Annotated in this window: 33 protein-coding genes (1 of these 33 running past the window's edge); 28 read left to right on the plus strand and 5 right to left on the minus strand. The window is 69.3% G+C overall.

The genetic code is table 11. The features are described 5' to 3' along the window. Positions 1 to 182 precede the first annotated feature (182 nt). The 16 genes from APZ21_RS00900 (at position 183) to APZ21_RS00970 (ending at position 12,723) form a co-directional block, all read left to right on the plus strand. Positions 183 to 848 (plus strand): hypothetical protein, encoded by a 666-nt coding sequence (locus APZ21_RS00900; protein ID WP_156370535.1) that lies wholly within the window; start codon positions 183 to 185, stop codon positions 846 to 848. A 327-nt stretch (positions 849 to 1,175) separates the two neighbouring features. After that, positions 1,176 to 1,298 (plus strand): hypothetical protein, encoded by a 123-nt coding sequence (locus APZ21_RS35935; RefSeq protein WP_275426171.1) that lies wholly within the window; start codon positions 1,176 to 1,178, stop codon positions 1,296 to 1,298. A gap of 185 nt (positions 1,299 to 1,483) precedes the next feature. Continuing rightward, positions 1,484 to 3,307 carry a hypothetical protein gene (locus APZ21_RS35940; RefSeq protein WP_054811301.1) on the plus strand — a complete coding sequence of 608 codons (1,824 nt, stop codon included), beginning with the start codon at positions 1,484 to 1,486 and terminating at the stop codon, positions 3,305 to 3,307. After that, positions 3,307 to 4,128, plus strand: a complete 822-nt coding sequence (locus APZ21_RS00910; protein WP_054811302.1) for an ESX secretion-associated protein EspG — start codon at positions 3,307 to 3,309, stop codon at positions 4,126 to 4,128. Before APZ21_RS35940 ends, APZ21_RS00910 begins: the two co-directional genes overlap by 1 nt. Before the next feature lie 9 nt (positions 4,129 to 4,137). After that, positions 4,138 to 4,890 carry a YbaB/EbfC family nucleoid-associated protein gene (locus APZ21_RS00915; RefSeq protein ID WP_054811303.1) on the plus strand — a complete coding sequence of 251 codons (753 nt, stop codon included), beginning with the start codon at positions 4,138 to 4,140 and terminating at the stop codon, positions 4,888 to 4,890. Between the two features lie 12 nt (positions 4,891 to 4,902). Then, positions 4,903 to 6,555: a hypothetical protein gene (locus tag APZ21_RS00920; RefSeq protein WP_054811304.1), complete on the plus strand. Its 1,653-nt coding sequence runs from the start codon at positions 4,903 to 4,905 to the stop codon at positions 6,553 to 6,555. Then, a complete protein-coding gene (locus APZ21_RS00925; RefSeq protein ID WP_054811305.1) occupies positions 6,552 to 7,331 on the plus strand; it encodes an ESX secretion-associated protein EspG in 780 nt (259 codons plus the stop codon). The genes APZ21_RS00920 and APZ21_RS00925 overlap by 4 nt, the downstream gene beginning before the upstream one ends. Then, a complete protein-coding gene (locus APZ21_RS00930; protein WP_239476432.1) occupies positions 7,324 to 7,779 on the plus strand; it encodes a hypothetical protein in 456 nt (151 codons plus the stop codon). The genes APZ21_RS00925 and APZ21_RS00930 overlap by 8 nt, the downstream gene beginning before the upstream one ends. Continuing rightward, entirely contained in the window at positions 7,776 to 8,090 is a 315-nt protein-coding gene (locus APZ21_RS00935) for a YbaB/EbfC family nucleoid-associated protein (RefSeq protein WP_054811306.1), read from the plus strand. The genes APZ21_RS00930 and APZ21_RS00935 overlap by 4 nt, the downstream gene beginning before the upstream one ends. 103 nt (positions 8,091 to 8,193) lie before the next feature. After that, positions 8,194 to 8,514: a type VII secretion target gene (locus APZ21_RS00940; RefSeq protein ID WP_054811307.1), complete on the plus strand. Its 321-nt coding sequence runs from the start codon at positions 8,194 to 8,196 to the stop codon at positions 8,512 to 8,514. Then, positions 8,511 to 9,857, plus strand: a complete 1,347-nt coding sequence (locus APZ21_RS00945) for a hypothetical protein (RefSeq protein WP_054811308.1) — start codon at positions 8,511 to 8,513, stop codon at positions 9,855 to 9,857. The genes APZ21_RS00940 and APZ21_RS00945 overlap by 4 nt, the downstream gene beginning before the upstream one ends. 15 nt (positions 9,858 to 9,872) lie before the next feature. Continuing rightward, positions 9,873 to 10,178: a PE domain-containing protein gene (locus APZ21_RS00950; protein WP_054811309.1), complete on the plus strand. Its 306-nt coding sequence runs from the start codon at positions 9,873 to 9,875 to the stop codon at positions 10,176 to 10,178. Between the two features lie 4 nt (positions 10,179 to 10,182). Next, positions 10,183 to 11,196, plus strand: coding sequence for a PPE domain-containing protein (locus APZ21_RS00955; protein WP_054811310.1), 1,014 nt, complete (start codon positions 10,183 to 10,185; stop codon positions 11,194 to 11,196). 43 nt (positions 11,197 to 11,239) lie between these two features. Then, complete coding sequence (locus APZ21_RS00960) at positions 11,240 to 12,025, plus strand: ESX secretion-associated protein EspG (RefSeq protein WP_156370537.1); 786 nt, start codon at positions 11,240 to 11,242, stop codon at positions 12,023 to 12,025. Between the two features lie 71 nt (positions 12,026 to 12,096). After that, positions 12,097 to 12,414, plus strand: coding sequence for a WXG100 family type VII secretion target (locus tag APZ21_RS00965; RefSeq protein ID WP_054811312.1), 318 nt, complete (start codon positions 12,097 to 12,099; stop codon positions 12,412 to 12,414). A 24-nt stretch (positions 12,415 to 12,438) separates the two neighbouring features. After that, positions 12,439 to 12,723, plus strand: coding sequence for a WXG100 family type VII secretion target (locus tag APZ21_RS00970; protein ID WP_054811313.1), 285 nt, complete (start codon positions 12,439 to 12,441; stop codon positions 12,721 to 12,723). A 51-nt stretch (positions 12,724 to 12,774) separates the two neighbouring features. Here APZ21_RS00970 and eccE read toward each other — a convergent pair whose 3' ends face one another. Beyond that, entirely contained in the window at positions 12,775 to 14,511 is a 1,737-nt protein-coding gene (gene eccE, locus APZ21_RS00975) for a type VII secretion protein EccE (protein WP_156370539.1), read from the minus strand. An 81-nt stretch (positions 14,512 to 14,592) separates the two neighbouring features. On the opposite strand from eccE, the gene eccB reads away from it, so the two are divergent. From eccB to APZ21_RS01035, 12 genes are all read left to right on the plus strand, one after another. After that, entirely contained in the window at positions 14,593 to 15,996 is a 1,404-nt protein-coding gene (gene eccB / locus APZ21_RS00980) for a type VII secretion protein EccB (protein WP_054811351.1), read from the plus strand. A 33-nt stretch (positions 15,997 to 16,029) separates the two neighbouring features. Next, on the plus strand, positions 16,030 to 17,097 hold the full coding sequence (locus tag APZ21_RS00985; RefSeq protein ID WP_156370541.1) for a hypothetical protein: 1,068 nt from the start codon (positions 16,030 to 16,032) through the stop codon (positions 17,095 to 17,097). After that, on the plus strand, positions 17,094 to 17,558 hold the full coding sequence (locus tag APZ21_RS00990; RefSeq protein WP_054811316.1) for a hypothetical protein: 465 nt from the start codon (positions 17,094 to 17,096) through the stop codon (positions 17,556 to 17,558). The genes APZ21_RS00985 and APZ21_RS00990 overlap by 4 nt, the downstream gene beginning before the upstream one ends. Before the next feature lie 27 nt (positions 17,559 to 17,585). Continuing rightward, positions 17,586 to 17,942, plus strand: a complete 357-nt coding sequence (locus APZ21_RS00995; protein WP_054811317.1) for a YbaB/EbfC family nucleoid-associated protein — start codon at positions 17,586 to 17,588, stop codon at positions 17,940 to 17,942. 27 nt (positions 17,943 to 17,969) lie between these two features. Further along, positions 17,970 to 19,664 (plus strand): MFS transporter, encoded by a 1,695-nt coding sequence (locus APZ21_RS01000; RefSeq protein ID WP_156370543.1) that lies wholly within the window; start codon positions 17,970 to 17,972, stop codon positions 19,662 to 19,664. A 160-nt stretch (positions 19,665 to 19,824) separates the two neighbouring features. After that, entirely contained in the window at positions 19,825 to 20,166 is a 342-nt protein-coding gene (locus tag APZ21_RS01005; protein ID WP_054811319.1) for a hypothetical protein, read from the plus strand. Between the two features lie 85 nt (positions 20,167 to 20,251). Then, complete coding sequence (locus APZ21_RS01010; RefSeq protein WP_054811320.1) at positions 20,252 to 20,911, plus strand: response regulator transcription factor; 660 nt, start codon at positions 20,252 to 20,254, stop codon at positions 20,909 to 20,911. A 9-nt stretch (positions 20,912 to 20,920) separates the two neighbouring features. Beyond that, positions 20,921 to 22,315 carry a sensor histidine kinase gene (locus APZ21_RS01015; protein ID WP_054811321.1) on the plus strand — a complete coding sequence of 465 codons (1,395 nt, stop codon included), beginning with the start codon at positions 20,921 to 20,923 and terminating at the stop codon, positions 22,313 to 22,315. Positions 22,316 to 22,435: 120 nt separating this feature from the next. After that, positions 22,436 to 23,626, plus strand: coding sequence for a hypothetical protein (locus APZ21_RS01020; protein WP_054811322.1), 1,191 nt, complete (start codon positions 22,436 to 22,438; stop codon positions 23,624 to 23,626). Beyond that, on the plus strand, positions 23,627 to 48,799 hold the full coding sequence (locus APZ21_RS01025; RefSeq protein ID WP_054811323.1) for a C2 family cysteine protease: 25,173 nt from the start codon (positions 23,627 to 23,629) through the stop codon (positions 48,797 to 48,799). A 4-nt stretch (positions 48,800 to 48,803) separates the two neighbouring features. After that, entirely contained in the window at positions 48,804 to 51,008 is a 2,205-nt protein-coding gene (locus APZ21_RS33565) for a WXG100-like domain-containing protein (RefSeq protein WP_054811324.1), read from the plus strand. Positions 51,009 to 51,117: 109 nt separating this feature from the next. Then, on the plus strand, positions 51,118 to 51,501 hold the full coding sequence (locus APZ21_RS01035; protein WP_054811325.1) for a hypothetical protein: 384 nt from the start codon (positions 51,118 to 51,120) through the stop codon (positions 51,499 to 51,501). 22 nt (positions 51,502 to 51,523) lie between these two features. On the opposite strand, the gene APZ21_RS01040 is transcribed toward APZ21_RS01035, so the two are convergent. The 4 genes in view from APZ21_RS01040 to mycP are tightly spaced (at most 15 nt apart) and all read right to left on the minus strand, a layout consistent with a single transcriptional unit that may run on beyond the window. Beyond that, a complete protein-coding gene (locus APZ21_RS01040; protein WP_054811326.1) occupies positions 51,524 to 52,624 on the minus strand; it encodes a hypothetical protein in 1,101 nt (366 codons plus the stop codon). After that, a complete protein-coding gene (locus APZ21_RS01045; RefSeq protein WP_156370545.1) occupies positions 52,621 to 52,962 on the minus strand; it encodes a hypothetical protein in 342 nt (113 codons plus the stop codon). The genes APZ21_RS01040 and APZ21_RS01045 overlap by 4 nt, the downstream gene beginning before the upstream one ends. Before the next feature lie 14 nt (positions 52,963 to 52,976). After that, positions 52,977 to 57,029 (minus strand): type VII secretion protein EccCa, encoded by a 4,053-nt coding sequence (gene eccCa / locus APZ21_RS01050; RefSeq protein WP_054811328.1) that lies wholly within the window; start codon positions 57,027 to 57,029, stop codon positions 52,977 to 52,979. 15 nt (positions 57,030 to 57,044) lie between these two features. Continuing rightward, on the minus strand, positions 57,045 to 57,671 hold the final stretch of the coding sequence (gene mycP, locus APZ21_RS01055; protein WP_156370549.1) for a type VII secretion-associated serine protease mycosin. 723 nt of this gene lie beyond the right edge of the window; only the last 627 of its 1,350 coding nucleotides appear in the window; its start codon lies beyond the right edge, outside the window — the gene reads right to left on this strand; the stop codon is at positions 57,045 to 57,047.

Below are 57,671 nucleotides of genomic sequence, written 5' to 3' on the forward strand. Positions count from 1 at the left end.
CACGGTCTGATCGGACTCAGGCACTGCGCACTCCTACCGTCGAACACCACTGCATCGCCCCGAGTTTCTAGCACCGCCGACGCATCGGGTCGCGCTACTCGGCGACCCCAGCTCGGGCTGTACACCCCCCGTTAACCCTGCTGCGGCGCTCGGCCCGCGTAGATGCAGTCAGAGCTGGCAGTATGTCAACGCGTGAGACCGAAGTCATCGCCCAACTGGCTCAACCGGTATCGAGACGGCCAACGGGAACAGGTGTGGCACGAACTACGCCAGCTGGGCAGCACGATCCTCGACTCGGACCTCGCGAGGAAGCACAACTGGTCTGTGACGAGATGGCGCTACGGGCCCGGCGCAAAATCGAGGTGATCATCGATCGGCTTTCCAGAGACGGCTACCAGTTTCACGCCAACGACGACGACCAGACGCAGGCGGTGCCGTTCATACCGGCCACAGCGGGGGCAGCCGAGCATGCGAGTTGGCTTCGTGAACAGTTCGATGCCGTGCCGATGACACTGCTGTCCTGGGTGCGGCTGGTCGGCGACGTGTGGCTGGTCGGCACGCATCTGGACTGGCCGGAGTCGTCGTCAGCTGATCCATTGGTGATCCAGGTCGAGGGTTCGCACTATCCCGATTCGTCGATGCGCGGATACTTCACCGACCAGCTCGACGGGTGGAGCGAATGGAACGACGGCCACCCTGGAACGCGGTTCGTCCTGCCGCTCGCGCCGGACAGGTACCACAAGGAGAATGTCAGTGGAGGTGAGCCGTACGGGATGGCGCTTCCGGACGGATGTGTCGACGGGCTTTTCGTCGCAAAGTCGCGACCATGCCGTTCATGTCCTACCTGAACTGGGCGTTCGACAATGGCGGTTTCCCATGGCCTCCCGGCTCAGACGCCCAGTGGCGGGTGCGTCATGACCTCCGTAAGGACATGCTGCCATTGTGATCCTGATTTGGGTGCGGGTGATCGTGCCCTCGTCGAGGTTGCTGGTTCCCTTTTGCAGCAATCGTTTTCGTCGCGGCGGGCCAGGCCGGGGCGGCCAGTCGAGTATGCAGGCGGTGACGACTCCGACACCGCCGACTAGCTCGAGTCGGCGGGCCTCGACATCGCCGCGTTCGCGGTACCGCAGGAGGCGCTCGACCGGGCTGAACTGGACGGCTGCACCCCGATCGAGGTGCTGTTCCGGCTCCACGCCGACCTCCGGGCGCGCACCTCGGTGCACGAGAACTCGACGCAGCCACGACCGCAGGTCGAAACGATGCGACGACTGCTGGACTCGATCGACCGCGGCTACTGAAGCTCGATGCTCGAACTCTGGCGGCCTGACTTCCTGGAACGCGGCGACAATCGCGCGGCGGGTGTGCCGCATTGGGTTAACCACAGGTGACCGACCGGTGGTGGTGGTCGCGACCGGGCGGAGGAACAGGCGCAGCCGTGGTTAGGTGTCGGCGCAGTGGTGGTGTTCGACGGTAGGAGTGCGCAGTGCCTGAGTCCGATCAGACCGTGTGGTCCGGGTTGTTGAAGGGTGCGCAGAACGGCAAGCTGAAACTGTTGAACGTCGACCTGGCCGAGTTCAAGAAACTGATCACCGCGTGTGAGTCGTTCGTGGCCGACATCATCGGGTTGAGTACCGCGACCGGACAGAACTTTCCACCCACCATCTGGACACACGACAACAGTGGCGAAAAACTCGAAAAGGGTGGAAATCCCACGAAAACGGTCACGACTCTGGAATCGATGCGACTGTTGTTCGAACGATACGAGAAGAAACGGTTGACCGAGCTGGTCGAGGCGTTGAAAGACCATCAAACCCTGATCACCACGATGGCCGACACGTTCAGCCGCGCCCACAGCTCCTACAAGAACACCGACGACGCCAACGCCACCACCTTCAACACCCCCGCCACCGGAACCGATCACTGGCCCAGGATCTGGAAAGAACACTCCGTACCGAACTCGAACTGGAGCAACGGGCCTGGTGAGCCGACCACCGCCGGGTCGGGTGCCCCGTTCGACCCGAACGTGAAGAAGGACCTCGAAGGGTTCATCGAGCACGGCTACCAGTTCGGGTTGTACGACTTCGCCAACGTCAGGTTGATCATCGAGAAGAACGCGGGCAACGTCCCCTGGATCGCTGGTGAGTGGCGGGCGTTCGCCGATATCTGGCGGCACTCGGTCCTGAACTTCAAAACAGCTGTGTCCCCGGCATTCACCGCGGGCCATTGGCAGGGTGAGGGTGCTGAACAGGCGGTGGCGTTCCTCACCAAATATCTTGATACCGCGAAATCGTTGGAAAACAGTATGGTGTCGATGTCGAACGTCATCGGTAACACCGCCAACTTCATGTCGTATGTGCACAACAATCTACCGTTCTACTCCGAGATCGAAGTCGACGACAACCAGGTCCCCACCAAAGTCGGCACCCATAACGCGTCCAGTCACATCACCGTGATCCGTGACTTCTGGGACACCGGTTACGACGGCACCGGCCGCCTCGGTTACCGCGACGGCATATCCCAAATCATGGGGTGGGTTCCGACTTTCGCCGACCCCATCACCCTCACAGCTGCCCCGCCGGTCACCCCCGACAACAGTGGCGGTGGCACCGGCGGTAACGACAACAACAAGAACAACAAGGACGGCGACAAGCAACCCGGTGGCGGTGGCGACAAGCAACCCGAAACCGGCGGCGGGGGAGCAAACCCCAACGACAAGAAGGCCGGTGGTGGCACCGGTGGCGACTCGGGCAGCCCGAAGACCGGCGGCGAAGGCGCCGGTGGAAACAAGGGCGCGACCGGCGGCGCCGGGGGAACCAACCCCGGTGGCTCGAACGGCACCGGCGGCACTGGTGGCGCGACCGGCGGCGGCGGGATGTCGAGTTCGGACATGCTCAGTCTGTTCTCCGAAGTCCTGCAACTCGTTTCCTCGGGAATCACCGCCCTGGTGCAGCTGGGCAACCAGCTCGCTGCCCAACTCGGACCGGGACTGCAAGCGCTGGCAAAGGCCGTCGAGAACGGCTCGATGACGGTGAAGCAGGCGCTGACCGAGGCATCCGAACGGCTCGAACGCCAGGTGGACGAGGTCGAGGAGAAGCTGTTCCCGCCGGGCGCGACCGGACCCGTCGATGTGTCGTTCGCCTTGTTCCCCGGCGGCGGACCCGAGCTGCGGATCGACTTCCCCGGCCGGGCGGGCAGCGCCGAGCCGCAGGTATTCCAGGACTTCACCATGGCGCGGTCGACCACCGAAGTCCCCGGCGTGCCGGTGGCGACCGAGCAGGCAGGCGAGACAGTGGAGGAGAACCGATAGTGGAACGCACCTGGCGGCTGACCGGCTTCGAATATCTGATCCTGCGGGATCGGCTGGTCGGCCGACGCAACAACTGGCCGATCATGTACCTGTCCGACCTTCCCGGCGGCTACTACGACTTCCAATACGCCAAGGCGCGAGTCTGGGGCGAGCTGCAGGCCGCCTGGGATCCGGCACTGGCCGATGTCCTGGTCAAGTCGCTCGGCGCCGACCTCCGGATGGTCGTCACCGCCCTGGATTATTCGGCCGAACAGTGGCTCGCCAAGCGTATTGTGTTGGCGGGTAAGCGGTTCGGTGATCGTGCTGTCCTGATCCAGGGCTTCTCCGACACCACGCCGGAACGGCACGACACGGTGGAGATCACCGAGTGCGACGCGGCATCGTTGACCCGGCTGATCGTGGACCGGCTGCCGCAGATGGACGCGGGCAGCCGGCCCCGCGTGGAACTGCTGAACTCCGGCGCCGACACCGAAGCCGATCACTGGCACGCGCGCAGCACCCTGTACGACGAAGACGACGGTGACGTCGACAGCCGGAGCAGACAGTGGCAGGCGGCGCGGAAGTCGACCGTCGGGCGGATCGAGATCACCCAGGGCAAGTCGGACTTCGGTCCCCGCGGGCAGATGACGAAATGGCTTGTCTGGGAAGACCATCCGGGCGACGGCCGGTACGTGATCGGGATGGAACAACCCGTCGTCGCTGTCGCGGCCGACGCTGCCGGTCTGCGGGCGCAGATCGATCGTCACTGTGACGAGTTGCTCCTGGTCCGGCAGGACGAGTCGCGCCGCGGTGTCGCGCGAGCCAGTGTGTTCGACAGCTGAGGGGCGATCGTGCGCGATTCGAACGAACGACTGAGAACCGAAGTGGCCCAGATGGTCGACGACGTTCATGGACTCATCTCCCGCCTCGTGGCGGCGAAGGCGGTCCATGACGCGGTCACGGCCACCGCCACCGTGGAGCGGGGACAGATCACCGTGGTCACGGATGCGTCCGGCGCGGTGCGGGAGGTCGAGTTCGGCGACTACATCGATGAACTCAACTATCACCGCATCGCCCGTGGCGTCGTGCGGGCGGCGCAGCGGGCGGCCGACGAGGTCCGGGGCAAGGCCGATGACGTTCTCGCACCGCAGCGGTCGGTCAGGGCACAGTTGCCGACGCTGTCGGATCTGGTCGACCGGCTGCCGGGCGCGCCGGAGCGGGAACTCCCGCCGCCACCGCCCGCCCTGCGGACACCGCCGTCGGAGCGCGAACCGCTCGGCCACCCAGCCGACGACACACTGGCCGATCGGCAGCAGCGGCGCGCTGAGCTGTACGCGACCGCCACTGCCGAGGGTCGCCGGGTGACCGCCTCGGTGAACGCCGACGGTGTGCTCATCGATATCCAATTCTCCGGCGCCATCGGCGATCTCGACTACGACGAGATCGCCGCGGCGATCACCGATGCCGCGCGGGTCGCGGTGGCGTCGGTGGCGCGCAAGGTCGCCGAACTCTACGCGCCGACCGTCGCCGACGATCGGCCCGCCTTTCCCGGCCCGGACATCCTGCTGGCCGGTCTCGAACGCTTACGCGACCAACTGCGGTGATCGGAGAAGAAGATGGCGTCTGACCCGGACAGCACGATCTGGGCGAGTCTGCACGGCCTGGCGGACGAGGGATACCTCGAGCTGGAGCCGGGCACGGCCGAGGACTGCGCTCGCCACGTCGAGGACATGCTCGATGACGTTGTCGGCATGCAGAAATGGATGATGTACAACGGGGTCGCCGGCAGTCCCTACATCTCCGGTTCGCCGTCGGGCGCCAATCTGGCACTCGTCTTCGGCCACAAATTCGCCTCGGAATTGCGCACGCGCCTCGACCGGCACCGCGAGATCTTGGTCGACATGGGCAATACCTTCATCACCGCGGGGAAGAAGTATCAGCGCACCGAGGACAGCTCGACGCACAGCTTCGAGGACATCAACTTCCACCCGGAAGGCACCCTGCCGCAGGGCGGGCCGACGAAAGGCGCCATCCCGGAGAATCCGCCGAAACCCGATGCGGTGACCAAGTACGACGTGCCCAATGATCTCCTCGTTCCGGAACTGGGCGCCCAGCTGTCCTGGGAACAGCTCTACGAGTACTGCAACCTGATCAACCCGCAGGCGGTCGCCGACGCGGCCGGTGTCTGGCAGTGGATCTCCACCAGTCTCGACACCAGCTTCACCACCCTGCGCACGACGATCTCGGCGGCCGGGAACTGGTGGAAGGGGGTGGGCGCGAAGGCCGCGATCGGGTCGACCACCCAGTACGCCGAGACATCGAAGCAGCTCACCAGCGACATGCGGGTGCTGGGCAATACCTTGCTCTACACCTCGGGCTGGCTGCAGCAGACCAGGCAGAACGCGCTACCGCCGACGCCGACACCTCCCGTGGCCACCACCGAGGAACAGCAGACGGCCAACGCCAACGACCTGCTGCGTTTCCAGCAGAACTACCAGACCTATTTCACGACCAACTACACCCACACCTCCACCCGGATCGTCACGCTGCCCACGCCCGATCCCGTGACGGTCACCGCCCTGCGGGCCGGCGAGTCGGCGGGAGTTCCGCTGGGTGAGCCGTCCACGGTGGACGAGGACCACACCGGTGAAGGGCCGGACATCGACTCCGGCAACGAGGATTCCACCGGTGACCACGACGGTGGCGACCTCGACGGCGGCGATCTCGACGGTGGTGGCGGCGACGGCGACCACAGCGGTGGCGGTGACGACCACACCGATGGCGGCAACGGCCAGGATCCGACCGAGTCGTCGCCCGGCCCGGAATGGAACGCGACGACGCCGGAGGGCATCACCGGCGAGGATCTGTCCCTGCTCGACAACCTGCCGCAGAACCAGTCCACCGAGACCTCGCACACGCCGGGGATCGTCGCGAGCATTCCCACTACCGGTGTGCCGCTGGGAAATACGGTCGGCGGGATCAGCAGCAAGGGCGTGGGCGGTGGCCGGGGGTCGGTGTTCACCGCACCGCTGGGCACGCAGGAAGCCAAGCTGTTCCCGCGCGCCACCGCGCCGGTGGACCCGCGCGTGATCACCAGGGCGGGCCCGGTCGGCGGGCCCGGCGGTATGCCGTTCGGCGGTGCTCCTGGCCGGTCGATGTCGGACGAGGAGCGCGAGCGGCGGCGGGTGGAGTACCTGAACTCGGTCGAGCACCTCGACGAAGCGCTCGGCGAGCACGGGCGCGGCATCCGGCCGGTACTCGATCGGTGAGCCGCCGCTGGGAACTCACGGATGTGGCGCTGATCGATCTGTGGGACACCATGTTTCACGATCAGCTGCCCGCACCGCTGTTCGCGCTGTATCGCGGCGAGAACGCCGAGGGATGGGCGCGGCTGCGCGCCGAGGCCAGGGCGGCGCGCGCCGACGACGGCAACCTGCGCGACGCGCTCACACGTGTCGCCCACGCCGACGTGCTGGTCTCGGCGCACGGCCTCGACCCGCGGCGCCCCGCCGGCCCGGACGGCCTGATCCGGGCGATCGGCGCGCGACAGGGCGCGGTGGCCACCCTGATCAGCCAGTGGCCGGGCGAAAGCCACTGGCACAGCGGCGGTTACGTGATCACCTCCGGGCACGCCGATCGGCTCGCCGGTGCGGTGGTCGGCGCACTGCCCGACCGTGGCGCCGGGCGGCTGGCCGATACGCCGCTGGTGATCGTGCCGGGTGGTGACGACGCCGACCACTACTACGGCCGGTCCCAGGTCCAGGAGAGCTACACCGATCTCGATCGGCGCAGCGCCGAGTGGCTCGACCGGCCCGCCGAGGGCGCGGGTGCCATCGAAATACGGTTGGGCAGTTCGATTTTCGGACCACGCGGGATCACCCGCTACCGCATCACCTGGCGCGATCTGGTGGACGACGGCCGCTACGCCGTCACCGCGACCGCACCCCCCGTCGCGACCGCCGTCGACCGTCCCCGGCTCGCCGCCATGATCACCACCCACATCACCACCGTGCTACAGACCCTGGAGGACGAGCGCCGTGCCTGAACCATCCCGAACCGCCCCCTACCCCGAGGCGATCCACGACAACCCGGTCTACGAAGGCTCCGATCCCGCACCGGAAGCCGTCCCCGAGCAGCCGGACGCACCCGTGTTCGAGACCTTCACCACCGGTGTGGCGTCGCTGCGCGGCGGCGAGATCGTCGTCACCGCCACGGATTCCGGGCTGCCGACCGAGATCGTCGTGACCCCGGAGCAGCTGCGGCGCGATCCCGACGAGCTCGCCGGCGAGATCCTGCGGCTGTGCCGGCTCGCCACCGACCGGGCGGGTGTGGCGCGCCGCGAATACCTGACCAACCTCGGGCTCGGCGAGCAGGCACTGAGCCTGCTCGGCCTGCCGACCGCGCAGCTGCTCGCGCAGTCCGAACTCGCCGACGAGGCCGAACACGACTACGAGCCGCGCAGCTGGCTGGATCAGGGCGGGAGCACCTGGTGACCGATTTCGCCGCCCTGGAAGCGGCCGCCACCGCGCAGTGGGAGCGGATGCGCCGCCTCGCCGCGGACATCGAGACGATCCGCATCGAACACCGGACCGACGACGGGGCGATCACCGTCGGAGTCGACGGTGCGGGACGCCTGCACGACCTGCGGCTGACCGAGCAGATCGCCCGGCTCTCACCCGCCGAATTCGACAGGGCCGTGGTCACCGCCGCGGCCGCCGCCGTCACGCGGGCGATGGCGAGGCGGGGGGAGCTGGTCGCCGATTTCAACGATCGGGTGAACAAGCAACAGCAAGGTGAACAGTAGTGCCCGCGACTCCGCAGAGATTGCGAAAAGCGGTGCGCTCGTTAAATTTCCGGGCGAACCACAAGGTATGCCAAGCGCAGATCAGCCCCAGGAGGGTGTCGAGATGAATGTTCTCAACGTGCAGCCGCAGACATTCCGCGACTATGCCGCCGTCTCCGACGGAATGGCCGCGACGGTGGCCACGGTCGCCGCCGTCGATCAGGCCGCCGTCGTATCCGCCGCCGTCCCGGTCTTCGGCCTGATCGGGCAGGAGTTCCTGCTGAGCTTCGCCTACGCGCAGGCCAATCACTTCGCCGCGCTGGGCGCTCTGGTGACCAACTACGCCGGAACAGCCGCCACCGCGCGCATCGCCGCACAGTCCTACGAGCTGGCCGACCAAGCCGGCGCGGCGTCGTTCGCCCCGCCCGCCGGCACATCGCGATGACCGTCGAACCTCTGGCGGCGCCGCTGGCGCCCAGCGTGCTCGACGCGATCCGGGACACCCCCGTCGCGCCGTTGCTGAACCGGCCGACCGAGGAGATCCTGGCGCAGATCGGGATCCCGCAGCTGCCGCAGCTGCCCGGCCTGCCACCCTTGCCCGGCCTGCCGCCGCTGCCGCCGATCGACCCGGTGGCGCTGATGAAGCCGGTCACCGACCTCTTCAGTGGTTTCGGCAACGGCAACCTGAGCGCCAACGGCGGACTCGATCCCCAGGCCGTGTTCCAGAGCGTCACCGAATCGATCAGTACCGCACTGCAACTGGCGAGCACCGGCCTGCAGCTGCTGCAATCGATGCAGAGTGCGGGCAGTCAGGCGGCCACCTCGGCCGCGGTGGACACCGCGACCACCTCGACCGCGATCGCCGGGCAGGCGACCACCATGAACGGTGTCGCCGCGGGCGCGGCGGGCACGGTGGCCACCGGCTACCTCCAGATGGCCGCGGTGGCAACCCGATTCGCGATGACCACCGCCGCGCTGGGCCCCACCCTGGTGACCCCGCCGGGGCAGGCGGCGCTGCTGGCCACCGCGATCGAAGCGGGCGCCGAGGCGACGGCCATCACCGTGCAGACCAAGGCGCAACTCGCGGTGCACTCCGGGCAGATGACCGAAGCAGGCACGCCGGTGCCGGTGCGCAAGCCGGTCACCCCGAAGCTGAGCACCCTGAGTACGGTGTCGCAACCGCTGGCCACGAGCGCGACATCCGGGGTGAGCATGGTCGCGCAGACCCCCGGTGTGGCGCCGACCGCGGGACTGTCGTCGAAGTCCGTGTCGACCGCGGCGACCAGTTCGGCGGGTTCCGGCCAGCAGGTCCTCCAGCAGGTGGTGCAGCTGGTGCAACCGCTGATCAGCGCGGCGAACCAGGTGGGCAAGCAGGTCGCCGCGGCTCTCCCGGCCACGTCGGCGCCGGAGGCCGCGGCGCCGGTGGTGAATCGGCCCGCACCCGCGCCGGTGCCTGCCACACCGGTCGCATCGGTGACCGCCGGTGCGCCGGTCAACAGCGCGGCCGCGCCGCTGAGCGGGTGGCAGGCCGAGACCGTCGCGATGTCGCCGGGTGCTTCGGCCCCCGTCGCCGCATCGTCCGCGAGATTCGCCGCGGAGGTCATGCCGCCCCTGCTGCCCGGCGCGGGCGCGCCGATCACCGCGGCATCGCGGTCGCGGGCGGCCGACGGCATCGCGCTGGTGGACGCGAGCCACATCGATGACCTGGTCGACAGCAGGGCCGACACCTCGGCTCCGGTCATCGGCGACACGCCGGCCGGCCGATCAGGAAACCCGTACAGCTTGTAGAAGGAGCAGATTTCGATGAGTCAGATTTCCTACGACGGTGAGATCGCCCGGCTGGCCGCAGGCCGCCTGGACAGTCTCGCCGACGGCTTGGTGGCCACCATGCACCGGCGCGGTGATGCGCTCGATCCCGTTGCGGCAGCACTGGATCCGGTATCGCGGGAGACCGCGCGGACGCTCGGCGCGGTCGGCGGATCGTTCCAGGAGTCCTACGCCAGCGGCGTCGGTGAACTGCGCCGGATCGCGGCCAACCTGCGCGCCCACGCCGCCCTCGCCGCTGTCTCCGACGACGACGCCGTCGATTCCTTCACCTCGCTGATGTAGTGCCATGGTCGAGCAGCCGCAGGCCGGATTTACCGGTGCGATATGGGATGCCGTGCCCGCCGAGACCTTGGCGCGGGAGCTGACGACGGGCCCCGGCGCGGGCCCGATGGCCGACGCGGGGCTGGCCTACACCGAGCTCGCCGCCGCGCTCGGCGCGGCGGGGACCGAGTTCCGCGCCATCCTGGCGGTCGTCGGCAGTGCCTGGGGATCCGATTCCAGCGAAGACGGCCTGGCGCAACTGGCCGGGCTGTCGAGCTGGTTCGACACCATCACCGCCGCGGCGACCGACAATGCCGCGACGGCCGCCCAGCAGGCGGTGTCCTATGAGCTGGCCAAGGTCGCCATGCCGCCGGTCGGTGAGATCGATCAGGCCTTGCGGTCGGCGGAGACGATGCTGAGCGGCGCGCTGCTCGGCGCACCGCTGGCCGGGCTGCTCGACCTGGCCGAACAGCAGGTCGATGCGCTGCACCACCAGGCGGCGCAGGTGATGCGCACCTACGAAGCGGCCGGGGAGAAGCTGGCCGTCCCGTGGGAGCAGGAACTGGCGCCCGCGGTGTCCGCGGGCGCCAACCTGCTCGCCGAACAGGCACGCGGTCAGGGCGGTGCGCACGACGCCGCCGGCCCGGCCGCGACGGAGCAGCTGCCCACCGAGGTACTGCGCGGGCCCGCGCCGACGGTCGATCTGTCCCTGCTCCACGTCACGCCGACCCCGGCGGTGGTCGGCGGTGAGTCCCTGCTGCTCACCCCGCTCCCCACCGTGGCGCCCGTCGCGCCCACGGTAACGGCGGCGGTGTCGGCGACCGCGACCACGGTCACCGCACCGCCACCGGTCGCGACGCCCGCCGCGCCGCAGACCGCCACCGCCACACCGCAACCGGGTGCGCGCGCCGCTGCCGCCGAGACCGGCGATATCGGTGCGCAGATCGTCGTCGACGCCGGATTCTCCACCGCGCCAGCGGTATTGGGTGCGGTGGCCCACGACCGTGCGGAACCCGCAGCACCGCAGGCGCTGCCGTGAGGACCGGCGACGGCCGACCGACGAGACCGGAAAGGAGGCCGCGATGACGGTCATGACCAGCGACGGCACGCTCGTCGCCGCCGAAGCCCTCGGTGTGCAGACCCTGCCCGCCGTGCTCGCGCTGCGGTCGGCGCACCTCGACCACACGGCCGCCGCCGCGGCGCGCGCGGCGGTGCTGGCGCAGCTGAGCGAACGGGGTGTGCTCGACGCCGCAGGCGATGTCCGCGACGACGAGCTCGCGACCGCGCTGTTCACCCTCGCCCGCCCAGAACGCGAACTGGTACTGCGGATTCGGCGTGGCACCGCGCTGGACCGGGTGTGCCTGGTCCGGCGCGGGCTCGACCACGCCGTCGCGATCCGGCGCGGCGACGAACTCGAGATCCGCCCGGTGTGGGGAGACGAGGATCCCGACCTGCTGGCCCGGCCGCTGCTCGATGCGCTCGGTCAGGCGCAACCCGCCGACATCGCGACCTTCCGCGCTCCCACCACCGAGTTGCGCGCACGGCTCGACGACCCCGACACCAGCCCGGCGACCGCGGTCTACCAGCTCGGTATGCCGGAGCCGGCCGCGGTCACGCTGGGACTTGCACTGCGGCAATGGACGTCGCTCGCCGAGCTGGTCTGCTACGCCCACACCGACGGCATCGCCGTTCGTTCCCCCGCCACCGCCGCGGTGTACGACACCCCGGCGGGCCGCATCATCGCCGGCGGCAGTATCGCCGCCGACGGACGGGCCTGGACCACCCTGGCCCCCGGCAGCGACCGCAGGCTGGCCCAGGTGGTCGCCGCCCAGATCGAAGCCCTGCCCCAGGGCCGCTGGATGCCGTGACCAGCCCTTGATCGTCCGGGGTGACCACTCCGGCAGTTTCACCGATCCACGCATTCCCGAGAGGACCTCCCATGGCCGGAACACCACAACTCCACCTTGATTTTCCGACATTCCAGAAATGCGCGAACGATTACGCCGCGACAATTCCCCCGATCGACAAGACCGTCGACAAGCTGAATGCGGCAGTGGAAGCGGCGAAGACCGGTTGGGAGGGCGCTGCCAAAGATGCATTCAAACGCTTCGCCGATGAGCTGCAGGCGGAGATCCTGGCGGTAAACAAGGATCTGGGCATTGTTTCCCAGGCGCTCGACACCGGTGAGAAGAAGGTCGCCTCCGCCGAAGACCAGAGCGTGAGCGGATTTACGACACTGAACTTCAACTACGTCTAAGAATTAGAAAAGGACTGTCCCACCATGTTGTACGATGACGCGAAGGTCAATGCCCTGATCGGCGATCTGACCACCTACAAGAGCGCAATCCAGACCGAACGTGACAATGCCGAGACCGCGAAGCAGAGTCTGCTGAAGGTCGGCTGGCAGGGCGACGCGGCGCTGGCTTTCGAGCAGAAGCACAACACCCTGATGACCGATATGGACGACCTGCTCAGGATCCTCGGGAAGGGGATCGAGAACGTGAAGGCGGCGCTGGCCACGGCGCAGGCCACCGACAAGCACGTCGCCGACGACTTCGTCTGGTAGTTCCCCGACAGCGGACAGGGACCCGTCGCCACCCGGCGACGGGTCCCTTTCTCATGCCGTCGGCACCAGCTCGCGCGCTTCCCGCTCGGTGGCCCCGAGGAAATCGAATTCCTCGGGAATGGACACCAACCGGACGGTCAGGACCTCGCCGGCGGTGCGCAGCACCACCGAGCCGGGGGCGTCGGGGGAGTCGATCAGCACGACGTCCGCGTCGAGCACCTGCGCCCCGACTTCCTCCGGTGCGCGAACGTGGACCGCCGTGGCCTCCGAGACCTGCCCGGCCGAGGTCACGCCGTCGTAGATGATCATCGTGGCGGTCGCGGCGTGCTGAGCGCCCGCCGCCGAGGCCACAGCCATCGTCGCCGGGTCGTCGACCTTGTCGACGAGGCGTTGCCACTGCTCGGGCCGGGCACTGTGCACGAACACCGTGGCGCCGACCGCGATCGCCCGCAGCACCATCAGCTGGGTCAGCCGCAACGATCCGACGATCTCCACCCGCCGGACCGAGGGACCGAACAGGGGAACGGCCACGCCCGCGCCGTCGGTGGTCGCTCCGATCACCTGACCGCACGCCCCCACCGGCACCGTGAACGCCGCCATCGCCGCCGGTGGGCCGCTCAGCGCGGCCGAGGGGTCGAGATCTCCGCCGTCGAGCAGCAGCCGCCGCTGGGCACCGCGCACCGGGCGCAGGCCGAGATCGATTGGCGCGGTGCCCGGTTCGGTCTCGGTGGCGGCGGTGTCGTGGCGGACAAGGGCGGTCAGCGACACGTCGGTGCCGCGATGACCAGGCGCGTTCGACTCCGGTGCCGGGGTGAGCCGCAGCGTGGTGAGGACGGATCGTCCAGGCAGCGTCCAGATGCCGGAGAGCACGCTGGAGTCGAGGCGGGCAGGGGGGATGGCATAGCCGTGCAGCGCGATGTCGGTGCCGCGCACCGCACGCCACTCCTCGGTCCACTGCGCGGCGTCGGTGTCGTGCAGCGTGGCCGAGTGCGCCGCGGCCAGCTCCGCGGCGGTGAGCACCCGCACCCGGACGCTGCGCGAGGTGAGCCTGCTCGCGACCCGGCGGGTGGCGACCAGGGCGGTGCGGATCATGCCTTCCTGGCCACCGCCACGGTTGTCGATGGCGCCCGGATTGTCGAGCGGATCGAACCGCAACACCAGCCACACCGTGCGGGACGCCGCCGCGGGGAGTGGACCGAGCAGCTTGGTGTACAGCCCGACGACAGACTCCGGGCCGCTGGTGCGGGCGCCGAGGGACACGACATCGACGGCCGCCAGGCGGATGTCGAACTGGGCAAGGCAGCGCGCCACATCGGCCAGTGACACCGTCGAGTGGGTGGTGACCTCGGCGGCGCCGAGCAGGGTCGGCAGCACCGCGGTGGGTTCGAGCGCGAGCATCGTGATCAGATGCGTGCCGTCCCAGCGCATTCCGCAGCGGCGGCCATCGGATTCCGGCAACGGCACATCGAACGGTTCGGGATGCGCGGGCCTAGCATTCGCCTCGCGATTACGCCACCACAATGCGGTCCGCAGCCCGATGATTCGCCAGATGTTCGTCTTTCGCGCCCTGGCGGCGCCGAGCGCGGACACCGCGGCGCCCGCACCCGCCGCCGCCCACAGCGGGCCGTCCAGCGCGATCGTCGAGGTAGCGGCCAATGCACCCGCCGCGGCACACGGCAACACGATGTTCAGCGGCATCAGATCGAAGGGCGTGCGCCTGTCCGAACTCGGCGCCGGAATCGTCGCGGCCGCCGTTGCCGTATTTCCTGGAATTTGTTCGCTATTCACTCGGCCTGCTTCCGTTCAGCATGAATCCCCCGCAGTGCGCTAGCGTCTCACACGCCAGCCAAAATTGCGTAAGGAGTTGTGGTGCCTGCCCAGTTGACTACCCGCGCGCAGGTGAACGGATATCGATTCCTCCTGCAGCGTTACACGCATGCGATGGTGCGTCGGGACGTGCGAATGCTGCACGATCCCATGCGCATTCAATTTCGGTCGATGATCACCGGAATCGTGCTCGCGGTATTGGTCGTCGCGGGCTGCGCGATATTGTCTTTTCTGCGCCCACAGGGACAGGTGGGTGACGCCAAGATCGTGATGGGTTCCGGGAGCGGCGCCCTGTACGCGGTCGTGGACGGACGGTTGCATCCGGTCCTGAATCTCGCTTCGGCGCGGCTGATCACCGGCAGCGGTGAATCGCCCACCTCGGTGAAAGACGCCAAGCTGTCGTCGATGCCGCGCGGGCCGCTGCTCGGTATTCCGGGCGCACCCTCGGCGCTGCCCGGTTCGGCCGACAGCGGCCGGTCGGACTGGACGCTGTGCGAGGAGGCGGGCGCCGGGCTGCACAGCACCGTGCTGGCCGGCCCGGCCCGGCTCGGCCCACGGACGCGGGTCGCCGGCCGCGACGAGGCGGTGCTTGCCGCGCGGGACGGCATCCCGTACCTGGTGTACGGCGGCAAGCACGCGCGCGTCGACATGGGCAACGAGGCGATCGTGTCGGCGCTGCCGCAGCTGCGCGCCATCCGGCCGCGGCCGATCGGCGCCGGCTTGCTCAATGCCACGGTGGCCGTCCCCGACCTCGCGGTCCCGGAGATCCCGAAGGTGGGACTGCCGAGCGCGATTCGCGGCGGGGAGATCGCCATCGGCACGGTGATCCGCGTGCACGATGTGGGCGGCCAGACCTCCTATGTGGTGCTCGCGGACGGCCTGCAGCGGATCTCGGCGTTCACCGCGCAGGTGCTGCGCACATCGAACTCCCTGGGCCACACCAGCATTCCGCTGTTCTCACCCGATGCGATCCGCGGCATCCCGATCGTCGACACGCTGCCGGTCCAGCATTTCCCCGCCGACGATCTGACCATCGTCTCCACCGAGACCGACCCCATCGTGTGCGCCGCCTGGAGTCGCGGCAACGGTGAGCAGGCCGCCCGGCTGCAGGTGCTGCTCGGCAGCGCACTGCCGATGGCCGCGGGTGCCGCACCGATGCCGTTGGTGGCGAGCCAGGGGGCGGGCGCGGCCTATCTGCCCGCATCGACCGGTGAGTTCATCCAGGCGACCGGGATCGAGCCGGACAGCACCCGGCGCGACGCGCTGTTCTACGTCACCGATACCGGGGTGCGGTTCGGCATCCCCGATCTCGCGACGGCCGCCGTGCTCGGCCTGGCGCAACCGAAACCGGCGCCGTGGCAGATCGTCAGCCAGCTGCCGGGCGGGCCGATGCTCGACCGGTCCTCGGCCCTGGTAGCCAGGGATATCGTCACCACCGGCCAGTAACACGACCATGCGGAATACGAAGGAGGACAACGGATGCCGCGGATAGTGGGCGGATACGCCGACGACTCGGTGGTCGTCGCGGTCGGCGGAGCCTGTGTGGTCATCGGGCCCGGCACCCTCGACGACACCGGGCGCTGTGGGACAGCGCCGGCGGACCTGGTGGTCGATCTGGTGAGTACCGCGGCGGCACAGGCCGGTTTCGCGGCCGCCGACGCGCCGATGCCGACCGGTTTGCTCTCGGCCGACCAGATCGCGGCGGTGCTGGCGTGGGAGGTCGGGTACGTCGAGGGTGTGCCGGGCGACGCACAACGGCCGGGGCTCAGCGCGGCCGAGGTCGAGCTGTATCTGCGGTACCGGCCGGACACCGGCGACGGCTATCCCGGCGGCGCCGAACTCGCGGCGGTGGACCGCCCGTTCTCGCTGGGCGGGTTCCTCGCCGATCTGGAAACCGTCGGTGCGACAGCGGATTCCGATGCCGATCCAGCGCTGATCGGGCAGCTCTGCGCGTCGATGGGCTACGTCGAGGAACTGGCGAGCGCGGAGATCGTCGCCGACGCGGCGACGGATCTGATCGACCGGATCAGCTACCTCGCGACCGTGGCGGAGTTCTATCCCGCACTGGCACAGGCGGTGTCGGCACAGTCGGTGCCCGCGCCCGCGGTCGAGCTCGCCGGCAAGTTCACCGAGGAACAGATCCTGGACTTCCTCGGCCGGCTGGTCGCCGAACTGGACCGGCGCAGGCCGTGGCCGGATCCCGCTCTCGTTCCGGTGGATCCGCGCACCTGGCCGTCGATGGGGTCGAGCGTGCCGGTCGGCTGGGTCGATATCGTGATCTCCGATCTGGAGTGGGCGGTCAAGGCCGAATTCGAGATCGTGCCCGACGACGACAACGCGCTGCTGGTGCTGCGCACGCGCGGCGGCCAGCTGATCGCACTGGTCGGGGAGGACGATCCGAATCCGGCGCGGTTCCTGGTGCTCCTGCCCGATGTCGACGGCCGGTCCGAGGCGAGCGAGGTCCGCGACTATCTCGCGAGATACGCGGGGTTGCAGGTGGAATCCGACGGGCTCGACGCAGCGCTGGCCGCGGCGGCACAGTCATGACACGGCCCGAGAACCAGCGTCTGGCGGGGGAGGCCACCGAACTGATCGGCGCCGTGTCCGGCCTGCTCGAACAGCTGACCGACATGCGGTCGACCCAGGCGGCGCTCACGGCGTCGGCGACGGTCGAACACGGCCGGATCACCGTCGTGGTCGATGCCACCGGCGCCATCATCGAGACCGTGTACGCCGAGGGAATCGACGAACTCAGCTACGGGCAGATCGCGCGCGCCACCGTGCAGGCCGCCCAAGCGGCGGCAGCGACAGTGGCGCGCAAGCACACCGCGCTGCTCGCCCCGATCGAGGCGATGCGCGCCGGCATGCCGGCGCCGATCGACCTGCCACCGGACCTGGCTGCGCTGCGCGCCCAGCTTCCCGAACCGGCGCGGGCGCCGCTCACGCCACCGGCGGAGCGCACGGCCGGGGAGACCCGTGCGGGTCAGAGCCGGATCCTGGATCGCTGAGCACCGTCCGTACCGAAGGGAGCACCGATGGATGACAATTTCGCCGGCGCCGTCAACGAATTCCAGGCCACCGTCGCCGAACTGACGCGGGTGCAGGCCGAATGCGCGCAGCTGGTCGCCACCGGCTGGGCACAGCGGCGCCGGGTGCGGGTGACGGTGAACGCCGAGGGGATCGCGATCGAGATCAAGTTCGGCGCCGGGATCGAGCAACTGAGCTATGACGAGATCGCCGAGGCCGTCACCGAGGCATCGCGGCAGGCCGTGCGCGAGATCGCTGCGCGCACCAGCGAACTCATGGGCGCCGTCGCGGCCGACACCGGGCCGCCGCCGCAGCTCGACGGCCTGCGCGACCTGGTCGGCTCGCTGCGCGACCTCCTGCGCTGACCAGGCCGGGTCGCGCTCGGTTACCGGGTGAACTGCCCAATCCGTACAATTCCGGGATTGTCGACGGCTTCTGACACACCGGGCCACGGCGCGGCGAGGCCCGAGACGACCCGAGCCGGACCGGAGAGGCAGCCGATGGTACTGGAGAACACCCGCGTGCACGCAGCCGAGACGGGAGCGTGCGCCGAGCCGATGCCCCTCGGTGTCCGGCGACGCCGCCTCGTCTTGCTGACGTTGTGCGCCGTCGCGTTCATGATCACCGAGGACACCGCGATGCAGACTATCGCCGTGCAAACGCTGCTGCGGCAGCTGGGACATCGCCCCGACCTGACGATTTCGATGTGGCTGCCGACGGCGCACGTGGTGGCCTATGTCGCGTTGTTGCTCGGCGGCGGCGCGCTCGCCGACCGGCTGGGCGCCAAGCGGGTGATGGTCGGTGGCTATCTGATCTATCTCGTCGGCGTCGCGCTGCATGTGTGCTTTCCGAGCATCCCGATCGCCCTGCTTGTCGCGCGCACCACCATGGGCGTTGGCGCCGCGGCCATTCTGCCCGCATCGCTGGCGATGGTCGTGCTCGTCTACGGCGACGGCAGTCGCCGGGCGCGCGCCGTGACGGCGTGGGCGGGCTGTTCCACGGCGGGAGTGATGGTCGCGATGCTCGTCACCGCGGTGATCCTCAACCAGGTGTGGTGGCCGAATGTGCTTGTCGCGGTGATGATCGCGAACCTGATCGTGCTGGTCGGGGTTCTCACCGCGGTCCCCGCCGTCGCGGTCGACCCGGCGAGCCCGATCGATTGGCCCGCGATCCTCGCCATGGTCGGCTCGGGCGGGTTGCTGGCGCTCGGCCTGCATCAGGCCGTCACCGTGGGCTTCACCTCGCCGCTGTTCCTCGCGGCGATGGTGCTCGGCGGGGCGCTCGCGGTGGTGGCGGCACTCATCCGGCGCGGCGGCTCGCTGCCGCACGACTGGCTGGTCAGTGCCGCACCACGGGTGCGGCTGGTGATGCTCGCGCTCGGGTGCGCCGTCCTGTCGATGTTCGGCATGGTATTCCTGGTCATCCAGTATCTGCAGGTGCTCGGGGGTGAGGTCCCCGTGGTCGCGGGCCTCGCGCTGTTTCTGCCCACCTGCCTGGCCACCGCCGTCGGCGCGAAAATCGGTGCGGCCTTCTATCGCGGTGGCTGCGCGGTGGTCGCGGTGATCATCGGATCCACCGCGATCATGGACGGGCTCGCCATCGGATTGACCGCGGGCGAACCTGGTGACCTGACCCCGCTCGTCGCCATGGCGACGGTGACGAGCCTGGGCTGCGCGCTGGTGCTCGGTATCGCGCTGGAGGTGCTCAGCGCCGCGAACCCGACGCGGCGCACGGGCGTGCGCTGGGCGGCGAAGCTGGTGCTGGTGCAGCTGTGTGGGCTGTGGGGCGTCGCGATCGTCAACGGGCTCGTCGCGCACGGGTACGCGGCGAACTTCGTCGTCCCCGCCGCGGTCCGGGCCGTCGGCGGCGTTGACGTCGGCCACGACCCGGTGGGTGACGGGGTGCGCGCGGTGAGCATGGCCGACGATCGGCTCGGCGTTCCGCTGGCTATCGCGCTGCGCAACGCGTTCGTCGCCGGATACCGGGGCGGGCTGCTGGCCACGATCGGCGTGGTCGCCGTGGTGATGGTGGTCATGCTCGTGGCGGTCGCGCTGAATCGCAAGTCCAAGACGGAATCACTCCAGTAGCTGTTTCCCAAGAAACTGACAACATCTCAAAAGGTTCTAAAGATTCCTTTCGAATTCCATCTGAAATCAGATCAGCTGCAAAATTTCGGCGCCTGAATTGACGAATTCTGAATGCTGCGAATAAATTGTCTGCAGAATTCATCGGAAGGCGGGATATACCATGAGCACTGTCGAACCCAGCTCCCGTGGCGGCTCAGGACGCCGGGCCGCCGCGTCCCGCACCTCGGCCGAGGAAGTGCTGGCGCGCTCGCGCGCCGAGCGGGCGCAGCTCGAACAGGGCAAGGTGTTTCGCGCCTACCTCATCGAAGAGGCCGAGCGGGTGCACGAGGAACTCGGCCTGCTCCACGATGAGCTACGCGGGATCTACCGTCAGCTGGGTTGCCTGCGCAAGCGGTTCCCCAGCCTGCCGCCTGCCCCGCGGCTGGCCGGATATCCACCGGTCGTCGTCGGGTCGTCGCCGGTCGGCACGCACGTCCCCGCTGTGACCAAGGCCACCGCGTGATCTGCACGCCAGTGTTGTTCCCGCGCTTGGGGTAATCTCACCGGTCGGTCGGATTGCTCCATGGGCTTTGGAAAGGACCGGGGTGATGCGTGTGGTGGTGGTGGAGGACGATGCCGGGATGGCACGGGCCGTGGTCGAGGGCTTGCGCGAACACGGTTTCGGCACGGTAGAGCACCTTTCCCTCGGTCTCGATCTGCTGACCTCACACACCGAGTACGACGCGGTGGTCCTCGATCTCGGCCTGCCCGACCTCAACGGCTATCTCGTGCTGCGCCAATTACGCAAGGTCAGTGCGGTCCCGGTCATCGTCCTCACCGCCCAGGACGACGAGGTCGCCGTCGTCTCCTGCCTGCGCGCCGGCGCGGACGACTATGTGGTCAAACCCCCACGCGTCGGTGAGCTGGCCGCGCGCCTGGAAACCGTCGTGCGGCGCAGCCGCGCCACCGAGACGGCCCCGACGGTCATCGTCTCCGGCGACGTCCAGGTCGACCTGATGGCGCGGACCGTCGCCGTGGCGAACACACCGATCGCGTTGACGCAGAAGGAATTCGCCGTTGCCCGTGTGCTGGCCGAGCGGGTCGGCGTCGCGGTGGGCAGGGACACCATCATGGTCGAGGTGTGGGGCGCGAAGACGCCATCGATCTCCCGTTCGCTCGATGTGCACATGGGTGCGCTCCGCGCGAAGTTGAACCGGCCGGGACTGATCACCACGATCCACGGCTTCGGCTATCGCTGGTCGCGCTGAGCAGGCGCAGTGCGCGCTCGATTGGTCACCGCGTTCACCGTGCTGGCGGCGATCTGCATGGTCTGCTTCGGCGCCGTGATCGCCAGCGAACTCGCCGCGAGCCGAACCAGGGGACTGGTGGTGGAGCGCGCGCACGACGCGAACCGGTTCGGCGTGCTCGCGGCGACGTCACCGGCGGGTCTGACCGACGCCGCCCAGGCCTACCGCGACAGCACCAACAACGGCATCCTCGTTCTCGCCGCGGACGGTTCGGTGCTGTGCGAAGTCGATATCGACCGCACCGACGCGCGGGTGCTCGCCGCGACCCGCGATCGTCACCTGCTCGAGATGCCGCGACCGCTGTATCCGTGGAACACCGAGGAGGTGTTCGTCGCGCAGCCCATCGGCATCGCGCCGCAGGCGGGTGGTGTGGTGGTGATCGCCGTGTCCACCGCGGTGACTCGCACCGACATCGTGGTCAGGTGGGTGCAGCTGGCCTGTGTCACCGCGACCGCGCTGCTGATCTTCTCCGGGCTGGCGCTGCTGGTGGCCGGCTGGATTCTGCGCCCGGTGACCGGGCTGTTGCGCGATGTCGACGCGCTGTCGTCGACCCTGCCCGCGCACAGCGTGCCACCGCGGCGGCCCGCGGCGATGAGCGAGGGCCCGCCCGAGATCCTGATGCTGGCGGCCGGTGTCGAATCGGTGACGCGTGCGGTGGCCGCGCTGGCCGCCTCCGAGCGGCAGAACGTCATCGACACCGCGCATTCCCTGCGCAATCCGCTGGCGGCGCTGGCGGTTCGGTTGCAGGCGCTGCAGCCGATGCTGGCCGCCGACCTGGCCGCGGCGACCTTCGTCAGTGTGGTCAGTGAGGTGGACCGGCTGACCGAGTTGCTCGACGGTCTGCTGTCCTCCGCGGTCGGCGCCGAGCGCAAGCAGCAGGTCGCGGCCGCCGCCGGTTTCGACGCGATCGCCGCGGTGGCCGAGCGCGTCGGGTTCTGGCGCGACGCCTACCTGCGCGCGGATATCGTCCTGACCTGCGAGCCGCTCGTCGATACCGCGCGCACGAGTGTGCCCGCGAGTGTGCTCGCCCAGATTCTCGATGTGGCGCTGAGCAATTCGGCTCGCTACGCCGGGGCGGGCAGCCGCACGACCGTGACCGTCGACCGGGAATCGGAGTCGGTGGTGATCTCGGTGGCCGATACCGGTGTCGGGGTGTCGGCCGACGAGCTCGACCTGATCACCACGCGATTCTTCCGCGGCGCGCGGGCCGCGGCGGGCGGGTCGGGGCTCGGCTTGCCGATCGCGGCCACCTTGGCGGCGCAGTACGACGGACTGATGTTCGTCGAATCGGCCGACCCGCACGGGCTGGTGGTGACGGTGACCCTGCCCGCGATCGTCGATCCGGCCGACATGACATCTCGGTGAACTGCTGAACGGGCGGTGAACTCTCCCGTCCCGGCGCTCCGCCCGCGCGTTCCCGCGTGACGATATGCGGCGTGCAGCACGGGCTTTCGGGTCCGCCGGGACAGTGAGCGAGGGTTGGTGATGGGCGAATCGAAGTCGAACAACCGCAAGGTTGAAGTCGACGCCGAGGTGCTGATCGCCAAGGGCAAACAGCTCGCCGACCTGCCCGGCGCCGGCGGCGGGCTGTTCGACATCCTGAACAAACTCAGCGGCGACCTCGCCCGCCTCGGAACACCGTGGGGCGACGACGAACTGGGTGACCAGTTCGCCGAAGGCAAAGACGGCTACCTGACCGCGAAGGAAGGGCTGATCGGCAATGCCGGCACCGGGCCCGACGCCCAGGGCGCGATACCGATCTACGGGCAGCTGCTGATCAACTACGGCCGCAGCCTCGAGGAAGCGGGCAAGCGGTTCTCCGCCGGTGAGGACCTGTTCGCCGACTGGATTCTGAAGAACTACGTCAACGAGGACGCCAAGGGCGACCCAGGGCCGTATACCGGTCCGCTCAGCTCCGACCCGAACCATCCGAGCAACAAGAAGAATCAGGTCCCCCCGCCCGGCGGAAACCAGGACAAGGACGGCAACGGACCGAACGGCGACGGGACCAACGGTGGCGGTGGCCCGCAGATCAAGTCGAACGGCGGCAACGGCCCCGATATCGGTAGCTCCGGCCTCAGCGGAAACGGGGCGACACCCGACCTCGGCGGCATGAACCCCAGCGGTCCGGAGTCGAGCCCGAGCGACAAGCCGCCGTTCGCGAATCTGTCCAGCAGCAGCCCCAACTCGCCGTTCACCCCCGAGCTGGACGGCATCTCGAACAAGGCCATCGACCCCTCGACGGACCCGAACTCCCTGTTCGGTCCCGGCACGTACGGGCCGGGTCTCAGCCCGTACGACAGCAAGGCGATCGACCCGGTGACAGGCAAGCCTGTGGACAAGTCCGGGCTGCCGATCGGCAGTACGCCGGGCAAGGGCGGTGCGCCGCTGGGTAACCCGCTGCTGCGGCCGACCGGCGCGTTCGACGGGGAGAAGCTGGCGAACAAGTCCACCCAGGGCGCGAACCAGAGCCGCGCCGGCATCGCGGGTACCCCGATGATGCCGGGCACGCCGGGCGCCGGATCCGGCGTGCCGGGCGGCGCGTCGACCGGCGACACCAAGGACAAGCGGCGTGAGCGACGTAAGGACACGCCTGCGGCGGAGGAAATCGACATCGACAGCACCGGCGGCGGTCCGTGGACCCGCGCCGGGTGGCGAAACAGCGAGCGGCAGTAGATGTCCGGCGTATCGGCATCGGATCTGAAGCTCCCCGAGGAAATCCAGTTCCTTTCGTGGGTGGCCGGTGGCGCGTGGCCACAGGGCAGCGAGAACGGGATGTTCGCACTGGCCGACGCGTGGGACGAGGCCGGTTCCGGGCTGGCCGGTGTGGTCGCGAATGTCGAGGAGGTCGTCAAGGACATCCTGGGGGCGTACTCGTCGCAGAGCGACAATTCGACCCTGGCCCGGACCTTGAAGAGCCTGACCGACGAGTCCGAGGACGTGTCGCTGCAGAAGATCGCCGAGGCGATGAAGCAGATCTCGAAATCGTGCGACAAGGTCGGCTGCGCGATCGAGGAAAACAAGTGGATGATCATCATCGGCTTGCTGCAACTGGTGATCGAGATCGCCTGGGCGCTGTCGAATCCGGTCACGGCCGCCACGGTGCCGGCGAAGATCGCCCTGTACAAGCTGATCTTCCAATGGCTCAAGGTCCTGCTGTGGGAGATGCTCAAGGGCGCGATCAGCGCCATGCTGATCCAGATGGTGCTGAACTCGCTGCTGCAAGCGGGCCAGATGGCGGCGGGCCACCGCGAGAATTTCGACACCCAGTCGTTCGGCGCGTATGCCCTGGGCGGGTTCATGGGTGGCGCGTTCGGTGGGCTGTTCGGCAAGATCGGCGGGGATCTTTTCAAGCAGCTGGGCAAGCAGTTCACCGGGTCGGCGTTCGACGGGATGTGGCAGCGGATCGCGACCGGGTTCGTCGCCGGTGGTGCCGGTGGTGTGGGCGGCATGATCGGTGGTGGTCTGTCCAATCAGATCATCTACGGGCAACCGTTCGAGCTGGACCCGCGCATGTTCGCGTCGGGTTTCGGCGCCGGGTTGAGCGGTGGCGCGCGGGGCGTGCGTGCGCCGAAGGTCTCCGTGCATATGGATGTGAACCCGAAGCTGTCGGCTGGGTCGCTGGCTGGTGGGCCGCCGTCGCTGGCGCCCAGCGGTAGTCGCGCCGGGTTGGCGTCGGAGGGTCCGCACTCGCGGGTGCCCTCCCCGTCGGTGGACGGGTCGTCGATCGGGCGCACAGGTGACGCTGGGGGGTCGAACGCCTCGGTGCATTCCTCCGGCGACGGCGCGGGCTCTGTTCAGCACGACCAGCAGTCGTCGGTTCAGGTCCATGGTGCCGGCGAGGGTGATTCGTCGTCGATGTCGACCCATGACCTCGATGGGACCGGTTTCCGGGACACGTCTTCGCTGAACAGCTCGACATCGACTTCCGGTGACATGCAGATTCTCGACACCGGGTCGAATTACGGTGACAAGACGGGGAATCTGCATGTCTCGACGCCGATGGATGGTTCCGGTGCGTCACCGATCAACGAGAATGTGAACTCGCCGAAGCCCGCACAGGTTTCCGATGTGGCCCCCGGTGCGTTGGCGGCGTCGCATTCCTCGGCGCAATCCAATGCCGCAGGGCGGTCGGACGTCGGCCTGTCCAACACCGGGCAGTCCGGTGGTACTCCGGTCGCGAAGCCGTCGTCGGTGGCCAACCTGTCGGCGTCGTCCCCGTCGTCCCCGTCGTCGAGTAACTCCTCGTCGCCGGTCGGCAGTCATGCGCAGCCGTCTTCGTCGGCCCCGGTCGCGCGGTCGAACGCGTCCGCTTTCTCCGGTACCGACGGCTCGGTGGTGCAGACCAAGACCAACACCGCCCCGGTACCGACCAAGGTTTCCGCCGAGAACGGATCGCCGGTCACGCGGTCGGTGGCGAATACGCCGGACACACCGAAGACACCAGAAGCGCCGAAGACACCGGACCGGCCGAAGTCGATCGCGGAATCCGTGCGGAGCGATCGGACGGGCAGCACCAAGACGGTGGCGAGCGGCAACTCCGATGTCACCGTCCGGTCGACCGCGTCGGAGACGGTGCCGGTCCCCGAGAAGACCGATGCCGGGTCGGTCGCCGGTGTCAAGGTGACCGAAACGGCGCAGGGTTCGGAAGGTTCAGGGCTGTGGCGGGCGCTGACCGAGGAGCGCTGGCGGATGGTCGATTCGAGTCTGACCGCGCCGGTCTGGCCCGGTCTGCGCGGGTTCATCCACCAGATCATGCCGTTGACGGAGTTCCGGGATTGGCTGAGCAACCGGCCGTCCTCGGCCGTGCCGCACGAGGTATACCGGCCGCATCAGGGCAATGATCTGCCCGTGCGCGACCACTACGGGTGGGAGCCCTCCGGTGCAAAGGACGGCGATGCCGACGGGAAGCCGGTGGCGGGCAAGCCGAACCTGCTGTCGCGGAATGTGCACTGGTACACGGAGAAGGAACGGGCCCCGCACCGTTTCACGGTGGGCGACGACCTGACGTGGAAGAAGGTCGGCGACGGCGACGGTGCACCGTCGGCCGGGAAGAAGTCCGACGCGTCGACGACATCGGGTGATTCGGCGGAGGAGCCGAAGGGCGCGACACCGCCGGAGGTGCCGCCGATCGAGAACATGGTCGGTGACGACGGCGACATCACCACGACGATGCCGCGCTACGGTCCGCTGCTGAAGCGGTGGGGCGAGAACGAGGCGCCGACGATGCGCACGGTGGTCGTCGACCACGACGGGAACTGGTACATCAGCGCTGTGGAGCACGAGTCGTTCCACAATGCGGGTGTCTACGCGGCGTTCCAGGCGCAGTTCGTCAAGGGGAAGATGACCGCGGTCCTGGATTGGGCAGGCGCCTACGAGATCGCGCCGGCGCGCACGCGGAAGGTGCTGACCGATCTCGGCCTCTACGAGACTGTCGAACACTTCGACCGCGGCGGCCGGAAGTACTCGGACGAAGACAAGGCGAATTGGTATGCGGCCGAACCGACTCCGTCGGACAAGTCGCATGCCGAGGGTGCGGAGAGCACCGGGGGCACCGACAAGGATCACGACACCGAGGGCCGGCTCCAGGGTGGGGTGAAATGGGACGACATCGCCGACCTGGGCGATGAGCCGAAGGTGCTGTCGAAGACCGACTGGGCCGACGCCGATATCGCGAATGTCAAGGTCGCGGTGCTCGGCGACAAGACGACCGCGCACTACATCTGGCGCGCCGGGGACGGCACGACCACCGAGAACAGCCGGTGGCGGCGGCTGTCGGCCGACGGCGACGGTGCTGTCGAGACGGATTTCACCGGCGATATCAGCGATGTCCTGTCCGATCCGCGGTTGACCGAATTCGCGGTGCCCGCCGACACCGACATCGTGGTGAAGAAGACGTCACGGCCCGACCACGGCGACGACGATGCGCTGGGTGCGGCGGGACGCCGGGACGGGTCGGGCGAGGGCCGCGACCGTGATCTGCTCACTGTGCCACCACCGCGCGAGGACGGGTCGGCGGAGCCGGATTCGGCTCCCGTCCCGCCGAAGGATCCGGCGGCCACGGCCAAGCACTTCGAGGACCAGGCCCGCGAGATCCTCGACCAGCACCGCAGGCAGGCGGACGAGTGGTCCGGGCGGACGACCGAAGACCTCACCGAGCTACTGAAGGGGGCGGCCCACCACAACGATCCGGCCAGGGCCGAGGACTACCGCAGGGCGGTGGGCGCCGCGGTGGAGCTGATCCTGCGCGAGGACGGCAAGACCGCCTACCAGACCCAGGTGATGGGCACGATGGCCATGCACGCCGGGCCGATCCGGATGGCCGCCGGCGAGGGCAAGTCGCTGGTGTTCATGGCGACAGCCATGCTGATGGCGTCCTCGGGCGACGGTCCGGTGCACGTCTACACCACGCGGGATACGCTGGCGGACAAGGCATTCGCCGATTTCTCGAAGACGTTGAAGAAATACGGTTTCGAGATCGGCCGGTTGCGGTCGGACAGTCTTCCCGAGGGTCTCACCCCCGATCTCGACCCGGCCGCGCCGCCGAAGCCGACCATCTATGTCGGCACCGTCAGCGACGGCGTGTTCGGCCGGATGCGGGGGATCGAGGTGCCGGGCAAGCGCGCGTTGATCGACGAGATCGATGAAGCGCTGGGCGGTTCGAGCTCGTTCATTCTCGCCGACCGTGGCGGAGTCGCGTCCGAGCACGTGACCACGACGGTCAACGACGCGCAAAAGTTCCTGTCCAAGCATCTGGCGGACGGGGCACTGACCCTCGAGCATTTCGGCAAGACCGATGAGCGGGTCGGTCCGGCGAAGCTGACGCCCGAGGGAGTCGAGGTTGTCGAGGAGTTGCTGCGGGCGGGCGGACCCCGCGGGCCGAAAGCGCTCGATCCGCAGCAGCTCGCCGAGCAGGTGCGGGCGGTGGAGATGGCCGCGACCGCGCGCTGGGAGTACCCCGAACAGGACTCCTACATCATCGATGAGAAGAACCAGCGGGTGGTGATCATCGACAAGATCAGCCACAAGGTGATGGCCGATGCGAAGACCTCGACCGAGAGCCGGTGGAACGGTGGGCTGGCGCAGGCGATCGAAGCCAAGCACGGTCTGCCGGTCCGCAGCGACACGGGTGCGGCGCAGAGCACGACCGCGAAGGAGTTCTTCGCGCAGTTCTACGACAAGGTGACCGGCGCGTCGGGCACACCGGACGGTGCGGCGGCGGTGCTGGCTCAGCTCGGCGCACCCGACATCGTGTCGATTCCGCGGAACAAGGATTCGCGCCTGACGATCCTGGACACGGTGACGGCGGTGGACCAGCCGACGAAGCATCGCATGATCGCCGACGAGATCATCGCCGCCCATCGCGACCGCCCCGATCCGCGACCGATCCTGATGATCGCCAACCGCAACAGCGAGGTCGCCGCGGTGTCGGACCTGTTGGGGCCCACCGTCGAACATGTGCGGGTCGACGCCGACCAGTTCCTGGCGTGGGGTGAGCATGCCGAAGGCAATCTGTTGAAGCTGCTCGACGTCGCGGGACAGTCGGGGTCGGTGTTGCTGATCAACCGGCAGGGTGGTCGTGGCGTCGATATCTTCATCGACAAGCTGATCGACGAGGCCGGCGGTCTGCACGTGCTGGTGACCAGCAAATCCGATCTCCGGGACATCGACATCCAGGCCGAGAGCCGCGCCGCGCGCAACGGTCAGCAAGGCAGCGCCCGGTACTACATGGCCGCCGACGACGAGCTGTTCGCGCACTCGCCCGATCACCAGATCTCGGTGATCCAGTATCGCGACGCGGTCGCCGACCACCATGCCGCCGTGGCCACCCACACCAAATCGGCCGCGGACCTTGACGCCGCCGTCGCCGCACACGACGCGGCGGTGACCGCCCGCGACACCGCCGATACCGAACACCAGCACCTCCTCGCCGAGTCGACGACCGCCACGGCCCGGTTCGAGGCCGCGAACGCGGACTACGAGGCCGCGAACGCCACCCTCGCGGTCGCCGACGCCGCCGACCGCGCCCCACCTGCCGAGCGGGCAGGCGGAAGCACGCCCGCCGCTGTCGCCGCTGCCGAAGCCGCGCGCGACGCGGCCCGCGACGCCCGCGATGCCGCCGCGGCGGCCGCCGACCAGGCCGCGGTGGCAGCCCGCGATGCGGCGCAGGTTGCCCGCGACGCCGCCGGGGCAGTGCGCGAGACGCACGCCGCGTTGGAGGCGGCGCAAGCAGCCGAGGCGGCGGCGGCCCGCGCTCGCCATGCGGCCCTGCTCGAGCGAGAGGCGGCGGAGAACGTCCTGCACGACGCGGTGCCGGATCTGCAGGCGCGCAATGCCGCCAAGCAGCTGGCGGACAGCGTCCGGCTCCCGATGTCGACCACCTCGGCGAACCGGACCCCGATCGATCCGGCCGTCACCAGCCCGGCGGTCCTCGCTCCCGTCAGCGGGAACGCGGAGCACAACGACCACCGGTCCGCGCAATCGGAATTCGATGCGGCCGTGCACGGTTCCGGCCTCGCCCGGCCCGAACCGCCCGCGGCGACGAAACCGGTCATGCCGGTCACCGTCACCGAGATCGACAATCCGGGGTTGCTGGTCAGCGATGTCACCGGGCACCTGGTGCCGGTGGCGCCAGGGCAGCACCTGGACGTCGACGACAACGTCGATGCCTCGTTCCGCGAGGTCGACGTGCCGGGCGCCGGTCGGGTGCTGCTGCCGAACACACTGATCGCGGCGGCGTTCGACCAGGTCCGTTCGGCCGCCGGGTCGCTCCAGCTCGTGCCGAAGGTGTCGGGCATCGTCGCCTTCGACGCCGACAGCAACGCGCAGGTCATGCCCGATGGGCCGATGTTCGTCCGGCCCTATCACGATGCCGGCGAAAGCCGTTCCCGCATGGAGGTTTTCGGTGGACCGGCGGTGGGCTGGTTGCGGGTCGACGCCGACCGCAGCAGCGTCCGGTCGCGCCGGGCGCAGGGTCCGCTGTACCCGAGCGATGTCGACGTGCCCCGGCCCGCCGATGTGTTGCAGGGCTCGGCCGCGGACTGCTACCTGTTCGCGAACCTGCTCGGCATGGCCTCGAACACGCCGAGCCTGATCACCGACATGATCGCCCCGGCCGTCGTCGACGGTCAACCGGTGTACCGGGTCCGGTTCTACGACCCCGAGACCGCAGGCTGGGTGTGGGTGACCGTCGACGACACCTTCTATGTGAACGCCGACGGGACCATGACCTACGCGGTGCACGGTGCCGACCAGCCGCTGTGGGCGGCGGTGATCGAAAAGGCGTGGGCGGTGTTCCACGGCGGCGAACACGGGTACCACGGGCTCGACCTCGGGATGCCGGGAAAGACCGCCGCGATGCTGCGGCCGCCGACGCTGCCCGGACCCGAGACCGGACGCGCCCAACCGACCCGCGCGGTCGATGAGCCGATGTTCGCCGATCCGTTCCAGCTCGACCGCGACACCCTCGCCGAATTGCTCGGCCGGTCCGGCTTCGCGCGGATGGTCCTCGACGCCGAGTCCCGGTTCGCCGCGCTCGGCCGCGGCACGGTGGCCCAGACCAGGGACAAATTCCTGGTGTTCCTCGACAAGGAAGTCAAGACAGCCGCGACCCGCGCGGCCGACCGGCTGCGCCGGGCACAGGTGCGTCCGTCGGAGCTGGCCGACCTGGACCGCGCCGCGGTCGCGGAGATCCTCGGCGGTGACGGGCTGGCCGATGCGGTGCTCGAGGTGCTGGCCGGCTGGGACGCCGTCGACGATGCGCTGGGCCACAACAGCTTCAGCGCGTTCCTGACCGAGCAGTGGCAAGGCCCGCGGCGGGCACTCGAACAGCATCTCGACGCCTGGAAATCGGACACCAAGCTGTCCGACACGACCGTCGCGCAGTGGATGGCCGACCGCATCGACCATCTGGTCCGGCGCGGCGACACCGTCAGCCTGGGTACCAAGGCCGCCTTCGACACTGCCACCTACCATCCGAGCAGCGTGCTGACCGCCAAACACGCCTACTCGGTGGTCCGGGTGGACCGATCCGGCGCGACCACGCGCGTGGTGATCCGCGACCCGCGACACGACCGCGAAATCGGGGTCCCGATCGACGAACTCAACCAGTTCACCACGATCAGCGCCGCGGGCGCGGGCACGCTGTTCGTCTTCGGCGCCGCGAACGTCACCGCGGCGTCGTCGTCCACGGTGGTCGCGCGGACACCCGCGGGGGATCTGCTCGGTGTGTCCAACCCGTTCCGGCGCCGACCCGCGGCGGGGGCGACCGCGCAGTTCACCGCCCCGCCCGCGCTGCCCGGATTCGGCCTCCTGCCGAGTTCGGTCCAGCGCGCCGAGAAGACCCTGGAATGGTGGACCGCGCACGGCGAGCGGTGGTGGAACGAGCTGCGTTTCGCCGAACTGCCGCAGGACGCGCGATACCGCCTGACCACCAAGTATCACAAGCTGCGCGACCTGGCGGGTATCCCGGCCGCCGTCCGCGACGAGATGAACCGTGGCTACCTGACCGCGGAACTGGACCGGCTCGACCGTGTCCGGAGTGAACGGCAACTCACCGCCGGTGAGCGCACGCTGCATCTGTTCGTGTCGCAGGCGAGCCGGGGACTCGCCCAGGCAGAGGAATACGCGCGCCGCGGCGCCGAGCTCTCCGGCATCGCCGCGCCGCCGGTGTACGTGCTGAGTTGCCGGCCACAGGCGTTCGACGGTGCGGGCTCGATGATCCTCAGCTACGGCGACGCCGACCGGGCCGAGACGGTGGCGTGGCATGTGCCCGGCGAGCGACCGGCAGGGCTGCCGCAGCAGTGGCGGGGCCTGCGGACCGGGATGGACCTGTACACCGCCGCCGAACACGACAGTCTCGCCGCGAGTACGGCCGTCGTCGTCTGGATGGCGCACGACGGGGCGTTCGGGCCCGAATCGACTGCATCCGCGCTGAATTGGGCGAAGGACACGTCGGCGGACGGCAAGCAGCGGCTGGCTTCGGCGGTGTCGCGATTTCACGGCGTCAGGACCGTGCTCGAGCGCGGCGGCGCGGCCCCGCCTCCGCACACGCTCGAAGTCCACGACCATCGGTGGCACACGAATCCGGGCGAGATCCACGACCGGCCCACCCGCCGCATCGACCAACCGGTCAACCGCGCACTCCACGGGCTCCCCGCCGCCGACCCCGGCCTCCCCGTGCCCGTGCTGGTCTCGATGCCGGTCACGCGCCGCCTGTTCACCGGTGTCCCCGGTGAGCAGGATGTGCTGCGGGACAACGATCGTCGGCATGCCGGCGACCAGCATCTGTCCGCCCAGCTGCGTGAGCTGGCCCGCGAACGTCCCGGCTGGGTGCGCCGCATGGTCCGCGAGCGCCTCGACGGCGCGTACGAGGTGCGGTTCACCGGCCCCGACGGCCGTGCGATCCGCGTCGCCGTTGACCGCCAGTTCCCCGCCTACGACGGCGCGATGGCCTACGGCGCGCACCGACCGGATCGACCGCTGTGGCCGCTCGTGGTCGAGAAGGCTTGGCAGACGCTGCTGAGTACGGAGGAGTCCGGGCCGTATATCCAGGGCGCCCTGCGCGGTAACCGGTACAGCGTGGTCAACGCGCTACGTCCGGCGGGCGAATGGACGCCCGCGGGCTCGTGGCGACCTACTCGGGGCGCTGTGCACCGTGTCGACGAGCACCCGATGAACCTGAGCGAGTCCGCGCTCGCGGCAGCGCTCGGCAATGCCGACGCGGCCGAGGTGATCTCAGGCCTTCGGCACGACTGGGAGCGACGGCAGACGGTGGTGCCCGACTTCGCTGTGTGGGAAGCCGTGCGGGCCGCACGGGCCGCGGCTCGCGCCCCGGAAAACTCCGTCGACGTCGTCCTCGCCTGGCTGCAACAAGGCGGCGACATCGCCGACCAGCATCGCTTCGAAGTGGAGCTGGCCATCTCGACGGCTGAGCAGCCGGTGCTACGACAGCCACTGCGGCAACTGCGTACCCGCCTGCTGTCCTACGGCGAGGCCGTGTCGGCGCGCTGGCCCGCACTGTTCGACGCGCTGACCGCGAATCTGACCCGGGAGGAGTTCGCGCACTGGATGCGCGTCAACGACGTCTCCACCACCGCCGGGTTCCGCGCATTCCTGGAGGAGCAATTCGTCGGCACCGAGCACCAGGCGATGTACGACTCGTCGTGGCCGCGACTGCTCGACGCGATGTCGGAGTGGGACACCGATGCGCCGGTCAGCCCTTCCGCCCTGCGGGACTCGGTCGGCTCGCGGCTGCACCAGCTGTTCGAACACAGCCGCGCGCTCATCGTGAGCACCCGGCCGGCCTGGCCCAACAGTCCCACCGAAAGCGGGCTGCTCGGCGACTACCGTTACGAGGTGTCGAACGTCTTCCTCGACGACACCGACCGGGTCACCGCGGTACTGCTGACTGATGACACCGGGCGCGAAACCATTGTCCCCGCACACTATTTCAACCAGTTCCTCGTGCTCTCCGGCTATGACCAGGCCGACCGGCCCCTGCGCACGGCCGCCCCTGCGCCGCCGCAATACCCGGCCGACGACCTCGCACCGCCGGAGTACCGGGCCGAGGAACTCGCGCCGTTGGACCAGTACCTCGACGAATTCGGCTTCCCGGTTCCGCACCAGCTGGTGACAGCCATCGTCGACCGGTACGGGTCGCAGATCGTCGTGCCGTCCGCGGATTTCACCGACTTCGCCAGGGCGCCGATCGCCGAGGTGGCGGCGACACCGCTCGGCCTGCTCGCCGCGCGTGACCTCGACGGTCCGCTGTTCGGTCCGACCGGGCGCCCGCACGTCGAGGACTTGCGGCACCTGCCGCAGTGGCCGGTGGTACGGCACCTGCGGAACCTGGCCGCCGACCCGGCGGCGCTCGAGCGCCTGCTGCGCCCGGTCGTCGAGAAGTCCGAATCCGCCACCCGCGCCGTCGGATTGGACGTTCTGCTCCCCGTGTCAGGGACACCGACCTGGATCCGGGTGCAGCGCTCGACGGCGCTCCCGCAGACCGGGCCCGCGAACACGCCGGTCTGGGGCGCGATGTTCCTCGAGGCGCTGGCCGCCGCCCGCGTGCTCGAAAACCAGGACGCCTCCTGGCAAGCGGTCGTGCACTTCGACTTCACCGAAAGTGCCGAAACCGATGACGCCGGACCGATTCCGCTGGTCCCGGCGGGGACGACGACATCGGGCGCCCCGGTGGAATACGTCCGCAGCTATCCGATCCGGCGGCCGGGCGCGACCCGCACGGATGTCATGTTCGGGTACGAACGGGTCCTGCCGACACCGATCGGCAGTAGTGTCGTCCAGCTGGAACGCCTCGATGCCGACGGCGACCTGGTGACGGTCGATCGCGACGAGCTGGCCGACCTCGGACTGCCTGCCTTCAGCCTGCTCCGTGGTGCGCCGTGGCCCGATGAGGTCGGTCCGCTGGCCGATCACCTGGCGCACCTGCCGGATTCGCCCGCGGTGAACCAGTTGCGGCAGTTGGCGGCCGAGGACCCGAACCGCCTGCGCGACCTGGTCCGCGTCGACGGGGACGGCACGACTGCCACGGTCCACCTGCTGGTGCAGGGCACGCCGCAGTGGGTGCGGGTCAACGGTGTGACCGCGCTGCCAGGGCCCGCGCAGGACGGGACCTGGGCCGATCATCCGACCTGGCCCGCATTCGTGCTCGAAGCCTACGAGGCCACTCGGGACGACAGCGACGACGAGGACACCGACTTCGCCGCATACGACGACCAGGAACTGTTCGCGCCCTTCCCGATCGCGCAGGCGGACGAGCAGATCACGCCGCCCGATTTCGTCATCGACGACGTCGCCGGCCTAGCCGCGCTGCACGCGGCGGCTGCCGCGTCGAATCCGTTCGGCCCGCACAACGGCATGCCGACTGGGCCGGTGCTCGCTCCGATCGGGCTGGGGACCAGGGTCGTGTACGGGTACGCGCCACTGGTGGCAGCGGATGGATCGGTCGTCGAACCGTTCGACGGCGGCATCCTGTCGCTGCAGGCGAGGTTCCTGCGCGACGACGGCACCGACACCGCACGGGTCACCGGTCTGAGCGGGACCGTCGAGGTGCCGATGGCGATGCTCGCCGCGCACGGCTACCACTGGGACCCGGTGCACGAGTGGCTGGCCAGAGCGATCCCACTGCCCAACGGGGAGTTGGTGTTCGAGCATCAGCGGGTCGTCGTAGATCCGCGGCCGTTCCCCGGCCACGTGCTGCTGCACGTCGGCGATCGGCGCCACTGGATCGATGAGCGGGTAGCCGCGCAGTTCGGGCTCATCCGGCCCGGTGGCACTCGGGTCTCCGGTGCGCTGACGCTGCCGTCCGGCGCGCAGGTGATGATCTCGCAGCTGCCCGTCGTGGTCGACCCGTCGCCGCAGACCCGGCCGGGCCAGATCCTGCTCCGCAACGAGGGTGAGCCGCTGTGGGTCGCCGAGGACCAGGCGGCGGCGGCCGGGTTGAGGCGGGCGCGACGGCTGGACCGGCCGATCTTCGGCGAACGCGGGCCCACGGTCGACGACCTCGCCGGTCTGCCGGACTGGCCCGAGGTCGAGGAGTTGCGTGCGCGCGCGGCGAATCCGGTGAACATCCTGAGTATGGTCCGCTACGTCGTCGTCGACGGTGGCGCGATCAGGACGGTCGACGGGGTCGACACCGCGATCTTCCCGAACTATGTCGACAAGCACGGCAACGTGCTGAGCCGGGCCGGCGGGGTGCTCGTCAGCAACAGCAATGTGATCGGCATCGATGTGCTGCTGTCCGTGGCCGGGCAACCGCGCTGGGTGCGGGTGGACCGATCCACGGTGATCCAGGCCATGATGTCCGACGCCACGCCGTCGTGGCCGCTGCTGTTCCTGGAGGCGGTCGGCGCGGTGCGCGCCTACGAAACGGGGATCGGGGTACCGGTCCACGCCGCCCCGCGCGCTACGCCCACCCTGTTGACGCAGGCCTTCCACGCACCGTCCGATGACGCACCGGCGCTGGGGAATCCAGGTCCCACCCAGCCGGTGACCGCGACCGCGCCGCAGTTCGCGCCGACGCAGTTCGCGGCGGACGTCGAGATGGCGCTGCTGCGGCCGTCGAGTGGTCCGGTGGACGCGGGGATGCCGGTGCTGACCTCGCCTGGTTCCCGGCTGGCCTTCGAATTCCCCCCGCTGGTCCACATGTCCGGCGCGGGCAGGCGGGTGTGGCCGCCGTTCGAGGGCGGGATCCTGTTGGTCACCGGAGCCCTGGACGAGCGGACCGGGTACGTCCGTCTGTCCGGACCGAACGGCACCCTGCCCGTCTCCCTCGCCGCACTGGCCGCCAAGGGATATCGCTGGGACGCGGCGAACGGGTGGTATGCGCGCGCGGTGACCGTCCAGACGCTGGACGCGGGCGACATCGTGCTGTTCGAGCATCAGACCGTGGTCGCCGAACCGCACCCGCAATCGCCGGATCACCTGTCGGTGCGCGCCGGCGGTCGGACGTACTCGATCGCGACGGCCGAGGCGAACCGGGTCGGTATCCGCCTGCCACAGCAGCTCGGCGGCGACCTCTACGGTGCTCGCGGTCCGGTCGTCGAAGACCTTGCGGGCCTGCCGGATTGGGCGGCCGTCCGGCAGTTGCGCGAGCTCGTCGGCGACCCGGCGGGCATCACGACGATGCTGCGCCAGGTCGTCGACCGCGACGGGAACCTGACCCACGTCGATGTGGCCATGCTGGTGGCCGGTGAGCGGCAGTGGGTCCGGGTGGACCGCTCGACCATCGTCCCGGCCGATCCCGCGGTGACCGACCTCGCCACCACCCCGATCTGGCCGTACGCCATGCTCGCGGCGCACCTGGCGGCCAGGACCATCGATGACGCGTCGGCGATCGACGACCTGATGGATTCCCAGTGGATCGGTAACCGGGCCGCGGCGCTCGTCAACCACGGGCTTTTCGCGCGGGATGGTGTGGATGAGGACGACGTCGCCGCAGGGCTCAAAGATGAACCGGCACTACAAGAGACGGAGACGGTGGCCCACCCGGCCCAGGTCGGGGATCTGCCCGGCAACAGCACGCCCCCGCTCGACGCGGCACTGCCCGTGAGTGGTCCGGTCACGGTGGGCACGCCGCATCCGATCGCCGATGTGCTCGACGACGGCGAACTGGCCGCGCTGTTCGACACTCCGGAGGTGGAGAGCGCGGCATTCGAGCGGGCGGCGATCCCGGTACCGGACGGCTCGGCCGTCATCGCGCCAGCGGGCATGGAATGGCCGATGCCGGTCACCACGGCACACATTCCGGCCGCGCCGGGAACGATGCTGGTCAGCGACAACAAGCAGCGTCTGGTCGCCATCCGGACGGCCAGGTCGCTGCCCGTGCTCGCTCGGGAAGCGGACGGCCATGTCCGAGTACAGCTTCCGGACGGCCGCACCGCCGTCCTGACCCCCGAGATGGTCGCCGCCGCCTTCGTGCCGGGCCGCCGGCTCAATCGAGCCGATGGTCAGGAGCTGTTGCGGCCCATCATCCCACCGAGCCCGCACAGTCTCGGCTGGGTCGTCGATGCCGCGGGCGCCGTTGTCGAACTGCCCGGCAAGGCATTCCGGGCGCGGCCGCATTCCGGCGAGCCCCGCTACTCGATGGCGGTGCACGCGGGACCGGAATTCCGTTGGTACGCGGTGGAACCCACGCGACTCGACGTCAAGGCCGAACGCGCGCGCGGGCCGCTGTACGGCCCGACGGGACTGCCACAGCCGGGCGACGCCAAGCAGGGCCGCCTCGGTGACTGCTATCTGATCGCGCCGCTGATCGGGATGGCCACCGACCACCCCGGCTTGATCACCGACATGATCAAGCCGGTCGACCACCTCGACGGCATGTACGACGTGCGCTTCTACGACGAACAGACGCACACCTGGGTGTGGGTCCGGGTCGACGACACCTTCTACCATCGCGGCACCGACGGCACGATGATCTACGCGGTACAGAACCCGGATCAGCCGTTCTGGCCCGCGCTGATCGAAAAGGCCTTCGCGATTCTGCGCGGCGGCGCGGCCGGCTACCAGGGCATCCACGGTGGCAATTCGGCCGCTGCCGGGGCGACGCTGCGTCCGCCGGTGCTGCCGGGGACCGCGGGCCGCAGCCAGCCCTCCGCGAGTGAACGTCTCAGCTTGACCCGATTGCCGTTCCTGGTCGACTACGACACCATGATCGACATCGCGGGCAGTGCGGGATTCGTGCGCATGATGCAGGGCTGGGAGCACGAATTCCGCACCGCGCAGCTCGCGCAGGACGATCTCGGCGCCGCGTTCAAGACACTGGCGCTGAAAGAAGTGAACGCCGAGCTGAAACGCGTCCGCGCGGCGCTGGACAGCCCCGAGCTGGCGTCGGTGCCGCTGTCGGCGATCACCCGTGCGGACCTGATCGCGCAGCTGGGCGACAACGGCACGGTCGACGCGGTGCTGGAGGCACTGTCGGCCCGGACCAACGACGACAATCGGGTCGGCTTCGTCACACGCCTGGGCAAGCAGTGGCGGGCCGCGAGCAGCAACATCGAACAGCACCTGTCCGCCTGGTTCGCGAACACCAGGCTGGCCGACACCGCGGTGGCGCAGTGGCTGGCCGCGCGAATCGAGTTCCTGCTGTCGCGGGGTGACACGGTCACCCTCGGCACCAGGTCGAACATCGCACGCACCTATCACCCGACAGCACCGGTCGTTTCGGGCCACGGCTACTCGGTTCGCCGCGTCCTGCGGTCTGGAACGGACACCTACGTCGAAGTGGTCGATCCACACCGTCCCGATACGAGCCTCCGGATTCCGCTCGACGAACTGAACCTGTTCCGCACGCTCAGCTCGACCGGTGCGGGCACCATGTTCGCGTCCGGCGGACTGCCCGATCAGAGTGTGAGCGCCGCGGCCCGGCCGACGAGTGAAGTGCTGGAGCCTGCCCCGACCGCGCCGGAATGGGCGGTCGCGGTGGAGCAGTGGTTCGACGGCGCGTGGACCGTGCACACCGGTGCGGTCGCCGAGTGGCGGCCGGTGGATCCGGCCGACATCATGCTGCTCGGTACCTCGGCACAGCAGCTGTTCGTGCTGCACCGCGGCCGGGCCGGCCGGATCGAGGCGCTGGATTTCCAGGGCAGGCCGGTCGCGCTGGACGAGCGTGGCATCGGCGGGCTGATCAGCGACCACCAGCTGACCGAATTCCTGGTGGGCCGAATCGAGATGGCCCCGCAGTACGACGTGACCGGGCGGGTGGTGTCGTTCACCGGTTTGCTCGACGAGTGGGTCGAGCCCGCGTTCGTCGCGCCGGTGGACGCGGTGATCGAACGGGAGACCCTGGTGGCAGTGCCCACACCGCCGCGCGCGCGGGTGCCGGAGGCCGGAATTCTTCTCGATCGGGGCCGGGGCCTGGTGGACGGTCAGCGCTACGCGGTGCGCCGGTCCGATGACCCGGCGCTGGTGGAGGTCAAGCCGGTCACCGGCGGTGACGCGTGGCTGATGTCGGCCGAACATGCCGCGGCGTTCGGGCTGTACCCGGCACAGCCGATCGATGGCGCATTGTGGGGGCCCGAGGGGCCGTCACCCGAGGACGTCCCGGAGTTGCTGGGAGACAAGGAGTTCACCGAGCAGCTGCGGGAGCTGGCGCGGCGGGATCCGGGCGCGATCGTGGACATGTTCGCGATGGCCGACGCCGAGGACCGCGCCACAGCGAGCCGCTACCGGATCATGATCGCCGACAGCACTGGTCCGGTGCTGGTGGAAGTGGACCGCCTGCTGCATCCGGATGCCGAGGGCCGGCCGGTGATCGAGGACGGGCACCCGGTGTGGCCGCATCTCGTGCGGAAGGCGTACGACAGAACACGATTCGCCGAGATCCTCGGCATCGACACCACGGCGATCGACTTCGCCCCCACCCGCGACCAGCTCCAGAGGCTGCCTGCCGACGCGCGCGTCATCGCCATCGCGGCCGACGGAAACTGCTTCTTCCGTGCCGTTTCCGCCATCATCGGACAGGATCACGCGACCATTCGTGCGGATCTCGTCGCCTATCTTCTCGACCGGCGCGCCGAATTCGAACACTTCGTCGTCATCGAGGAGGGTGAATCTCGCGCACAGAAGTTCCTCGACGACGTCACCGCGTTGCGGCGTGACGGGACGTACGCCAATGATGCCGCCGACTTCCTGGTCGTGGCCGCCGCCCGACGGTACGGCATCGACCTGGCGGTGATGGACGACGCCGGGAACGTCGTCGAGACGCACGGAGTCCCCGGATCCAGCACACGGCACTACCTGCTCCGGCGCGAGGTGGCCGGGGGCCACTACAACCTTGCGATGGTGTCCGGGCAGCCGTCGGGCAGCGGGCAGGTGTTCGGGCACCCGAGCGGGACACCACAGCGTCAGGCGACGCGCCGGGTGGTCGGCGCCGCCGTGCGACGGCTGCTCGCGGTCCTGGCAGGAGTTCCGCGCACCCCGAAGACCCCGCGCACCGTGGAACCCTGGTTCGACAAGGAGCTGCCACCGCTTCCGGCAAGTTCTGCGCGCATATCAGCGGACAACGATGCGCCGTTGTGGGAGAACGCTCTCGACCAGTGGTTCGACGGGGACTGGTCCGATTTCTCCGGTGCGGTGGCGCGGTGGCGGCCTGCCGATCGGGCGGAGATCATGCTGCTCGGCACGGCGACGCGGCATCTGTTCGTCCTGCACAGCGGTCCTGCGGGACGGGTCGGGGTGCTCGATTTCGACGGCAGGCCGGTCGTGCTGGACGCGCGCGGGATCGACGGATTGATCAGCGACCATCAGGTGACCGAATTCCTGCTCGGCCACATCGAAATGGCGCCGCAGCATGGTCGGGTGGTGTCGCTGACCGGACTCGACACCCTGCTCGCGGAGCAGGAGGACACCTTCGCCGCGCCGACCGACGACACCACACCGGCGCAGGCGACGGATCTCGCGCGCGCGGTGGACTCACTGCGGGCAGTGCCCGACTACGGCGCGGAACTCGCCGCGCAGCAGTACGGACCGGAATCGGGCATCGCTCCCGCCCACGGCCGGCCCGTCTTCGCCGGTACTTCCCTCCCGGTGCCCGCGCGACGGACCGCCGCCGACGAGATCGTGCTCGCCGGTGTCGCGCCGCTTCCCGAGGTGACCGTCCCCCCGGTCCACGCCGGCCTGCACGAGAAGCGTCGCATCGTCGTCGGACCCGACGGCCTGCTGTACCGATCCGACGGCAGCCTCTTCGACACCCGGTGGTCGGCGAGCCCGCATGGTGGCCACCAGCAGCCGACACACCTGACGCAGTCGCCGATGAACCGGCGCGCCATCCTGGTGATGGACGAGCGCGGCAACATGTGGGCCGTCCCGTCGGGCGAATTCGACGGAAAGACGATCACCCCCGCGTCGCTGCTCGGTGCGGGCCGGGCCGCCGCATCGGCGTGGATCGAGGTGCGTGCGGGCGTGCTCACCGTGCTGGCCGACGCGAACGGCGAGTACGGGTTCGACATGTCGCAACACAATGGCAACGCGCTGCTGTACCTGATGCGCGGGCAGCCCGCCGGTGCCGGGCCGGTCATGCCGAGAATGCTTGTGGCCGAAGACTTCCGGCACCTGCGTTATGTCGGTGCCGGGCGCACCCCGAGCGAACCGGGCTGGATCGAGCAGGACTGGCTGGGCAGCCGGACGGCGTCGGAGCAGGTGGCCGCGCCGCTCGGCACCGCAGCGCGTCGACCTCTCCCCATCGCCCCCGACGGCGCGACGAGTCAGCTGGTCGAGACGGCACCGCAGACCAAGGGTTCCCGCGTGTGGCCGCGCGATCTGCCCACCATCACCACGGAGGCGGGGACCACGCTGCGATCGTTGCCTGGGGGAATCCTGCGGCACCGCAGCTTGCCGACGCGAGTGCGCGTCGACGACAACGGCGAGCGGTCCTACTTCGTCACCGGGGCGGACGGGACCGGCTGGGTCACCGGCCGCACCCTGCACAGCAACGGCTACCGCCTGGACGCGGCCAACGGGCGGTTCGCGCGGGAACTGACCCTGCCGACGTCGGCCGGTCCGATCACGCTGTCGGTTAACGAGCTCCTTCGCGTCGAGCAGGACCCCGCGGCACCGGACCGGGTGCTGCTGTTCCGCGGCGCCGCCGCCCCCGTATCGGTGGCCGCGGACCAGGCCGACCGGCTCGGCCTGCGCCCGCTGCGTCGACTCGCCCATCGTGTGTTCGCCACCTCCGGTCCTTCGATCGACGATCTGGCACACGTCGGTCTCGCCCCCGATTCCGCAGTGCTGGAGCAACTTCGCGACCTCGTAACCCACAACCCGAAGCGCCTCGTGTCGATGTTCACCTCCTTGGGGCGGGATTTCGGGGTGCTGCTGATGGTGCGTGGCCGTCCACGCTGGGTCCGCGTCGATCGCTTCACCACCATGGACTTCACCGGCACGGACAACGACCCGATCTGGCCGCTGCTGCTGCTGGAAGCCGTTGCCGCGGTACGCAAAGCCGAGGACCAGCACGATGTTCAGCTCAGCCTGCACGACAGGGAGTACGACACCGACGCCGGAATCTGGATCCCCGCGGCAAGCGTCGATGACGAACTCGACAGCCGGGTGGCGACGTGGCTGAGCGCGGTCACCGACGGCCCGCCCGCAGCGCCCGAACCGACCGCGACCGGGGACGACGATCAGACGGAATGGGAGCGGGCACAGCTGCTGATCGTGTGGACCGATGCCGCGGGCAACCACCCCGACGCACAACTGACGCTCTACGACGCGGGCCGCGGCGTCACGGTCCAGATGACCCGGCAGGAGCTGGCGGACCAGGGGTACGTGTACTCGAACACCGAACTCGGCAAACGCTTCACGCTGCCGATCATCGAGAACGCCCACGGCTTGCCGACCGGACCCGAACTGAATCCCGCCGCACCGCAGACTTATCCGTCGGCGGTGACGCCGGCGACCGTCGACGAGCCCGGCGCCGTCGATCAGCTACCCGCCGCCGACATCCTGATCCCGCCCACCGCGGTCACACTGCCGACCACAACCGGACCGCTGCACCTCGCCGCAGGTACCCGCATCGCTGCGCGCCGCACCGCGAGCCACCCCGACCACGTGTGGATCAGGCAACCGCGGCAGGCGCTGTGGCATCTGGCCGCGGAAGCGGACCTCGCTGCCGCAGGCATGGAAGTGCCGCACGTCGTCCGCGTCCTCGGTGACCTGTTCGGCCCGGACGGGCGCCCGCACGCGGGTGATACCGGGCAGATCGGGCTCGGCACCTGCTATCTGCAGAGTCTGCTCCGCAGCCTCACCATGACCCACCCCGACTGGATCCAGCAGATGGTCGAGGAACGCGACGGCGGCTTCGCGGTGCGGTTCACCGGGCCCACCGGGTACGTCTGGATCCCGGTCGACCGGCGGTTCTACGCGGTCGGGTCCGGCGCGGACCAGCGACTGGCCTACGGCGTCCACGCGCCGGGGCGGCCGCTGTGGGCGGTCGTGATCGAGAAGGCGCTGGCGATCTATGTCGGCGGCGATCGGGGTTACGCCGGCATCAGCGGCGGCACCGCCGCGGCCACCGCGGCGATACTGGCTCCGCTGCACGCGTGGAACTCGATCGGACGGCCAGCGCGATTCCGGGCCACCGATGATCTCGGGTACGCCCACCCCATGACGATGGGTCAGGACGCCCTGGCCGCCGTGGTCGGCAGCTCGGCGCTCGCCCGCGAAGTCCTCCAGCTGGAGCAGGCCTGGCGCGATCGCATCAAGAACCAGACCCAGACGGGCCCGGAACACAATCCCTATGTGGCCGAGGGCTTCCGGGCCTTCCTCCGATCCACGATGGACCCCGCCGGCTTCGATCGGCTGCTGCAGGCGACCGCGCTGTGGGACGCCATGCGGGACTGGGACTCTGGTCGCCCCCAGACGACGGGAACGGCGCTGACCCAGTGGGCACTGGACCGGATCGGCTACCTCGTCGATCACGGCGACGCCGTCGTCCTCGGCACCAGGGGCGATCTCGACCAGGACGCGCCCGGCAACATCGGCTTGCTGAGTGGCCACGCCTACACCGTGCTCGGTGTGGAAACCGATGCGGCGACCGGACACGTCACCGGCGTCGTCGTCGTCGATCCGGGCCGGAGCATGTACGACCCGGCCGCGTTCATCACTGTGACCCAGACCCATCTCAACGCCTTCATCATGCTCTCGTCCGCCGGACCGGGCAGCTGGGGAGCGCACGGCCACGACTACCTCCCCACCCAGCTCCTCGGCTTCGGAGCGCCCCCGGCGGAGCCGCCGGCCCCGAACCGCGCGACCCGCCCCAGCCCGGCACCGTGGGCGATGTCGGTCGTCGATGCGTCGACGAATCAGCCGGTGGCTCCGCCTATTCCGCGGTCCACCCGACCGGCTGTCGTGGCGCCGATCGCCACGGTCGTCGCCACCGCGCCGCCCGCCTCGGAGTTCGCGCTTCCGCCCGCCGCGACCGACATTCCGCGCCAAGGATTCTCGCTCGATGCCTACAGCGGTCACCGAGTGCGCTTGGCCGACGGGGCACGGGTCCCGTTGCGGGTGCATGAAGACCACGTATGGCTCTTGGCTGCTTCGGAACAGAACTCCACGCCACAGTGGCACCAATTCGACAAGGACGCGGTGACCCGGCGCGGAGTCGAAGTGCCGCAGGTCGTCACGATGGACAATGTCCTGTTCGACCCCGACCGGCTGCCCTCGGTGCTCGATGTCGAGCAGGGGATGTTCGGAACCTGCTACCTGATGGCGGATTTGATCGGACTCGCCGAGCAGCATCCGAACTGGATCTACGACATGATCATCGAAATGGCCGACGGCACCTTCGATGTGCGGTTCACCGAGCAGATCGACGACCTGCACCGGCGTGAAGTGTGGATATCAGTCGACCGGAACTTCTATGTCTACGACGCTGAACGGCCCTACGCGCAACGCAAGTCGGGGATGCCGCTGTGGGCGATGGTGATCGAGAAGGCATGGGCGAAGTACCGCGGCGGCGATGACCGCGGCTATGTCGGCATCGAAGGCGGCAGCGCCGGTGCCACCGCCGCCGCGTTCCAGCCGCCGACCGTGACCGGCAGGCACGGCAGGCTGGTCTCCTCGCGCGCCATGGACGACCACTATTTCGCCCACCCGCTCACCCTGGGGCAGGACGCGCTCGCCGAATTGATCGTGGGACCCGGTGTGCAGGAGGAGAATGCGCACCGCAGCGCGCTCGAGCCGGCCGAGGAGATTCTCGACTTGGAACCGGCGTGGCGCGAGTGGATGAACAGGTGGGCCGACCACACGAACTGGGATCGGGCCAAGAGCGTGTGGCGCTCGCTCCACGGAACGAACTCCGCGATCGATCCGAACGAACCGCGGTATCGCCGATGGCTCGATGCCAACAACGCGCACACCTCGACGGGGTTCCGGACCTTCCTGCGCGAAACCCTCAGCGCCGACCGGTACGCGGCGCTGGCCCCGGCGCTCGAGGTGCTGCACACCGAAATGGCGAAGTGGGAGTCCGGCCAACCGCTCGAGGAGTCCTCGGTGCTCACCCAGTGGGTCGCCGATCGGATCGCCCGGCTGCTCGAACGCGGCGACAACGTCACCGTCGGCACTCGCCGCGTGCGGAACGGAAACGTCCACCCTCACACCGGATTGCCGGCCGGGCACGGGCTCTCGGTGACGAGAGTGGTGACCGAGAACGGTCGCGCGACCGCCCTGGAGTTGCGTGATCCGACCGATTGGATCGACTTCCCGAACGCTGTCGCGCCGTCGCGCATCGTGTCGGTGCGCCACCTCAACCAGTTCCTGCTGCTGAGTTCCGCCGGGCCAGGCACGCGGTTCGCGCACGGGTGGGATGCGTTCGTGACCCCGACGTACTGGCCGGTGCGCGCCAGCGCTGTGGTCGGCGATCGCGCGCTCGACCTCGCCGGAACCGGTGCGGGCCGCACCGCCCTGTCGTCGCAGAACGACCTGGCCGATCGGGACGTCCCGTTGACCGCCGCCGACTCCATCCTGGCGAATCGGTACGACGCGGACAACCAGGACCTCCTGCCTGCCGCACTTGTCAAGATCCGCACCGATCTCGAGCTCGAGTCGAACGGGGTGCTGGTGGAACTGGAGGCCGGGTCGCGGGTTGCGGTTCGGCTGGACACGGGCACACCGGACCGAGTCCTGGTGTACGCGGCGGCGGTCGGGTCAGAGGAGTCGACCTGGCATGCGGTCGATCGGTCGGTTCTCGTGGCCGCCGGTGTGACACTACCGGCACTCGTTCGGGTTTCCGGCCCGCTGTTCGGCGCCGGTGGACTTCCGGCGGTGACCGATGTGAAGCAGGGCGACATCGGCACCTGCTATCTGATGGCCGACCTGATCGGCCTGGCCGCCAAGCATCCGACGTGGGTGCAGCAGATGATCCGCCCGCGCGACGGCGGCGGCTGGGAAGTGCGGTTCACCGAAGAGGTCGTCGACGACAGTGGGCGTCCGGCACCCCGCGCCTCGGCGTTCGACGACCCGGTCCGCCGTGAGGTCTGGATCGCGGTGGACGACCGCTTCTACGCCGTCGGCACGGACATGGCGTACGCGGCGCACCAGACCGGTCACCCCCTGTGGCCCGCGGTGATCGAGAAAGCCTGGGCGATATACACCGGTCAGCACGAGGGATACGCCGGCATCGAGGGCGGACTGCCCGGCGCCACCGGCGCCGCGCTGTGGCCGACGGTCCTCACCGGCAGTTCGGGCCGCACCCTGTCCAAGCGGGCGGTGGACGATATGGGTTTCGCGCATCCGATGTCGCTCGGACTGGACCTGGTGACCGACATCCTCGGCGATACGACGCTCGCGAAAGAGGTGCTGAGCCTGGAGTCCGAGTGGCAGGCGTGGATGAACGGCTGGTCGGACCTGTCGACGTGGGACCGCGCGGCCGAGGAAATGGAACGGATCGACAACCTCGGACTGTCCGAGGAGGCTGCCTCGACCGAATTCTGGAACTGGCTGCGGCGCCAAGACGCTCGAACATCGGCCGGATTCGCCGAATTCTTGAAGGCCTCCTGGGGGTTCGTCGAGACCGATCCGCTCGGCCGGCAGTTGGCGCCGTTGTTCGAGGTGATGGAGCAGTGGGAATCCGGGGCGCCGATGGCCGGTTCGCCGGTCGCGCAGTGGGCGGGGGATCGGATCAAGCAGCTGCTCGACCGCGGCGACACCGTGGTCCTGTCCACCCGGCGGCTCGAGGTGGGCCGACGTCACCCCGACACCGACCTGACGCATCAGCACGCGCACGTGGTCGCCGGTGTCGTCACCGACGAGGCGGGGAACGTCACCGCGGTGCGCCTGATCGACCCGTTCTGGTGGCTGCCCGAACACCGGTTCGCGGACGGCATCGAGGTGCCCCTGCGATATCTGAATCAGTTCGAGAGTCTGTCGTCGGTCGGGATGGGCGCGCGGTTGGCGTACGGCTGGGACACGGCCGTTCCGACCGCGGAAGGGTACGGAACGTCGCAGCCGGGAGACGAACTGGCACAGGCATTCGAGTCGACGCTGTCCCTCGACTCCGCCGCGGGTCAACTCACCTCGTCCAGCAGGCCGCAGAACGATCCCACGCTCTGGGCGCTCGAGGTTCTTCGCAGCAGCTCGGAGCTGAATCGTCGTGAGTGGCTGGCGCACGCCGCGACCGGGATCACCGATCACAACGAGTACGCCGCGCAGCGCTACGGCGACAAGGCCGCGGCGATTCTGCATGACCTCGACAGCCTCAACGAGGAGTTCGGCGTCACCCGTGACTTCCGGCAACTGCTGATCGATCCGGGCGTCGTCTCGGAGACGCACCGGCCCGCGTTCCTGGAGTTCGTGCGAGCGGGGACCTGGACCGAGCAGACCGTGTTCGATATTCGGCACGCCTTCGCGGATTCGCTGGGGAAAACGACGTACTACCGTGCGCTGAAGCTGACGCAGGAAGCGGCCGAGCAGATCCAGGCCGAGACCGGTCTCAGCAGCCGCGCCTGGCGGACGGCCACCGCCGCCCCCGGTCTCGAAGGTGCGATCCGTGCTGGCCAGTCCGGTGTGCTCGATCCCCGTGAAATCTTCGATGCGCCACTGAGCCAGGCGATGACGAACCATGTCCGGCCCTTCTCGCGAACATCCACGATGCGACCGTGGGGCACCCTGAAACCGGTCGCCAGCTACAAACCCGCCGCGACGAAGGAACAGCGTGATGCCGGTGCTGCGCGCATCGATCAGAGCAGAGTCACTACACGCGCGACCGAGCTGCGCGCCATGGAATTCCGCTATTGGGAGCCGTATCTGACGGCTGCGGCGAGGCAGCTCGGCCTGCTGGCCGAAGCGGATGCGCTGTCGCTGAGGGCGTTCGACAACTTCACGGCGGTACAGCGGTCGGGAATCCACCAGATCGCACGTCCTGCGTACATCGCGGCGCGAAACAGCGACCTCGATCGGCTCAAGGACGCCGATGCCTTCCAGTCGGTCACGCTGGATCAGCGTGTGGCGAAGTCGGTTGCCGCCACTCCGGAGATGGCCGGACAGCTGCGCGACGGGGAGTCGATCTACCTGTTCGAACTCGAGCTGTCCCCACTCGACGTCATCGATCCCGAGGACTATGTCGGCAGCGCCGAAGCGCCGAAGTTCGTCAGATTCAGCGGCGGCGAATGGTTCGCCTACAGCGGCGATATCGAGGGGATCGTGCTGGGACATATCCACTCGTCGCAGATCCGGTCGGCCGCCCCGCTCGACCCCGCACGGTGCCAGGACTGCCAGATGGAGCTTTCGTGGGATCCCGTCACCGGCCAGGTGACCGCACACCAGCACCCGCCGGCGGGCGGGTCGTCGGCGGGCGGGTCGTCGGCGGAATCCCCGGACTTCCTGGACCTGTGAACCGATGATCCATATTCCGCACGATCTGCAATGGCTGGGCTGGCTGGTCGGTGTCGACCTGCCCGAAGGGAACGAAGACCTGCTCTTCGCCATCGGCGAAGCGTGGAACGACGCGGCGAAAGCGATTGCCGCGCAGGTCGGCCCGCTGGAACAGGTCAGGGACAAGGCGTCCGGTGCGTACCGCGAGGGAGCAGGCGCCGAGACCATCGCGGCACTGTTCGACGACCTGCTCGACGGGGACAGCTCGGTGGCGTCGCTGGCCGCCGCGTTCGACGAACTCGGTGATGCCGCTTTCGATTTCGGCACCACGGTGCAGGCGGCGAAGCTGATGATGATCGTCTCGTTCGTCCTGCTCGCGCTGGAGATCCTGTGGGCGTGGATGTTTCCGCCGACCGCGCCCGCGGTCGAGGCGGCGGCGGTGGCCGGGACCAGGTCCACCCTGCGGCGGATCGAGGACCTGGTGATCACCCGGATCGAGCAGGTGATTCTGCGGGCGTTCGGCAGCGTCGGGCAGCAGGCGTGGACCAAGCTGGTGGTCAAGAACCTGGCCACCTACGCCGTGAAAGGCGCGGTGTCGGGTGTGCAATCGGTGCTGGTGGACGTGACCATCCAGGGCGGGCAGCTGGCGGCGGGGACGCGCCGCCACTTCGACGGCAACCAGACCCTGGTCTCCTTCGGCGCGTCCTTCGCCAGCGGGCTGTTCGGCCGGGCCTCGGCGCACTGGGGCGGCATCGGGTTCGACGCCTCCATCGGCAGGGTCACCAACCGGCTCGGTCGCGCGGGCGATGTGGGCCGCGGCGCGGCGATCGGCGCCTTCGCCGGTGCGGTCGGCACCGTCGGCGGATCGATGGCCACCGCGATGAACAGTGGTGACTGGCAGGGTTCGTTCACCGCGAGCGGGTTCGGCCTCGGTGCGGCCGGTGGCGGATTCCGCGGCGGGATGGCCGGTGGCGCCCGTGGGCTGTTCCACCTGAACCGGGTGCCACGGGGGTCGGCGCGGACCGGGTTCCTCCGGCATTTCCAGCTCGATGCCGAAGGGAATGTGTACGTTCCGGCGAGCCAGGTCGCGGCCGCGGGCGGATCGGCGACCGATTCCCCGATCCCGCGGCCCGCGCGGGTGGCCCGGCCGACGGTGGACGCGTCGGAGGAAGCGACCCCGCGACACCAGCGCAGCCTGCGCGCGCTGGACCGGGCGGACGCGGCGAACCTGCGCGACTACCACCGGCAGGTTCGCCAAGCCCAACCCGAATTGCGTGCCGCGCCGTCGGAGCACGTCGAGAACCAGCCACGGGCACGGGCGCTCGGCACACCCGACGGGCAGGAGTCGGTCGACCGGCAGCCGCAGTGGGGCAGCCGCATGGCGGATCGGGCCGCCGACATGCAGGGCAGGGCGCAGACCTCCCAGGCGAACGCCGATCGCGCGCAGAACGCTGCCGACGCCGTGCAGCGGCGCGCGGACATGCAGCAGCGGCGGGCGACGACCGAGGACAACGCGGCCGAGGAGGCGCGGACGCGTGCCGAACAGACAAGGGGACAGTTGCGCACCGCCGAGGACAGGATGGCGGAACTGCGGGCGACCGACGATCCCGATCCGCAGCAGATCGAGCGGGCCGAACAGGGGCTGACTCTGGCGCGCGCCGCGCACACCAGCGCGGAGGAGACACACACCACCACACGCACGCGCGCCGACGCGCACCAGCGCCGGGCCGACGAATTCCAGGCGCGCGCCGACGACGCCCAGCGCAAGGCCGATCATGCGCAGGCCCGCGCCGACGACCTGCGCATGGTCCGCGTCGATCCCGAGGCGGTCGACCACAAGTCCGACACCGAGGCCAAACCGGCGATCCGTCCGCTCGGGGACGAGCACAGCTGGTGGCAGCGGGCCCTGCTGCGCAGTGAGCAGCTCGGCAAGGAGTACGGGACCGGCGGGCCGGGGACGGACCACTACCAGCCGAAGGCCACCGATCTGCGGGCCAAGACTCGATCCAAGCTCGAGAAGTACGAGCAGCCGACGATCGAAGACTATGTCGCGCCGCTGCCGCCCGACCCCGCTGTGTGGGGATCGCCGCCGGACTCGGCAGCGCCCGACGAACCGAAGGAAGAGCCGAAAGAGGCCGAGGAGCCGGAGGAACCCGAGGAGCCGGAGGAGCCGGAGGAACCGGAGGAACCCGAGGAACCCGAGGAACCCGGACATCGCTCAGGACGCTGAAAACCCTTAGTTTGCCTAGTGTTTCGGATCCGGCTCACCACCATCCCGATACCGGTTGCCTGTCACGGGCAGTCTTGCTCCGATACGCCGTGTGACGAGGGGAGCCACCGTGGCGAACGTGATCGCCGTCGATTCGACGACCGACCTGCACTCCGCCGCCGTGGTGATGGACAGCGTGGCCGACGCCATCGAAGGAGCGGTGCGCGTGCTCGCCGATACGCTGACGACACTGGGTGATCCGATCTCGGTGCAGGACAACGGCAATGAGGCGAGCAAGGTCACCGCACGCGGCGACGGCACGCCGCCGTGGGGAACCGATTCCTACGGCAAGCAGTTCGCGCAGGGCGACGCAGGCTACGTGAAGCTCGGCGTCGGCCTGCTCCAGGGCGGCTTCGATCTGGCCCACACCCTGTCCGAATTCGCGACCGGAATGGGTCGCGCGGCAGGCGATGTGCGCCGATCCGAGGACGAGGCGAGCGCCGGCTTCGCCTGATCGGCGGCCTGGATCACCGCCGCTAGGAGACGACCAGGCCCGCCATCGACAGCTCGCACAGCGCCCCGGCGAGATCGTGGGCCGGATCGTCGAAGAAGGCCGCCACGATGCCACGGGTGACGGTGCCCGCCTCCGCCGCGGCCACCAGATCCGCCGCCGCCACGCGATGACGCGGCAGCGGATCGGATATCGCCGCCGCACAGAGGACGTCGATGACATCCGAGGCCGACCACACGCCGGGAACGGCACTGCTGACCTGATCCGCGGTGGGGGAGTCGCCGCGATACCACCGATCGTTGTCCCACCAGTAGCAGAACGACAGCAGTCCCCGGCGTGCCCGCGAGTTCAGCACCTGATCGGTCACCCACTCGGGCGCCCCGGCGTAGACCTCGGGGAAGGGCGCGCGGCGGTGGTAAGCGGCGTCCAATTCCGGTGCGTCCCATACCCCGCCGGACAGCACCGCGCGCCCACCCGGCAGCACGTGCAGGGTGGACCCGCTCCTGGCCGCACCTTCGAAAATGCCGAGGGCGGGCATGATGCGCGGTCCGCGCTCGGAACCGACCGCCACGAACGCGGCGGCGATCACCGCCCAGCGGGCCAGCATCAGTGGCAGCGCGGGGAACTCGCCGGGTGCGGGGATCGCGGTGCGACCGGCCGCCCGATCGGTGACGGCGCCTGCGGCGGCGACCTTGGGGCTGCGCGACTGCCGATCGTTGTGGAAGACATACGCGGCCAGCCAGACCGGCACCCGGTCGCGAGGATGGGCCTCGAGATCGATCAGATACGCCTCGGGGACCAGCAGCTGATCCTCGGGAAACGGCTCGTGCCCGTAGTCGTATTCGATCTCGCGGTCGCCTCCGAGATCGCCGCGCACGATCATGCGCCACCATGGACCGTCACCGTGCCCGGCGGAGTCTTCGCGCAACTTCTTGGCCAGCTCGAGCACCGCGGGCGCCGGGTCGACGCGGAACGGGCGATCGGTCTCGTCGGCATACACGACGAACGCGACACCGCCGATCACCGTGAGCGCGAAGATCGCTTCGAATCGCCGCCACCCGTCCGGACCCGCCGCGGCGAGGGCGTCGGCCAGCTGATCCGCCGGGTCGGGCGCCTGCTCGCTCACCGCTCGAATCCCCAGAACGCCTCGGCCCGCCACTGGTCGGCGTTCCTGCGGAGTTCGGCCAGGTGTCCGGCGCCGAGAAGGTCGCCCGGAGCCGGAGTGCCGCGGGGTTCGAACCCCGGTTGCATCAGGACCGAATCCACGCGGATCACCGCGAGGTCGTCCGGCGCCACCAGGTAGCGACCTGAGCTGTCGATCTCCCAGGGGCGCAACACGATACACACGATGCCGACCGCGACCACGAGGGTGCCGTCGGTGTGTTCGGCGACGATCCACGCGGGCTCGGCCCCGACCTGGCGCTGATGCCGGACGGGATCGCGCGGCATGGTCTGCTTGTTCACGGACACTGTTCCTCTCAACCGACCGGCGGTAGATGGCAGATCTGGACGAGGTCGCGCCCCCGTGTGCGCGAGACCAGCAGACCGCGGCCGGGCGGGTACTGGGCCGGGCGCACGTCGCTGAGCAGGATGCCCTCGTCCTTCGGCGTGCTCATCAGGATGCCGTCCACCGACATGTCCTTCATCGGGCCGAGCACCTGGTCGTACAGTGCGCGGGCCGCGCCGCCGGAGCGCCGGGCGATGATCACGTGCAGGCCGATGTCGCGGGCCTGCGGCAGCAGCTCCATCAGTGGCAGCAGCGGGTTGTTGGCGGCCACCATGTCGTAGTCATCGACGATGACATACACCTCGGGACCGGTCCACCAGCTGCGTTCCCGCAGCTGCGCGGGCGTGATGTCGGCGCCGGGCAGCCGCTGCGACACGAAACCCGCGACTTCCTTCAAGGTGGGTACCGAGGTCTGCGCCGAGGTGGAATAGCCGGCCAGGTGCGGGCCCTCGACCGCGCCGAGCATGGTGCGGCGGTAGTCGACGATGATCACCCGCGCCTCGTTCGGGTGCGAGTTCTCCACGATGCCCTGCGCGATATTGCGCAGCAGCGTGGTCTTGCCGCAACCCACGTCGGCGAACACCAGCAGGTGCGGCGACTCCTCGAAGTCGAGCACCACCGGCGCCAGCTCCGACTCGCTCAGGCCGATCACCACCCGCTTGCTGTCGATGCGCATGTCCATCTCCCGCGCGGTGGCCAGCACCTGCTCGCGGTCGATCAGGTCGGGCAGCATCCGCACCGCGGGCGCGCGGCGGCCGGGATAGAGCTCGGCGAGACCGGCTTTCGCGGCGGCGATGCCGTCGGCCAGCGTCTCCGGGTCGACGTCGGCGTCGAGGCGGGGCAGGGCCAGCAGCATGTGGAGTTTGTCGGGGGTCATGCCCCGGCCCGGCCGGTTGACCGGAACATGCACCGCCGCACGGCGATCCATCTCCGAATCCGACGGATCACCCAGGCGCAGCTCGATCCTGGTGCCGATCTGATCCTTGACGTTGGGCCGGATCTCGGCCCACCGGTTCGCGCCGAGCATGAGGTGGATGCCGTAGGACAGGCCGCGCGCGGCGAGCGCGAGCACGTGACCCTCGATGAGGTCGAAATCCTCGCGGAAGGCCGCCCACCCGTCGATCACCAGGAACACATCGCCGAACAGGTCGGCCGAGAGCGGATGCGCGGCCCGCTCCTCGGCGGGCAGCTGCGCGATCTCGGCCTTCTGCCGCCGGAAATCGCGGATGTTCTCCACGCCGAGTTCGAGGAAGCGCGCCTCGCGCTGGCGCAGCAGCACGGTGAGCTCGGCGATGGTGCGGCGCACCCGATCGGTTTCCAGCCGCCCCGCCGCGGACCCGACATGCGGCAGACCGGTGAGCGCGGCCAGCGTGCCGCCACCGAAATCGAGGCAGTAGAACTGCACCTGCTCGGGAGTGTGGGTGGCCGCCGCCGAGAGGATGATCGTGCGCAGCGCGGTCGACTTGCCCGATTGGGGTCCGCCGACGACCGCGACATTGCCCTGGCCGCCGGACAGGTCGATCGAGAGCACGTCGCGCTTCTGCTCGTAGGGCTTGTCGATGATGCCGATCGGCAGCCACAGCGTGGTGGTGCGGTTGGCCTCGGAACGCCAATCATCGTCGGGCAGCAGCATATCCACGGTGGGGGACACATCCAGCGGCGGCAGCCATACCTGGTGGGCTGGCCTGCCGTGCCCGGTCAGCCGGTCGACCACCACGGCAAGCAGCGACCGTTCGGGATCGGCGGGCGCCGCCGCGGTCGCGCCGAGGAGTTCGCTCAGATCGGGCAGCTCCACCGGAATCGGTTCGCCGGTGGCCGCGGCGGCCACCGGCTCGGTGCGTTCGACGACGGCGGCGGTGAACAGGTCGACGCGCCCGGCGACGGCCGCCGCCGGGCCGACCGCCCGGCCCGCGACCGGTGGGACATAGGGGCCGGAGACGTAAGTGGCATTGAACCGCAACGGATCCGACGAGTCGCTCTTCAAATAGCCCGCGCCGGGCTGCGCGGGCAGATGGTAGGCGTCGGTGATGCCGAGCACCTGCCGGGACTCGCCCGCCGAGAACGTGCGCAGCCCGATCCGATACGACAGGTGCGAATCGAGGCCGCGCAGCCGGTTCTCCTCCAGCCGCTGCGACGCCAGCAGCAGATGCACCCGCAGCGACCGGCCGAGGCGCCCGATCATCACGAACAGCTCCGCGAAATCCGGTTTCTGCGAGAGCAATTCGGAGAATTCGTCCACGATGATGAACAGCGCGGGCAGCGGATCCAGTGGCGCGCCGTTGGCGCGGGCCTTCTCGTATTCGGTGACATTGGCGAAGTTGCCCGCCGACCGCAGCAGTTCCTGCCGCCGGGTCAGCTCACCCGCCAGCGCGTCGCGCATGCGGTCCACCATCGAGAGTTCTTCCTCGAGGTTGGTGATCACCGCGGACACGTGGGGGAGCGGATCGAGGCCGAGGAACGTCGCGCCGCCCTTGAAGTCGACCAGCACCAGGTTGAGCAGGTCGGGCGAGTGGGTCGTCACCATCGACAGCACCAGGGTGCGCAGGAACTCGGACTTGCCCGAACCCGTTGCGCCGATGCACAACCCGTGCGGTCCCATACCGTTTTCGGCGGATTCCTTGATGTCGATCTCGACGCGGGTGCCGTCGGGGGTGACACCGATCGGCACCCGGAGGCGCTCGCGCGCCGAGCGGGGCCGCCACACCACATCGGCGTCGATGGTCGCCGCGTCCGCGACACCGAGCATCGCCATCAGGCCGGGGTCGGTGGTGATGTCCTCGCCCAGGTCGACGATCTGGGCGCTGGTGGCGATCCGGTAGCGTGCCATGGCGCGCCCGAAGGTGGCGGCCACCTCGAGGCCGACCCGGTCGGGTCCGGCGAAGTTCTCCACCGCGCCGCCGGTGCGCGCACCGATGATCGCCTCCTCGACTACCAGTTGCAGACCGCGGCGCACCGCGAGACCGGTCTGCGGCGCGGTGAGGTCGAGGACGGTCACCGAGTCCAGGCCCGCGTCGCTGATGGTGCGCTCGGAACCGCTCACATAGCCGTCATCGATCACAACGACCAGGTGTACGCGGCCCGCGGTGGGCGGGGCGTTGCGCAGGAAGCGTCCGCGTTCGAGCAGGTCCTCCGCCAGGGCGGTCTCGAGTTCCGACAGCGATTCGTAGAGCATCCGCATCGAACCGATCCGGTCGGTGTCGCGCGGATGTTGCAGGTGCGGTAGCCATTTGGTCCAGCCCCAGGCCACGCCGTCGGGGTCGGCGGTGACGATGGCGATGATCAGGCTGTCCGGGCCGTGGAAGGTCGCCAGTTCCATCACCATCGACCGGGCAAGGGCGCGGCCGTGTTCGCGCGGGCCTTCGATGTTCACGGCGGGGAACGCGCGCAGGGAGATGGCGGTGGGCAGGCCGTGCACGACCGAATGAGTGCGCACGAAGCGGCGCAGCGCCACCGTCGCCACCGGTTCGAGGTCTTCGAGCGGAACCGTTTCCGGCCGGGCGAGTTTGGTGGCGAGGCGATGGCTGCCGACGCCGATCCGGACGTGCCCGAAGTCGGGGTCGCCCGCCCTGCGCTCCCACATCCGGCGGGTGCCGATCAGCGCGTGCACGTCGATCGGATGCGGATGGCTCCAGAACAAGGCCTCGCGCTGGGCGAGGCCGGTGGTGCGGACATCGCGGCGCAGCTGGTCGAGGTAGCGGAAGTAGTCCTTGCGTTCCTCATTGAGCTCGGCGGCCTTCTTCCCGCCGCCGCCGGAGCGGCCGGCGAACATGCCGACCATCGACATCAGCATCATCATCGGGAACATCATCGTCATCGGATTGGTGAGCATGGACCGCCCGCCCATGGTGACCATGAGCGCGATCATGCCGACCATCGCGACCACCATCACCACCGGCAGCAACCGCTGCCACAGCGGCGCAGGCACCGGTGCGGTGATCTCCGGCGGCGCGTTGAGAATCACCTCGCCGCCCGGTGGGCGAGGCGGCGCGATCCGGGCGAGCCGGATGAATCCCTGTGTGCCCATGGGCAATTCCTTCGGTTAGTCGTCGCCAGGCAGGACGAGAGGCGTGCGCTGTTCGCGCCGGAACGGAATGGACAGGACGAGCACGATCGCCAGCAGCGTCAGCGCGCCGACGGCGCCGGCGAGCCCGACCCGTCGCGGCCACGGACTCACGTACGGCGGCGGCGTCGGCCCCGCGATCGCGACGCCGTGGGCCGGATCCTGTGCCGCGGCGGGCGGCACGACGGCGGTGAGTGCGGCGAGCGGGTCGATCAGGCCCGCGCCGATCCGGGAGTCGCGCCCACTGCCGGGGCCGTGGGCGGTGCGGGTGATGCGTTCCATCACTTGCCGGGCCGACAGGTCGGGAAACCGGGCGCGCACCAGCGCGGCCAGACCGGCGACGTAGGCGCTGGCGAAGCTGGTGCCGTTCACCGGAGCCACCTGCCCGTCGGCCTGCGGGGTGCCGTTGACCAATCCGGTGCCGCCCGGCTTGCTGTCCAGCGACATCAGATTGCTGCCCGGCGCGGCCACCGAGACCCACGGTCCGTACAGCGTGAACGGTGAGGGCGAACCGTCGGGTTCGATCGAGGCCACCGACAGCACATAGGGCGCGAACCAGGCGGGTGTCGCGACCGTGCCCACCGCATTCCAGCCTGCGGTGCCGTT

The organism is Nocardia arizonensis (assembly GCF_001310275.1).
Taxonomy (GTDB): Bacteria; Actinomycetota; Actinomycetes; order Mycobacteriales; family Mycobacteriaceae; genus Nocardia; species Nocardia arizonensis.

Excerpts from the sequence above, each read along its gene's own strand:
- APZ21_RS00900 (WP_156370535.1), top strand. The coding sequence starts at position 183 with ATGTCAACGCGTGAGACCGAAGTCATCGCCCAACTGGCTCAACCGGTA.
- APZ21_RS33565 (WP_054811324.1), top strand. The coding sequence starts at position 48,804 with ATGATCCATATTCCGCACGATCTGCAATGGCTGGGCTGGCTGGTCGGT.
- APZ21_RS00970 (WP_054811313.1), top strand. The coding sequence starts at position 12,439 with ATGTTGTACGATGACGCGAAGGTCAATGCCCTGATCGGCGATCTGACC.
- APZ21_RS00960 (WP_156370537.1), top strand. The coding sequence starts at position 11,240 with ATGACGGTCATGACCAGCGACGGCACGCTCGTCGCCGCCGAAGCCCTC.
- APZ21_RS00940 (WP_054811307.1), top strand. The coding sequence starts at position 8,194 with ATGAATGTTCTCAACGTGCAGCCGCAGACATTCCGCGACTATGCCGCC.
- APZ21_RS00955 (WP_054811310.1), top strand. The coding sequence starts at position 10,183 with ATGGTCGAGCAGCCGCAGGCCGGATTTACCGGTGCGATATGGGATGCC.
- APZ21_RS01010 (WP_054811320.1), top strand. The coding sequence starts at position 20,252 with ATGCGTGTGGTGGTGGTGGAGGACGATGCCGGGATGGCACGGGCCGTG.
- APZ21_RS00995 (WP_054811317.1), top strand. The coding sequence starts at position 17,586 with ATGGATGACAATTTCGCCGGCGCCGTCAACGAATTCCAGGCCACCGTC.
- APZ21_RS00990 (WP_054811316.1), top strand. The coding sequence starts at position 17,094 with ATGACACGGCCCGAGAACCAGCGTCTGGCGGGGGAGGCCACCGAACTG.
- eccCa (WP_054811328.1), bottom strand. The coding sequence starts at position 57,029 with ATGGGCACACAGGGATTCATCCGGCTCGCCCGGATCGCGCCGCCTCGC.
- APZ21_RS00945 (WP_054811308.1), top strand. The coding sequence starts at position 8,511 with ATGACCGTCGAACCTCTGGCGGCGCCGCTGGCGCCCAGCGTGCTCGAC.
- APZ21_RS00920 (WP_054811304.1), top strand. The coding sequence starts at position 4,903 with ATGGCGTCTGACCCGGACAGCACGATCTGGGCGAGTCTGCACGGCCTG.
- APZ21_RS01025 (WP_054811323.1), top strand. The coding sequence starts at position 23,627 with ATGTCCGGCGTATCGGCATCGGATCTGAAGCTCCCCGAGGAAATCCAG.
- APZ21_RS01005 (WP_054811319.1), top strand. The coding sequence starts at position 19,825 with ATGAGCACTGTCGAACCCAGCTCCCGTGGCGGCTCAGGACGCCGGGCC.
- APZ21_RS01020 (WP_054811322.1), top strand. The coding sequence starts at position 22,436 with ATGGGCGAATCGAAGTCGAACAACCGCAAGGTTGAAGTCGACGCCGAG.
- APZ21_RS00965 (WP_054811312.1), top strand. The coding sequence starts at position 12,097 with ATGGCCGGAACACCACAACTCCACCTTGATTTTCCGACATTCCAGAAA.
- APZ21_RS00985 (WP_156370541.1), top strand. The coding sequence starts at position 16,030 with ATGCCGCGGATAGTGGGCGGATACGCCGACGACTCGGTGGTCGTCGCG.
- APZ21_RS00950 (WP_054811309.1), top strand. The coding sequence starts at position 9,873 with ATGAGTCAGATTTCCTACGACGGTGAGATCGCCCGGCTGGCCGCAGGC.